51 protein-coding genes and 1 pseudogene (1 of these 52 only partly in view) are annotated in these 57,243 nt (G+C 68.4%); 29 read left to right on the plus strand and 23 right to left on the minus strand.

Translation table 11 applies throughout. The annotated features are described in order from the left end of the window. Positions 1–185 precede the first annotated feature (185 nt). A complete protein-coding gene (locus tag AB0H36_RS30645) occupies positions 186–2,729 on the minus strand; it encodes an FtsX-like permease family protein (protein WP_360531217.1) in 2,544 nt (847 codons plus the stop codon). A 3-nt stretch (positions 2,730–2,732) separates the two neighbouring features. Then, complete coding sequence (locus AB0H36_RS30650; protein ID WP_360531220.1) at positions 2,733–3,485, minus strand: ABC transporter ATP-binding protein; 753 nt, start codon at positions 3,483–3,485, stop codon at positions 2,733–2,735. A 207-nt stretch (positions 3,486–3,692) separates the two neighbouring features. On the opposite strand from AB0H36_RS30650, the gene AB0H36_RS30655 reads away from it, so the two are divergent. Together AB0H36_RS30655 and AB0H36_RS30660 are read left to right on the plus strand one after the other, a co-directional pair. Further along, positions 3,693–5,012, plus strand: a complete 1,320-nt coding sequence (locus AB0H36_RS30655) for an ATP-binding protein (protein ID WP_360531224.1) — start codon at positions 3,693–3,695, stop codon at positions 5,010–5,012. Between the two features lies 1 nt (position 5,013). After that, entirely contained in the window at positions 5,014–7,035 is a 2,022-nt protein-coding gene (locus AB0H36_RS30660) for a hypothetical protein (protein ID WP_360531227.1), read from the plus strand. Here the strand turns inward: AB0H36_RS30660 and AB0H36_RS30665 are convergent. The 4 genes from AB0H36_RS30665 to AB0H36_RS30680 all read right to left on the minus strand — a co-directional run bounded on the left by AB0H36_RS30665 (position 6,992) and on the right by AB0H36_RS30680 (position 9,952). Continuing rightward, a complete protein-coding gene (locus AB0H36_RS30665) occupies positions 6,992–7,390 on the minus strand; it encodes a response regulator transcription factor (protein ID WP_360531230.1) in 399 nt (132 codons plus the stop codon). The genes AB0H36_RS30660 and AB0H36_RS30665 overlap by 44 nt on opposite strands. A 103-nt stretch (positions 7,391–7,493) precedes the next feature. Continuing rightward, entirely contained in the window at positions 7,494–8,174 is a 681-nt protein-coding gene (locus AB0H36_RS30670; protein WP_360531234.1) for a response regulator transcription factor, read from the minus strand. Between the two features lie 159 nt (positions 8,175–8,333). Next, positions 8,334–8,519, minus strand: a complete 186-nt coding sequence (locus AB0H36_RS30675) for a hypothetical protein (RefSeq protein WP_360531237.1) — start codon at positions 8,517–8,519, stop codon at positions 8,334–8,336. Then, the gene (locus tag AB0H36_RS30680; protein ID WP_360531240.1) at positions 8,516–9,952 is read right to left on the minus strand and encodes an MFS transporter; all 1,437 of its coding nucleotides are present in this window, start codon (positions 9,950–9,952) and stop codon (positions 8,516–8,518) included. Before AB0H36_RS30680 ends, AB0H36_RS30675 begins: the two co-directional genes overlap by 4 nt. Positions 9,953–10,087: 135 nt before the next feature. Between AB0H36_RS30680 and AB0H36_RS30685 the strand changes: the two genes are divergently transcribed. After that, positions 10,088–11,086 carry a sigma-70 family RNA polymerase sigma factor gene (locus tag AB0H36_RS30685; protein ID WP_360531426.1) on the plus strand — a complete coding sequence of 333 codons (999 nt, stop codon included), beginning with the start codon at positions 10,088–10,090 and terminating at the stop codon, positions 11,084–11,086. 101 nt (positions 11,087–11,187) lie between these two features. On the opposite strand, the gene AB0H36_RS30690 is transcribed toward AB0H36_RS30685, so the two are convergent. After that, positions 11,188–12,423, minus strand: coding sequence for an MFS transporter (locus AB0H36_RS30690; RefSeq protein ID WP_360531243.1), 1,236 nt, complete (start codon positions 12,421–12,423; stop codon positions 11,188–11,190). 224 nt (positions 12,424–12,647) lie between these two features. Here AB0H36_RS30690 and AB0H36_RS30695 point away from each other — a divergent pair, with 224 nt between their 5' ends. Both AB0H36_RS30695 and AB0H36_RS30700 read left to right on the plus strand, forming a co-directional pair. Continuing rightward, on the plus strand, positions 12,648–13,802 hold the full coding sequence (locus AB0H36_RS30695; RefSeq protein ID WP_360531246.1) for a crosslink repair DNA glycosylase YcaQ family protein: 1,155 nt from the start codon (positions 12,648–12,650) through the stop codon (positions 13,800–13,802). Between the two features lie 10 nt (positions 13,803–13,812). Beyond that, positions 13,813–14,205 carry a hypothetical protein gene (locus AB0H36_RS30700; RefSeq protein ID WP_360531249.1) on the plus strand — a complete coding sequence of 131 codons (393 nt, stop codon included), beginning with the start codon at positions 13,813–13,815 and terminating at the stop codon, positions 14,203–14,205. Positions 14,206–14,358: 153 nt separating this feature from the next. Here AB0H36_RS30700 and AB0H36_RS30705 read toward each other — a convergent pair whose 3' ends face one another. Next, entirely contained in the window at positions 14,359–14,784 is a 426-nt protein-coding gene (locus AB0H36_RS30705) for a MerR family transcriptional regulator (RefSeq protein ID WP_360531252.1), read from the minus strand. 124 nt (positions 14,785–14,908) lie between these two features. Here AB0H36_RS30705 and AB0H36_RS30710 point away from each other — a divergent pair, with 124 nt between their 5' ends. The 5 genes from AB0H36_RS30710 (at position 14,909) to AB0H36_RS30730 (ending at position 19,903) form a co-directional block, all read left to right on the plus strand. Next, positions 14,909–16,345: an MFS transporter gene (locus AB0H36_RS30710; RefSeq protein ID WP_360531255.1), complete on the plus strand. Its 1,437-nt coding sequence runs from the start codon at positions 14,909–14,911 to the stop codon at positions 16,343–16,345. Between the two features lie 85 nt (positions 16,346–16,430). Further along, on the plus strand, positions 16,431–17,138 hold the full coding sequence (locus AB0H36_RS30715) for an ATP-binding cassette domain-containing protein (protein WP_360531258.1): 708 nt from the start codon (positions 16,431–16,433) through the stop codon (positions 17,136–17,138). Positions 17,139–17,148: 10 nt separating this feature from the next. Then, a complete protein-coding gene (locus tag AB0H36_RS30720) occupies positions 17,149–17,877 on the plus strand; it encodes an ABC transporter permease (RefSeq protein ID WP_360531261.1) in 729 nt (242 codons plus the stop codon). A gap of 168 nt (positions 17,878–18,045) precedes the next feature. After that, positions 18,046–18,447, plus strand: a complete 402-nt coding sequence (locus AB0H36_RS30725) for a hypothetical protein (protein WP_360531264.1) — start codon at positions 18,046–18,048, stop codon at positions 18,445–18,447. Between the two features lie 340 nt (positions 18,448–18,787). Beyond that, complete coding sequence (locus tag AB0H36_RS30730) at positions 18,788–19,903, plus strand: hypothetical protein (RefSeq protein ID WP_360531267.1); 1,116 nt, start codon at positions 18,788–18,790, stop codon at positions 19,901–19,903. A gap of 645 nt (positions 19,904–20,548) precedes the next feature. Here AB0H36_RS30730 and AB0H36_RS30735 read toward each other — a convergent pair. After that, on the minus strand, positions 20,549–22,096 hold the full coding sequence (locus AB0H36_RS30735) for an MMPL family transporter (RefSeq protein ID WP_360531270.1): 1,548 nt from the start codon (positions 22,094–22,096) through the stop codon (positions 20,549–20,551). Here AB0H36_RS30735 and AB0H36_RS30740 point away from each other — a divergent pair. Beyond that, a pseudogene (locus AB0H36_RS30740) lies at positions 22,032–22,178 on the plus strand (AraC family transcriptional regulator); the annotation flags it as partial. The gene AB0H36_RS30735 and the pseudogene AB0H36_RS30740 sit on opposite strands and share 65 nt — an antisense overlap. A 295-nt stretch (positions 22,179–22,473) precedes the next feature. Here the strand turns inward: AB0H36_RS30740 and AB0H36_RS30745 are convergent. Further along, positions 22,474–24,006, minus strand: a complete 1,533-nt coding sequence (locus tag AB0H36_RS30745; RefSeq protein ID WP_360531273.1) for a hypothetical protein — start codon at positions 24,004–24,006, stop codon at positions 22,474–22,476. Positions 24,007–24,295: 289 nt separating this feature from the next. On the opposite strand from AB0H36_RS30745, the gene AB0H36_RS30750 reads away from it, so the two are divergent. The 4 genes from AB0H36_RS30750 (at position 24,296) to AB0H36_RS30765 (ending at position 25,417) form a co-directional block, all read left to right on the plus strand. Continuing rightward, entirely contained in the window at positions 24,296–24,490 is a 195-nt protein-coding gene (locus tag AB0H36_RS30750) for a hypothetical protein (protein ID WP_360531276.1), read from the plus strand. Between the two features lie 108 nt (positions 24,491–24,598). Then, positions 24,599–24,745, plus strand: coding sequence for a hypothetical protein (locus AB0H36_RS30755; protein WP_360531279.1), 147 nt, complete (start codon positions 24,599–24,601; stop codon positions 24,743–24,745). Next, complete coding sequence (locus AB0H36_RS30760; protein WP_360531281.1) at positions 24,742–24,945, plus strand: hypothetical protein; 204 nt, start codon at positions 24,742–24,744, stop codon at positions 24,943–24,945. Before AB0H36_RS30755 ends, AB0H36_RS30760 begins: the two co-directional genes overlap by 4 nt. A 91-nt stretch (positions 24,946–25,036) precedes the next feature. Next, positions 25,037–25,417, plus strand: a complete 381-nt coding sequence (locus AB0H36_RS30765; protein ID WP_360531284.1) for a hypothetical protein — start codon at positions 25,037–25,039, stop codon at positions 25,415–25,417. A gap of 63 nt (positions 25,418–25,480) precedes the next feature. Here the strand turns inward: AB0H36_RS30765 and AB0H36_RS30770 are convergent, their stop codons facing one another. From AB0H36_RS30770 to AB0H36_RS30790, 5 genes are all read right to left on the minus strand, one after another. Further along, positions 25,481–27,667, minus strand: coding sequence for an MMPL family transporter (locus AB0H36_RS30770; protein WP_360531287.1), 2,187 nt, complete (start codon positions 27,665–27,667; stop codon positions 25,481–25,483). After that, entirely contained in the window at positions 27,664–28,581 is a 918-nt protein-coding gene (gene sigJ, locus AB0H36_RS30775; RefSeq protein ID WP_360531290.1) for an RNA polymerase sigma factor SigJ, read from the minus strand. Before sigJ ends, AB0H36_RS30770 begins: the two co-directional genes overlap by 4 nt. Before the next feature lie 184 nt (positions 28,582–28,765). Further along, positions 28,766–30,652: an FtsX-like permease family protein gene (locus AB0H36_RS30780; protein WP_360531293.1), complete on the minus strand. Its 1,887-nt coding sequence runs from the start codon at positions 30,650–30,652 to the stop codon at positions 28,766–28,768. 3 nt (positions 30,653–30,655) lie between these two features. Beyond that, a complete protein-coding gene (locus tag AB0H36_RS30785; protein WP_360531296.1) occupies positions 30,656–31,402 on the minus strand; it encodes an ABC transporter ATP-binding protein in 747 nt (248 codons plus the stop codon). Next, complete coding sequence (locus AB0H36_RS30790; RefSeq protein WP_360531299.1) at positions 31,399–31,926, minus strand: PadR family transcriptional regulator; 528 nt, start codon at positions 31,924–31,926, stop codon at positions 31,399–31,401. The genes AB0H36_RS30785 and AB0H36_RS30790 overlap by 4 nt, the downstream gene beginning before the upstream one ends. Positions 31,927–31,999: 73 nt before the next feature. Here AB0H36_RS30790 and AB0H36_RS30795 point away from each other — a divergent pair, with 73 nt between their 5' ends. Both AB0H36_RS30795 and AB0H36_RS30800 read left to right on the plus strand, forming a co-directional pair. Then, the gene (locus AB0H36_RS30795; RefSeq protein WP_360531302.1) at positions 32,000–32,539 is read left to right on the plus strand and encodes an alpha/beta hydrolase; all 540 of its coding nucleotides are present in this window, start codon (positions 32,000–32,002) and stop codon (positions 32,537–32,539) included. Then, on the plus strand, positions 32,539–33,141 hold the full coding sequence (locus tag AB0H36_RS30800) for a TetR/AcrR family transcriptional regulator (protein ID WP_360531305.1): 603 nt from the start codon (positions 32,539–32,541) through the stop codon (positions 33,139–33,141). The genes AB0H36_RS30795 and AB0H36_RS30800 overlap by 1 nt, the downstream gene beginning before the upstream one ends. Positions 33,142–34,021: 880 nt before the next feature. Here the strand turns inward: AB0H36_RS30800 and AB0H36_RS30805 are convergent. The 4 genes from AB0H36_RS30805 to AB0H36_RS30820 form a co-directional block, all read right to left on the minus strand. Beyond that, positions 34,022–34,711, minus strand: coding sequence for a hypothetical protein (locus AB0H36_RS30805; RefSeq protein ID WP_360531308.1), 690 nt, complete (start codon positions 34,709–34,711; stop codon positions 34,022–34,024). A 287-nt stretch (positions 34,712–34,998) separates the two neighbouring features. Then, positions 34,999–37,875, minus strand: a complete 2,877-nt coding sequence (locus AB0H36_RS30810; protein ID WP_360531311.1) for a S8 family serine peptidase — start codon at positions 37,873–37,875, stop codon at positions 34,999–35,001. Between the two features lie 134 nt (positions 37,876–38,009). Beyond that, entirely contained in the window at positions 38,010–38,777 is a 768-nt protein-coding gene (locus AB0H36_RS30815; protein WP_360531314.1) for a BTAD domain-containing putative transcriptional regulator, read from the minus strand. A 166-nt stretch (positions 38,778–38,943) separates the two neighbouring features. After that, positions 38,944–39,159, minus strand: a complete 216-nt coding sequence (locus AB0H36_RS30820) for a hypothetical protein (protein ID WP_360531317.1) — start codon at positions 39,157–39,159, stop codon at positions 38,944–38,946. Between the two features lie 221 nt (positions 39,160–39,380). On the opposite strand from AB0H36_RS30820, the gene AB0H36_RS30825 reads away from it, so the two are divergent. From AB0H36_RS30825 to AB0H36_RS30850, 6 genes are all read left to right on the plus strand, one after another. After that, positions 39,381–39,572: a hypothetical protein gene (locus AB0H36_RS30825; protein ID WP_360531320.1), complete on the plus strand. Its 192-nt coding sequence runs from the start codon at positions 39,381–39,383 to the stop codon at positions 39,570–39,572. A 70-nt stretch (positions 39,573–39,642) separates the two neighbouring features. After that, a complete protein-coding gene (locus AB0H36_RS30830; protein ID WP_360531323.1) occupies positions 39,643–39,840 on the plus strand; it encodes a hypothetical protein in 198 nt (65 codons plus the stop codon). A 55-nt stretch (positions 39,841–39,895) separates the two neighbouring features. Beyond that, complete coding sequence (locus tag AB0H36_RS30835) at positions 39,896–42,211, plus strand: MinD/ParA family protein (protein WP_360531326.1); 2,316 nt, start codon at positions 39,896–39,898, stop codon at positions 42,209–42,211. A gap of 28 nt (positions 42,212–42,239) precedes the next feature. Then, complete coding sequence (locus AB0H36_RS30840) at positions 42,240–42,935, plus strand: hypothetical protein (RefSeq protein WP_360531329.1); 696 nt, start codon at positions 42,240–42,242, stop codon at positions 42,933–42,935. A gap of 15 nt (positions 42,936–42,950) precedes the next feature. Then, entirely contained in the window at positions 42,951–43,358 is a 408-nt protein-coding gene (locus AB0H36_RS30845) for a hypothetical protein (protein ID WP_360531332.1), read from the plus strand. 512 nt (positions 43,359–43,870) lie between these two features. Then, on the plus strand, positions 43,871–44,113 hold the full coding sequence (locus AB0H36_RS30850; RefSeq protein ID WP_360531428.1) for an SUMF1/EgtB/PvdO family nonheme iron enzyme: 243 nt from the start codon (positions 43,871–43,873) through the stop codon (positions 44,111–44,113). 61 nt (positions 44,114–44,174) lie between these two features. On the opposite strand, the gene AB0H36_RS30855 is transcribed toward AB0H36_RS30850, so the two are convergent. Continuing rightward, positions 44,175–45,044, minus strand: a complete 870-nt coding sequence (locus tag AB0H36_RS30855; protein ID WP_360531335.1) for an alpha/beta hydrolase — start codon at positions 45,042–45,044, stop codon at positions 44,175–44,177. Between the two features lie 125 nt (positions 45,045–45,169). Here AB0H36_RS30855 and AB0H36_RS30860 point away from each other — a divergent pair, with 125 nt between their 5' ends. The 3 genes from AB0H36_RS30860 (at position 45,170) to AB0H36_RS30870 (ending at position 49,669) form a co-directional block, all read left to right on the plus strand. Next, complete coding sequence (locus AB0H36_RS30860) at positions 45,170–47,899, plus strand: AAA family ATPase (protein ID WP_360531338.1); 2,730 nt, start codon at positions 45,170–45,172, stop codon at positions 47,897–47,899. A gap of 94 nt (positions 47,900–47,993) precedes the next feature. Continuing rightward, positions 47,994–48,818 carry an alpha/beta hydrolase gene (locus AB0H36_RS30865; RefSeq protein WP_360531341.1) on the plus strand — a complete coding sequence of 275 codons (825 nt, stop codon included), beginning with the start codon at positions 47,994–47,996 and terminating at the stop codon, positions 48,816–48,818. A 14-nt stretch (positions 48,819–48,832) separates the two neighbouring features. Then, a complete protein-coding gene (locus tag AB0H36_RS30870; protein ID WP_360531344.1) occupies positions 48,833–49,669 on the plus strand; it encodes an alpha/beta hydrolase in 837 nt (278 codons plus the stop codon). Positions 49,670–49,968: 299 nt separating this feature from the next. Here AB0H36_RS30870 and AB0H36_RS30875 read toward each other — a convergent pair whose 3' ends face one another. Beyond that, complete coding sequence (locus tag AB0H36_RS30875; RefSeq protein WP_360531347.1) at positions 49,969–51,396, minus strand: HAMP domain-containing sensor histidine kinase; 1,428 nt, start codon at positions 51,394–51,396, stop codon at positions 49,969–49,971. 4 nt (positions 51,397–51,400) lie between these two features. Beyond that, the gene (locus AB0H36_RS30880; RefSeq protein WP_360531350.1) at positions 51,401–52,087 is read right to left on the minus strand and encodes a response regulator transcription factor; all 687 of its coding nucleotides are present in this window, start codon (positions 52,085–52,087) and stop codon (positions 51,401–51,403) included. Positions 52,088–52,192: 105 nt separating this feature from the next. Here AB0H36_RS30880 and AB0H36_RS30885 point away from each other — a divergent pair, with 105 nt between their 5' ends. Together AB0H36_RS30885 and AB0H36_RS30890 are read left to right on the plus strand one after the other, a co-directional pair. Further along, entirely contained in the window at positions 52,193–53,431 is a 1,239-nt protein-coding gene (locus AB0H36_RS30885) for an SMP-30/gluconolactonase/LRE family protein (RefSeq protein ID WP_360531353.1), read from the plus strand. 43 nt (positions 53,432–53,474) lie between these two features. Then, entirely contained in the window at positions 53,475–55,649 is a 2,175-nt protein-coding gene (locus AB0H36_RS30890; protein ID WP_360531356.1) for an MMPL family transporter, read from the plus strand. Between the two features lie 45 nt (positions 55,650–55,694). Here AB0H36_RS30890 and AB0H36_RS30895 read toward each other — a convergent pair whose 3' ends face one another. Then, the gene (locus tag AB0H36_RS30895) at positions 55,695–56,681 is read right to left on the minus strand and encodes a LysR family transcriptional regulator (RefSeq protein ID WP_360531359.1); all 987 of its coding nucleotides are present in this window, start codon (positions 56,679–56,681) and stop codon (positions 55,695–55,697) included. Positions 56,682–56,831: 150 nt separating this feature from the next. Here AB0H36_RS30895 and AB0H36_RS30900 point away from each other — a divergent pair, with 150 nt between their 5' ends. Then, positions 56,832–57,243, plus strand: partial view of a hypothetical protein gene (locus AB0H36_RS30900; protein WP_360531362.1) — the 5' portion only. Its footprint extends 335 nt past the window's final position; only the first 412 of its 747 coding nucleotides appear in the window; it begins with the start codon at positions 56,832–56,834; its stop codon lies off the right edge, out of view.

The raw sequence follows: 57,243 nt of genomic DNA on the forward strand, positions 1-57,243 counted from the left end.
GGTCCGATTACACCCCGTACCCACACCCCCACAAAAGCCCCCACCCCCCACCAGAGGCCCCCCCCCCCCCGCGCCCCCCCCCCCGAACGCACCCGCGTCCCCCCGGCCGAGCCCCCCCCCCCCCGGGGCCCGGGGGTTGGGGGGGCCCCCCCCCCCGGGCCGCGGTTGCGCCAGGCCGCAGGTGGTCAGTCGGCTACCACCGCCCGCAGCACGTCGACCTTGGCCGCGGACCGGGCCGGTCCGACGGCGGCCAGTACGCCGGCAACCGCCGCGAGCACCACATAGAGCATGACCTGCAGGCCAGGGATCGAGATCGCCTTGACGCCCTCGTCCGCGAGTACCTGCGAGAGTGCCAGCCCCAGGCCGATGCCGAGGCCGGCTCCGGCCAGTGCGCCGATCAGCGAGATCACCACCGACTCCCAGCGCACCATCGCCCGAACCTGACCGCGTGTCATGCCGACCGCCCTCAGCAGGCCCAGCTCGCGGGTCCGCTCGAACACCGACAGCACCAGGGTGTTGACGATGCCCAGCAGCGCGATCAGCACCGCCAGCGCCAGCATCACCGTGACGAAGGTGAGCAGGTCGTCGATGAAGCCGCTGGCCTCTTTCTCGAAGCCCTTCCGGTCGAGCACCTTGGCGTCGGGGTGGTCGGCCAGGGCCGCCGTGATCGCCTTCTGCACGGTCGCCGTGTCGGCGCCGGCTGCGATGGTGACCAGACCGGACGCCGTGAGCTGCCTTCCGGCGTACGCCGTCTGACCAGCAGTGCTGATCACGAAGTCGTCACCGATCCAACCCTTGGTGTCGTAGATACCGGCCACGCGCAGGTTGTGCTTGCCGGTTTCCGCGAACTCTGCCGGGATCGTGTCACCCACCTTCCACCCGTGTGCGGTGGCGGCCGCCTTCTGCACCACCACTCCGTCGGTGCCGAGATCGGACAGCGAGCCAGACGACAATCCGAGGTTCAGCACGTCCGCGGCTGTCGCCGGGTCGACTGCGGAGTATTTCGAGTCCGCGCCGTCGAACCGTGCCTGACCCCAGCCGCTCGCCGAAACCTTGTCGACGCCCGGGACGGCCTCGACCACCTTGATCACCTCGGGGCTGAAGCCCGGCGCCTGGGTGCTCGACGCAGTGACGAACAGGTCGGCGTTGGTCGACCCTCCGATGACATCGCCGAACGAGGCCTTCAGCGAGGACGCGAAGACACCCATGCTCACGACCAGCGTCAGGCCGACCATCAGTGCGGCCGCCGTCGACGACGTACGACGCGGGTTGCGCATCGCGTTCTGCCTGGCCAGTTCGCCGGGCAGCCCGCGCAGCCGCAGCGGCACTGCGATGAGCGATGCCAGCGGACGGGCGACGGCCGGCAGCAGCGTGATGACTCCGCCGACGATGCCCAGCAGACCCAGGCCGAACATCGCCATGCCGGCGTCGCCATACAGCGCCGAGAACATCCCGGTCAGGCCAGTGCCGGAGAGAACGACGCCGGTCGCGACGCGCTTCTTCGACGGGTTGCCGGCACCAGGCACGGCTTCGCGCAATGCCTCCACCGGCAGCACCTTCGTCGCCCGGAAGGCCGGGACGAGAGCCGCCACGACGGTCACGATCGTGCCCACCAGCAGCGAGACCCAGATCGTGCGCGGCTGCAGTTGCAGCGACGTGCTCGGCAGGCTGAAGCCGACGACGTCCATCAGCAGCTTCAGCCCTTTGGCGACGCCGACGCCGAGACCGATGCCGACGGCCGAGGCGGAGACACCGAGCAGCGACGCCTCGATGATCAGGCTCCTGCTGACCTGGCGCCGGGTGGCGCCGATCGCCCGCAGCAGCGCGATCTCGCGGGACCGCTGCGTCACGGTCATCGTGAACGTGTTCCAGATGATGAACGATCCGACGAACAACGCGATGCCGGCAAAGATCATGAACATGTACCTGACGAACTTGAGGTCCTCGTTGATCGCGTCCGAGGCCTCCTTCGCCACGGTGGCTCCGGTGACCGCCTCCGCGCCGTCGGGCAGGGCAGCATCGATCCGCCGCGCCAGCTCGGCCTGGCTCACGCCGGGCTCGGCGCTGACCTCGATGGCGTCGAAGACTCCCGGTGAGCCGAGTACCTTCTGCGCGGTCGCTGCGTCGAAGTACGCCGACGTCGTACCGCCGAGGTTCTTCTCACCGCCGAAGCCGACGGTACCGACCACGGTGAACTCCTGAGTCGGACCACGGAGCAGCACCTTGATCGTGGAGCCGAGCGCGATGTGGTGTTCTTCCGCGCTGGTGGCGTCGATCGCCACCTCATGCGGTCCCGACGGTGCACTCCCACTGCGCAACTTGACGTCGCCGCGCAGCTTGGGGTCCGCCGGCATGCTGTAGCCCATGGTGGGGGCGCCACCACTGGTGAGCACGGCCCTGCCGTCGTTGTCGGTCAGCAGCGCGTAGCCGCTGACCTCGCCCTCGGCGGTGCGGACGCCGTCGACGCCGCGCACCTTCTGAAGTACGGAGGACGGGATGGGACCCCGGCTGGTGCCGGTGCCTTCGGACTGGGTGTAGGCGGCCTCGGCTCGGACTACCGCGTCGGTGCCGGAGGAGACCTTGCCGAACAGCTGGTCGAACGCCAGCCGCATGGTGTCGGTCAGGACGAGCGTGCCGGCCAGGAACGCGACTCCGAGTGCGATCGAGGCGACGGTGAGGACAAGTCGCAGCTTGTGCGCGAGCATGCCTCGCAGGGTTGCGGTGAACATCTGTCATGCTCCTAGGTGCTTCATGAAGTCGAGTACGGCGTCGGCGGTCGGCTCGTCCATCTCGTCGACGACGTGGCCGTCGGCCAGGAAGAGGACTCGGTCGGCGTAGCCGGCTGCCGTCGGGTCGTGCGTGACCATGACGACGGTCTGGCCGAGCTCCCGGACCGCCGTGCGGAGGAAGCCGAGCAGCTCGGTGCCCGACGTCGAGTCGAGGGCACCGGTGGGTTCGTCGGCGAAGATGATCTGCGGTCGCGAGGCGAGGGCGCGAGCTGCGGCGACCCGTTGCTGCTGGCCGCCGGACAGCTCGGTGGGACGGTGGTCGAGCCGTTCGGCGAGGCCGAGCTTCTCGACGATCGACCGCACCCAGAAGTCGTCCGGCTTGCGGCCGGCGATGCGGATCGGGAGAACGATGTTCTCCGCGGCGCTCATCGTCGGCAACAGGTTGAACGACTGGAAGATGAAGCCGATCCGGTCCCGGCGCAGCAGCGTGAGTGCCTTGTCGTTGAGTGAGGTGATCCGGGTGCCCCCCACGTACACCTCACCCGAGGACGGCCGGTCGAGACCGGCGAGCATGTGCAGCAGGGTCGACTTTCCCGACCCTGACGGCCCCATGATGGCGGTGAATCTGCCTGCATCGAGGGCGACGTCGACGTCCTTCAGCGCGGCGACGACGGCGTCGCCGGTGCCGTAGAACTTGCTGACGCCCTCGGCCCGGGCGGCCGTGGTCCGGATGGTGGTGCTGGTGGTGACGGACATCTGATTTCTCCTGCGTCTGTTTCTGCCCCCCGGTCGAGCGGCGTGTAACAAGCAAAGGCGTTCCGGAAGTTCGCGCCCATCGGGCTAGGCGCACGACGTCCGGGAGCTGGCCGCGTGCCATCTGCGGGCGATCGTGCGGCCAACCCCACCCTTAGGGGTTCGGGCAGAGCCCTCCCGCCGCGCCGCAGATGGGCGCAGACTGCAGAGGTGAGGAGGCGGTGGGGAAGAGGGCGATCCCGGCGCGAACGACTCGCTGCTGTGCTCGTGCTGGGCGGACTGGCCGGGTTCGTGCTGCTGGTGTACGTCGCCGTGGTGCTGGGCGGCGGCGTGCTGATCGGCCACACGTCGTCGCCGCATGTGGGGCTCTCCGTGCTTGCCACGGCGGTGGTCGCGCTGGGCTTCGAGCCGGTGCAGTCGTGGCTCGAGGACGTCGCGTCCCAGCTGGTGCGGGCCGGCCGCTTGTCGCCGTACGACGTCCTGAGCCGGTTCTCGGCCGCGTTGACCAGCACCTACGCGAACGAGGAGCTGCCGGTGCGGATGGCCAAGGTGCTCGCGGACGGCACCGGTGCCGCTGGCGCGCAGGTGTGGCTCGTCGTGGACGACCGGTTGACCCTCGCCGCTTCCTGGCCCCCTGGTGCCGGCTCGGCGGTCGGAGCACCCGGAGCCGGCAGCGTGCCCGGCCGGCGCGAGCTCCCGGTACGCCAGGCCGGAGACCTGCTGGGCGTGCTCGCCATTCAGGAACGCGACGACGTACCGCTCTCACCGGTCGAGGAACGGCTGTTCGCAGGGCTCGCGGACCAGGCCGGGCTTGTACTGCGCGGGGCCCGGCTGCGAGCTGAGCTCGGGCGTCGGTTCCAGGAACTGTCCACCCGGGCGGAGGAGCTGAGGATATCCCGGCAGCGACTCGTCGACGCGCAGGACGCCGAGCGACGACGGCTCGAACGCGACATTCACGACGGCGCCCAGCAGCACCTCGTGGCCCTTGCCGTGAACCTGCGACTGGCCCACACGCTGGCGGGGCGGTCGCCGGAGCGGGCCGATCGGCTGATCGCGGCGCAGGGTCCGGCGGCAACGGCAACGATCGACACGCTCATCAGCCTCTCCCGAGGCATCTATCCGAGCCTGCTCGTCGACGAGGGACTGGTCGCAGCACTGCGGACGGCGATCTCCACGAGCCCGGTCCCGGTCGAGCTCCACGAGGTCGGCACCGGCCGGTACTCCGCCGAGATCGAGGCCGCAGCGTACTTCTGCGTGCTGGAGGCATTGCAGAACGCCGCGAAGCATTCGTCCGCGCGGTCGATCCGGGTTGAGCTGCGAGGCGATCCCGACCGGCTCACGGCAATCGTCGGGGACGACGGATCCGGCATCGACCCCAGGACGACGGCTTCCGGCGCGGGTCTGGCCAACATGCGCGACCGCGTCGAGGCGGTGGGCGGCACGCTGACGATCGAGACCGCACCCGGCCGCGGCACCATCGTCGAGGCGCGGTTGCCATGCCTTCACATTCCGGACCGACAGAAAGGCTGACATGTACGCCCGGGTGGCTTGGACGCTGACGGCAATCACCGTGCTGGTCGCGGTCGGAGACGTCTCGATCACCGCGAGGTACTGGCCGCTGCTGTCCGAGGACGCCGTCGCCGTCCACGGCTTCCCGTTCGTCCAAGCCGCGGCCGTGGGCTCGGCCGCGATGGGGGCGCTGATCGTGTCGCGGTATGCCCGGCATCCGATCGGCTGGCTGCTCTGCCTGACCGGTGTCAGCGGATCGATCTCGCTGCTGACCGAGGCCTACAGCTTCTGGGTGCTGAGGTATGACGGCCCCGGGCCGCGGAGCGTCGGGAGCGTCGCCGGATGGACCGCCGTACTGCTCGGCGGCCAACTCATCCTCGGCGCGCTGGCGATCATGTACCTGGTCGCGCCGGACGGGCACTTCCTGTCCCGCCGCTGGCGCATCGCGGGCATAGCGACGCTCGCAGGGCTCGGCTGCTGGACCGCTGGACAGCTCACCGTGTCGCCGACCGAGTTCGACATCGACATGCAGCAGGCCGGCCCTGTCGGCAGCGTGCTCTTCACCGCCGGCATCCTCCTCACCGTCGGTGGTCTCATCGCCGCCACCGTGTGCATGTTCCGGCGGCTGCGGCTCAGCCGAGGCGTGCAACGGCAGCAACTGCGGTTGATCGCCGTGTCTGTTCTGCTGGCGGTGGTGGGCCTGGTCTGGCTGCTCGTCGTCCAACTGTTCAACGGCGGACGGCAGACCTGGGCCGCGAGCCTCCCGCTGTTCGTCTCCTACTTCTGCCTGCCGATCCTGTTCGCCATCGCCGTACTGCGCTACCGGCTGTACGACATCGAGGTGATCATCAACCGCGCCGTCGTACTCGCTGTCGGCACCGCATTCGCGGCGATCGGGTACACAGGTCTGGTCGTGGCGGTCGCGGCAGTCGTCAACACCCAGACGAACGGGTTCTGGCTGTCGCTCCTCGCTACGTCGCTGGTCGCCCTCGCCTTCCAGCCGCTGCGACGGCGAGTCGTCCGGTTCGCGAACCGGCTCGCCTACGGCTCGCGGGCGCTTCCCTACGAGGCACTCGCGGACTTCAGCCGGCGCCTGACCGAGACACCGTCACCGCAGACACTGCTTCCGGCCGTCGCCGAAGCGGCCGGCCGTGCGGTGTCCGCGGCAAGCTCGACCGCGGTACTGCGCGTGCCCGGCGCGGGAGATATGCCGGAACACTGGCCGACCGGCACGCCGCACCGGCAGCCGGAGTACGAAGCGCCCGTACGACACGGTGGCGACACCCTCGGCAGCATAGGAGTCACCATGCCGAAGGGCCGTCGGCTCCGCGCGGTCGACGAACGACTGCTGCACGACCTGGCCGACCAGACCGCGCAGGCGTTCCGCAATGCCGCGATCGAGGCCGAGCTGGCTGAGCACGTGGCGGCCCTCGACCGGACCACACAAGCACTGACCGAGTCGCGGCGACGGATCATCGCGGCCGACGACGCGGCCCGCCGCCAACTGGAGTCGGCGATCTCGCGGGAGGTGCTGCCACACCTCGACACGATGCCCGCCCAGCTCGGCAGCCTGAGCGTCGCGGCATCGGGGTCCGCCACCCTGGACGAGCTCGAACGACTCGTGACCCGGACCAACACGGCGCTGGAGTCCTTGCGCGAACTGACCCGTGGCGTGTTCCCGACCCAGCTCGCCCGGTCGGGTCTGGTGCCGGCTTTGCGGTCACACCTGGCACGAAGCAGGCCGGAGGCCGCCCTGCACGTCGAGCCGTCGGCCGTCCGGCGGTTCCCTGCCAGGGTCGAGGCGGCGGTCTACTTCTGCTGCGTCGAGGCCCTGAGTGCCGGCTCCGGATCCGCCGAGGTCGGCCTGCTGACGATGGGACCGGACTTGGTACTGCGGATTCGGGGAGTCGCTCGCGCCGAGGTCGATGTACAGGCAATCGTCGACCGTGTCGAGGCGGTGGGCGGGTCGCCGTCCCTCGGTGACGGGGACGTGCTGTCGATCAGCATTCCGCTTGGCGAGGCTGGGTCGGCGGCCACGTCGTAGCCGCGGCCCACGTGGCTGCCAGCCGGTCCGGGCCGAACGCGGCCTTCGCGACGTACGACGCAGCACCGCAACCGGAGATGTCGATGTCGTCCTCGTCGTACGTCGAGAGCAGGACGACGACCGGCGCGTCAGGGTCGAGCGTCATACGCCGGGTGGCCTCGATACCGTCGATGCCGGGCAGGTTGACGTCCATGAGGACCAGATCGGGGCGCAGCCGGGCGACGGCAGCGAGCGACTCCTCGCCCGACCCGGCGGAGTCCACGACAACGAAGCCGTCCGTCTCGGAGACGACGGCGGCGATCGCCCGGCGGAACGTCTCCTGGTCGTCTACGACCAGGACGCGCACATCTGGCACCCGCACACCTCCTCGGCGCCATCATGGCGCGGCCGCCACCCCCGACGACATGGTGCTGGCCGCCGTAGACCGTGCGGCTGTCCCACCCTCATGCCCGGTCCGGTCAGCGTGCGGAGGGACCGCCGGTGGCTTCGAGGAAGGCGAGCACCGCCATCACCCGGCGATTGACATCGGCCTCATCGGTAAGACCCAGCTTCTGGAACACCGAGCCGACGTGCTTCTCGACGGCGCGCTCACTCATGAACAGGGCCTTTGCCGTCGCCGAGTTGCTGCGACCGGCCGCCATCGCCTCGAGCACTTCGCGCTCGCGGTCGGTCAGCCCGAGCAACGGTGACCGCGATTCCTGCGCCTTGCGCGCGAGCAGTCCCTCCACTACTCGCGGATCGAGGACCGAGCCGCCCCGCGCGACGTCGTGGAGCGCCCGGACCAGTTCGTCGCCCTGCGAGATGCGCTCCTTCAGCAGGTAGCCGAGCCCGGCGACGCCTTCGGACAGCAGGTCGAACGCATAATCCTCCTCGACGTACTGTGACAGCACCACGACCCCGGTGGACGGATGGCCGGCCCGGATCCGCTTGGCGGCGTCGATGCCTTCGGTCGTGAACGTCGGAGGCATCCGGATGTCGGTGAGTACAGCGTCCGGCCGGTACTCGGCAACGGCCTCGATCAGCGAGCCCGGATCGGTGACCGTCGCGACCAGCTCGATGTCGTCGGTCTCGGACAGCAGCGCGGCGACACCCTCGCGCACCAGAAGGTTGTCCTCGGCGAAGACGACGCGCAGCACCACGGCACCACTGTAGGCCCGACGTCCACCACCCACGTCGCGACGAACCCGTCGTCCTACGGTCGTGCCGCCCGGGAAGGCGGCGCAGAGGCGTCCTCAGACGTTGACGCTGACGCGTGTGGTCAAGGTGCGTTTTCCTCCCCGGACACGTCGGTGCAAGGGCTAGGGATGGAAGGAGCCGAGCTCGCTTGCCGCGGTGCGGTCGGGTGCGACGGCCAGCCGGTCGCGGATGGTGTGTTGGAACTCCTGGAACGCCGGCAGTGCGGCCAACACCTGCTCGATCAGCTCGCGGTTCCGGGCGGCGGTCTCGGGGGTGGTCTGGTAGCGGATCATTGTGGTCGTGCTCATCGGGCGCGTCCTTCCGTCGTAGCTGGAACCTGCTGTGGTGGCGTCGACCTATCGTTGGTGCGGCCGGGTAGCCACAGGCCGGCGGCCGCCCCGGCCAGCGAGATCGCGGCGGCCACCTTGATGGCCGGACCGAACCCGTCGGCGAAGGTCTGGGCCGATGCCGTGCCGCCGAATCCGGAGAACACCGCGACGCCGACCGCGATACCGAACACGCCGCCCAGCTCCCGCATCGTGCTGTTGACACCGGCGGCCTTGCCGATGTCGGCGTGGCCGACGGCGCTGACGACCGAGCTCTGTACCGCGGGCAGCGCCATCGACACACCGCAGCCGGCGACCACGAGCGGCGGCACCAGGGCGCCGTACGACATCCCGGGTTCGGCGATCGAGGCGACCCAGAACAGGCCGATCGCCTGCAGTGCCAGCCCACCCGCCATCAGCGGCCGCTCGCCGACCCTGTCGGTCAGCGCACCTGCCAGCGGCGCGCACAAGAACAGCGTCACGGTCCAGGGCAGCAGCCGTAGCCCGGCGTCGAACGGCCCGTAGCCGAAGGTGGTCTGGAGGAACTGGGCGAAGAAGAACACGGCCGTGAACAGGGCGCCGAACGTGCAGAAGATCGCCACATTGCCGGCCGCGAAGGCCCGGTGCCGGAACAACCTCAGCGGCACCATCGGGTACGGCGCCCGCGCCTGCCAGCCGATGAACATGGCCAGCAGGGCGACGCCGCCGAGCAGGGCGCCGAGGATCTCCGGGCTGGTCCAGCCGGCGGTGTTGCCGCGGACCAGGCCCCAGACCAGGCCGAGCGCGCCGGCGGTGACCAGTGCCAGCCCGCGCAGGTCGAACGACGTGTCCGGGCCATGGCTTTCCGGCAGTTTGCGCAGCGCGAGCGGTACGGCGACCAGGCCGATCGGCACGTTCAGCCAGAAGATCGCCTCCCACGCCAGCCCGTCCGCCACGGCGCCGCCGACCAGTGGTCCGCAGGCGACGGCCAGGCCGGTGACACCTTCCAGGACGCCGATCGCCAGCCCGCGCCGGTCAGCCGGAAAGGTGGCACTGACGATCGCCAGCGCCAGGGTCATGACCAGCGCCGCGCCGGCCCCCTGCACCACCCGGGCGGCGATCAGCGCACCGACGCCGCCGGACACCGCGCACGCCGCGGACCCCGCAGTGAACAAGGCCAGCCCGCCGGCGAACATCCGGCGCCGTCCAAGCCGGTCCCCGGCCACCGCGGCCGGCATGAGCAGGACCGCGAAGGTCAGGTTGTAGGCGTTGACAGTCCATTCCAAGTCCTCGAGCGAGGCACCCAGATCGCGCTGGATGGTACTCAGAGCAGTGGACACGACCAGCGTGTCCAAGGCGGCCATCAGCGAGGCCAGCGATCCCAGCACAAGGGCCCAACGGCGGGCCGACAGGCCCATCGCAGAAGTCGTGTTCACTCGTTCTCCATCCGGCGTCGGCACACTGTCAGGGATGGATACCGGCGCGCAGATCGGAATTCGTCGGGTTCGGGCCGACGAGTTCGACCGGCGCAGCCGGTAGGTACAGGTGCCGGCAGGCCTTCGCCGGCCACCCTGACCAATCGGAGGGCGGACCTGGTGGACACCATGACCGAAGCGGACTTCGTCCGGCGCGCGGAGGACTTCCGCCGCGAACTGCTGGTGCACTGTTACCGGATGCTCGGCTCGATCCACGACGCCGAGGACCTGGTACAGGAGACCTACCTGCGGGCGTGGCGGGCCTTCGACGTCTACGACCCGGACCGGTCGTCGCTACGGACCTGGCTGTACCGGATCGCGACCAACGCCTGCCTGACCGCGCTCGAGCAGCGATCCCGCCGGGCGCTGCCCTCGGACCTGCGCGGGGCCACCACCGACCCCCGGGTCGACCCCGGCCCGGACGCCACGGAGATTCCCTGGCTGGAGCCGGTGCCGGATTCCTGGGTGTTCAACTCGCAGGCCGACCCGGTGGCCGTCGCGGAATCCCGTGAGCAGGTCCGGCTAGCACTGATCGCGGCCCTGCAACACCTGCCACCGCGCCAGCGCGCGGTGCTGATCCTGCGCGACGTACTCGGGATGAGATCCGCCGAGACGGCCGACCTGGTCGGGATATCCGTGACTGCCGCGGACAGCGCCCTGCGTCGGGCTCGGAGCCGGATCGAGCGGCTGGCGCCCACGGCCGAGCAGGTCGCGCCACTCGACGACGCCGAGACCCGCGACCTGCTCCGCCGCTACGTCGACGCCTTCGAACAGGCCGACATTGCGGCCCTCACCAGCCTGCTCGCCGAAGACGCGGTCTGGGAGATGCCGCCTGTCCCGACCTGGTACGCCGGACGCGCCGCCGTGGCCGGACTGGTAGCGAGCAAGTGGCCGCCCACCGGTGCGCGAATGCTCCCCACGGCAGCCAACGGCCAGCCGGCCTTCGGCTACTACGCCCCGGACGGCGCCGACAAGTACCGCGCGCACTCCCTCCAGGTGCTCACCCTCGCCAACCGGCACGTCACCCACGTGGTCTCGTTCCATTCCCCCGAACTCTTCGAGCCGTTCGGACTCCCAGCCGTCGTGACGGCCTAGCCACCGAAACCATCGCCGTGCGGGCGGTCCGATGACGACCCGCACGACGACTCAGCTCAGGACACATTGGTACGGAACCTGGCCGACATGGTCGGCCGCGATCATGACGCCGACTTCCAGCCTCGATGGAACTCCTCGGCCCGATCAACTGGTGGATTCCCCGTTGGCTCGACCGAGTCCTCCCACCGGTCGAGACACCTGTCCGGTCGCCGCTCCACGTCCGATGACCAGGACGAAACGGACCAGACACACAGGGACAGGGCCTCCAGGACGATGGCCGGAGCCCAGAACGGGACGTGCAGTGCTTCGCTGGCCGCGTAGACCATTCCGGATATTGGGATCGCGCCCGCGATGAACATCCGGATGACGCTGTTGACGCGGCCGGCCACGCCCGACGGGATGACGTCCTGGCGGAAGGTGATCGAGGCGACGTTGCTCAGGCCGGCCGCGAACTCGACTACACCGAAGCACAACGCCTGGAGCCAGACCGACGGTGCGCCGGTCAGCACGAAGAACGCGGCCCCGAGGAGCAGTTGACAGACGAGGATCCGGATCGGTGCCGACCAACGCCGCGGCAGGCGGGATCCGAGCCGCGACCCGAGGGCACCCACCAGCAGGCTGCCGGCGAGGACGACAGAGATCACCGTCGGATCGACATCGCGATCGCCGAAGAGCGTAACGAGCACCGAGGCCAAGGATCCGATCGCCAGGTTCGACAGCGCCATCGTTCCCACCAGGAACGCGAGGTCTCGCTGCTTCAGCCAGGAGAAGCCGACGAGCAGGTCGGCGATCAGAGTCTGCGGCTCGGCCTCGACCGGCAGGCGAGGGAGCAGGTACCCGACCGCGGCGGCGAGCAGATAGCAGGCAGCAACCACTCCGAGCGCGAACTTCTGCCCCGCACCGCCGAGGCTCACACCGCCGAGGAGAAAGCCGGCCAGCTTGGCCAGGTCGACAGCGAACGCGAGTTTCGAAACCGCCTCGGGCCGGTTTTCTTTGACGACCAGTGCCGGGACCAGGACGAACTGTCCGGAAATCGAGCTGGCCACACCACCCAATCCGGAGAGGAAAACAGCCAGCGAAAGGACGGCAGTGTTGTTCGTCCAGAGCGCGACGACGGCAGCGCACCCGAACTGCAGGATCATCGCCGCGACATACAGGGTGCGCCGGTCATAACGGTCGATCAGCGCACCGATCAGTGGAGAAACCGCGTAGGCGACACCGCGGAGCGAAATCGCGACGATCGACCAGGCGACCGAATCGGTGTTTTGCAGAACCGCCAGCGGGACGACCAGCAGCAGACCGTAGTCCGCGAATTTCGCGAGCACCGATGAACTCACCAGCAGTCGAAAGTTCCGACGTTCGTCGGTTTGATCGGCGGGTCTCACGATCCCCGGACTCCTCGGGCTTCGGCAGCGGGCGGACCGCCAGCCTTAAACGCTTCAGCCCGGAACGTCACGACATGAACTGGACAAGGAAAGCGACACGCTCACATCCCGACGGTATCGCTAATCATGCGCTATCGTCCGCTCGTTCACGCCAATTCCCGGCAGATCGGTGAGGTATGCCTTCATCCCGCCATCTCCAACTGACGGCCGGCCAGGAACGCCAGTGGACGCTGTCGCGACATGGGTTCGGCGGACAAGTCGCGACCGATCTCGAACAGGCGGCCGCGCAGCACATGGGGCTCCACGCCGCCCGCCTGCTGACGCCGTTCGTGACCCTGTACGCGCGGAACGAGTCGTTCGTTCCCGAGCATCTGCAGCAGGCGCTGGCAACCCAGGGGCACCTCATCAAGCTCCGGTGCATGCGGCGCACGCTGCACATCCTGACGCCGGAGGACGCGGTCGTCGCCCACGTCGCGACGCTTCCTCAACGGCAGGGCGCGTACCTGGCCGAGCTCCGGCGGCGTGGCCTGTCCGCGGGTGCCTGGAAGCGCCACCGGGCCACGGTGCTCGAGGTATTGACAGTCGGCCCGGCGGAATACCGCGCGCTCGTCGCGACCGTGTCCAAGGCGTACCGCGTCCGCGGTGGCAGCAAGGTGGCGAAGGAGCTGGCGGTCCTGGCCGTCAAATCGTTGTGGGAGGACGGCGCGCTCTCCGCGGTCAACGAATCGACCTCCATGCACCACGAGGTGAAGGTTTTCCTGCGCGCTGAGCATCATCGTCCCGATACCGAACTGGTCAATCCACCACTTTCGTACCAGGACGCGATTCGGCGCTTGATCCTTCGATACTTCGAGTGTTACGGTCCCGCAACCTTTCGTGATTTCGTCTGGTGGAGTGGGGTGAGAATGTCGGACGCCCGGGCAGCACTGGATACATGTTTGCCACTATTGACATCCGTAAGGCTTGAGTCACACGACTCCACCATGTATTTGCGCGCAGGCGACGAGGATTCGCTGCGCCGAACGCCCGAAATCTCCCCGACGCACACTGCTTTGACGGCTTACGAAGATCCGAGTCTCAAGGGGTACCACGAGTCACGCCGGCGTTATGTCGCGGACGATGCGTACGATTCGCTTTTCAACTCCATCGGCGAAGCCCGCGGCTCAGTGCTGGTCGGCGGCTCGGTCGCAGCGATCTGGACGTGGGACCGCCGGCACGGCCGCGTCGATGTCGACGTCGTCAGGCAACTGTCCGAGCGCTCGCGCAACGACATCGCCGACGTGACCGCCGGCGCCGCGCAATTCCTCCGACTGCACGCCGTGGAAGGGTGACCACTTCTTCATGACCGCGACGACGTCTGGCTTCACGATCCTGAGTGCGGCGGCTGGTTCCGGCAAGTCCGGCCTTTCAGTCGGCTTCGCGCGGATCCTGCGCTCCCGCGGGTTGGAGGTGCAGGCGTTCAAACCGGTCAGCGTGGTCAACCTCGCCGACACGACTTGCCCCGAGCCGGACCTCTGGCGGCGCGGCGCGTTCTACAACTGCAACGCGGCCGACCAGCCGGTCTCCTGGTGGAACGCACCGGTCGTGGTGGTGCCCGCCGCAGACGGGCAGGCTGGTGAGATCTTCGTCGGCGGGCCGACAAACCGTGCGCCCCGGGCAATGGTTGCCGCATCTGGAGCTGCTGTCGCATCGGAAACGGCGCGGCCGTCAAGACGCTGTCGAGCGTCCTTTTGAGCAACGTCGTGTTGCCGAACTACGCGCGGCTGCTGATGGCAACTGACGTCCCGCCGAGCTCAGTGGTCAATCGATGGACGCGGCGCGAGCATGCACGCTCGATCCAGGGCAGGTCTGGCACCCGGCCTCCCGCGTACGTCACAGCCGCCGCTCTCAGTGGGGATGGGCCTCCCAGAGAGGCACTCCGGCGAGGCGGGCGGTGGTGACCTCGGCGAAGTTGGGACAATGCAGAATGTTCTCGTGGGGACAGCGCAGGGCGTGTTCGAGGGCCTCGCGGGCAGCCTCGGCTTTGGCGATGTGCGCGTCGAGCTCGGCCAGTTTGCGGTGGGCGAGCTGACGCCAGTCGTCTGCCAGCCGACGAGAGGCGATCAGCGTTTTCAACTCGCGCAGTGAGAATCCGACATCTTGCAGCAGCAGGATGATCCCAACGTCCTGTGCCGCTGACAGCGGGTAGCGGCGCTCGCCCGAGACGCGGGCCGGGGGCGGCATCACGCCGAGCTCTTCCCAGTAGCGCAGCGCTGAGGTGGCGACGCCCGTGCGACGCGCCAACTCGCCGATGGTCAAAGTCTGATCCGTCATCTTGCCTTCAAGGCTACTTGAAGCCATATGACTGGCGTTGTGGAACCACGTCGCGCACCACGCGCTCAACGCCCAGCACTCACACAACTGTGTCCGCGCAGCGATGGACGAGTTAGGAGTCCTGATGCGCAACCCCCACCATCCGGCTCGTGACACCGACGAGCCGCAGGAGTCCGCGGACCCGCGCCGCTGGAAGGCGCTCGCGGCGATCTGCACAGCGCAGTTCATGCTGATCCTGGATCTGACTGTCGTCAACGTCGCCCTGCCCGACCTCGGCGCCGACCTGGACCTGAGCCGTACGGCGTCCACCTGGGCGGTCAGCGCCTACGTACTGTTCTTCGGCGGGCTGATCCTGCTCGGCGGCCGGCTCGCCGACCGGTTCGGCTCCCGGACCATGATGCTGATCGGCCTGGTCATCTTCACCCTCGCCTCGCTCGCCTGCGGCCTGGCGCAGAACGAGATCCTCCTGATCGGCGGTCGCATCGGCCAGGGCGTCGGGGCCGCGCTGCTGTCCCCCGCGGCGTTGCGGGCCATCACCGGCATCTTCCACGGCGAGGAACGCAACCGAGCCCTGAGCGTATGGGCCTCTCTCGGCGGCATCGGCTTCGCCGCCGGGGTGCTCATCGGCGGACTCCTCACCAGCGGCCCCGGCTGGCGCTGGGTCTTCTTCATCAACGTTCCGATCGGCGTCATCCTGCTGGCCGGCATCCGCGCCATGGTGCCGCCGTCGCACCCGGACCGCGCCGCCCGACGCCTCGACATACTGGGCGCGGTGACCGTCACCGCCGCCACCGGCTTGCTCATCTACGGCATGGTCAACGCCGGCGACACAGGCTGGACGGATCTCCGTACGATCGTGACCATCGCGGCCGCCATCGTCCTGTACGGCGTGTTCGCCGTCGTCGAGCGCAGCACACAGACTCCCCTCATGCACCCGAGCCTGCTGTCGCGCCGTCCGATCGCGACCGGCGCGTTCCTGATGTTCATCGCGGCAGGAGTGACCATCGCGGACCTCTTTCTCGGTTCGCAGTACCTGCAGCACCTTCGCGGCCTCAGCGCTCTGGAGACCGGCCTGTTCTTCCTGCCCCCAGCCTTGGCCCTCATGATCGGAGCCATCGCTGCCGGCCGCTTGGTCGGCATCATCGGCGCGCGCCCGGTCGCCGTGGTCGGGCTGGCTCTGGTTGCTCTCGGCAACGGTCTTCTCATCGGCTTGTCGGCAGGCGGCAACGTCTATGTCGAGGCCCTTCCCGGCATTGTGGTGTTCGCACTGGGCGGAGGTCCGCTGTTCGTCGCCGCGACCACCTCGGCCCTGGGCCGCGCTGCGCAGCACGAGGCCGGCCTGATATCCGGCGTCATCTACACCTTCAACCAACTCGGTGCCGCGATCTGTGTCGCGGTGGCCTCCACAGTCGCCGCCGCGGGTCTCGCCGACGCACCCTCGATCGAGGGGTTCAGTGACGCCTTCACAGTGTTCACTGTCGTCGCCGCCGTGGCCGCGGTCCTCGCACTCGGCCTCGTGCCGCGCCGCAACCCCGATGACCGCTACCCACCCGCCCGATGACTCGGCCTGGGTCTCGCGCCGCACGGCTTCGACCCGAAGAAAATGGTGCCGAGAGCAACAGCCGTACCGGAGACACACAATGACGATGCAGACGACACCGATAACGGTTGACGGTCTGACCAAGCAGTTCGGCCGGATACGAGCGGTCGAGGACCTGACCTTCGACGTCGCGCCGGGAAAGATCACCGGGTTCCTCGGCCCCAACGGTGCGGGCAAAACCACCACCCTGCGCATGCTGCTCGGGCTGGTACGCCCCACCGCCGGCGCCGCTCTGATCGGCGGGCAGCCGTACCTGTCGCTGCCGCACCCGCGCCGCACGGTGGGCGCGGTGCTGGAGGCGACCGGAGCCCATCCCGGTCGTCGCGCCCGGGACCATCTGCGGATCCTCGCCCAGGTGACCGGTGTGCCGGACGGGCGGGTGACGGACGTCCTCGACCAGCTGGGCCTGACCGAGGCCGCGGGTCAGCGGGTGGGCGGCTACTCGCACGGCATGCGCCAGCGCCTCGGTCTGGCCGGAGCGCTGCTCGGCGACCCACCGGTGCTGCTACTCGACGAACCGGCGAACGGCCTCGACCCGGCCGGTATGGCGTGGCTCCGCGGTCTGTTGCGCGACCTGGCCGACGAGGGCCGCACCATCCTGGTCTCGAGCCACATGCTCAGCGAGGTCGCGCAGACCGTCGACCAGGTGGTGATCATCAACGAAGGCCGGCTGCGCTTCGCCGGCCCGCTGGAAGGCCTCGGCGACCTGGAAGCCTCCTTCCTGCGCCTCACCGACGCCGCCGACCATCGCTGAAGGACCTACCATGACGACCCTCATCGCCAACGAAATCCGCAAACTACGAACGGTCCGTGGCCCGTGGCTGCTGCTCGCCGCCGGTCCGGTACTGGTAATCGTCGGCGTCGCCGGAGTGGTCGTGGACGGAGCAGACGTGCGACAGCCGCAGACGGCCATCGACGCGGTCGCACACGCCGGTTTCATGTCCCTGCTCACGCTCGTCTTCGGAATCACAGCGGTGGCCGGCGAATACCGGCACCGGACCATCACCGACACGTACCTGGCCACACCGCGGCGCGGCCGTGTGATCGCCGCCAAGTTCGCCGTCTACACCTCCGCCGGCGCCATCGTCGGCCTCGTGCTCGCCATCACGGCGGTAGTCGCAACTGCCGTGGGAGTCAGCGCGAACGGCGGCTCGCTCGACCTGTCCAACAGCGACCTGTGGCGCACGCTCGCCGGCGGTGTCGCCTTCAACACCGCTTTCGCCGCGATCGGCGTCTCCCTCGGCGCCCTGATCACCAACCTGGCCGCCGCAATCGCCGCCGCCCTCGCCTGGATCGCGCTCGTCGAAGGTCTGGTCGCAGAACTCATCGACGCCCTCGAGCCGTGGCTGCCGGCCGCCGGCGGCCAAGCCCTCGCGCGCTTGCCCGGCGCACCCGACATCTCCCAATGGGCCGGTGGACTCCTACTCGCCGGCTACGCACTCGTTTTCGCCGCGATAGCCCTAACCACCACCGTGCAGCGGGACGTCACCTAACTCGACAATGGATGGACCGAGGTGCCGGCAGACAGTCGTGCGCAGTGCGACGCTGCGCGGGTAGATCTGGTACGCCACCGCAGACAGACTCCTCTGAGTTGCGACAGATCTCGGGAGTGCCGCACTGAGTTGACAATCGGACCACCGATCGCGCTGGGAGGACGAACGATGAAGCACCGCCTCGTCACCGGAGCCGTCATCCTGGGTGTCCTGATCTTCGCGGTGCCTGGCGTCTGGGCGTTTGGCTGGCCGAGGTCGTTCTACGACAACGTCGCGACCTACCCGCCATACAACCTGCATTTCGTCCACAACATAGGCGCGTTCCAGCTCGGCATCGCGGCGGCACTGGCCGGCGCCTTGGTCTGGGGGGACGCTCTCACCGTCGCGTTGCTCGGCGGAGCCGTGGGCTGCGGCTTCCACGCCATCTCGGACTTCCTCGACGACGACCTCGGCGGCTCGGCCGGCGCTCCCTGGGTCCTGGCCGTCTTCACCACGCTCCTCGCCGCTGCCTTCGCCGCTCGGGTCTCCGTGCTGGGCCGGCATGCCGGCGAAGGCGGACGGCCGCAGTAGGTCTGTCCAGCGGCGGCTGTCCTGCTGCCTCCGCCGGTCCAGGTGGGTCAAGGCAGTCCGCCTGGTGCTGGACCACCGCGACCCGCACCCGAGTGAGTTGTGCCCGAGATCCACCAGGTCCGGTCGGATTGTTGCGGAGGGCCTCAAGTACGACGGGATGTCGCCACGGGGCCGCAGAGAGTCCCACTGATTGACGAGACCACCGTGCGCGGCGCCGTACCGCGTTCGCCCAGTTGCTCGAGGTGCCTGTGACGTCGTCACGTGGAACGCTGAGTGCATGGGTAGCGACGTCATTCCGCGTGACGATCGCGCGTGGCCGCGAAGTTCGGTGCCTGTGTCGGTGGTGCTGATCCTTATCGCGTTCGGTGCTGGTGCAGGCCTGATGTTCGTGGCCGGCGACGGTGGCGCTATGGCGATGGCGCTGGTTGGCGCCGGGTTCGTCGCCGCGTTCACCTTCGGGGTGATCGTGGCGGTGCGCGGGATGCGGCGGTGGATTGCCGGTCATTCGGTTCCCGCGGGCATCCAGTTGCTCGAGTGGGGCGCCGTGGTGATCGGATTCCTGATCACCGGTCTGGTCGACGCCGGGCTGGGCTGGGCGGTCATCGCCGGCCTGATGGGCGGCCTGCTGTCGGCGAACGTGTGGGGTATCCGCAGCGCCCGCGCCAATCGTGGCCTCGTCGACCGAGCCTTGGCCACCCGGGCAGCGTCGGCATCCACGACCCCGGCGACAACGACGGTCAGCGCAACCATGACCGAGCCGTTGACGCCGATCCTCCGCGACAACGTGCTCCTCGAACGACGCCGCGCAATCGCCTGGCTGATCGCGGGACTGATCGCCCTGGTCGGCGGTGCCGTCCTCGACCTGCCTCCAGTGGTCACGATCACGGCGGTCGTGGTCGGCCTCAGCGCCTCGCTCTGGGTGCTGCGCAGGCTCACGGCAAGCTGGTTGGCGCTCCGATCGTTCACCAAGGCCAAATCCGCACCGCGCCGGGCGTTCGTCATCCTGCTGAACGATCCCGCACCGAAGATGCTCCGGCCCCTGCTGGCAGTCTGGTCGGTGCCGCCAGCGCTGCGGGACGGTCGCATGCCGAAACCCGAGCAGGTGTACCGCTGCGACGAGGAACGAGACGCACTGCTGTCCTTCCCCGGCGACGCGGTCGTGCATGAGGCCTGGATCAGCACCGGCCGACGCCGGCGGTCCAAGCCGCGCTGGGTTGCCGCCGACGCAGGCGTCGCCTTGCCACATCGACGCGCCTTGTTTGGCCGCTGGTACGTGGGCAATCTGCTCCCCGGCGAGCGTCCAGACGAACCACGCCCGCTGACCCTGCCACCACCGCACCAAACCCACGAGCTCATCGCTCGTCACGACGGGCCGCCGGGAAACCTTCTAACCGCCTCACTCACCCGCCTCATCGGCCTCGTCGCACTCGGATTCGTCATGCACTGGCTAACCTGACCTGGCATCACCCGGGCGGCGGCGCCTATGTGGTTGTCAAGCGGATGAGGTCGAAGCGACGAACCTAACCCGGTACGACGCCTGCACAGGCGAGCGCGGTCATCTGGCGGTCACCACCTGGTCGACGTGCTCGAGCAGTTCGTCGTGCACGGATCCATGGGGTCTCGTAGATCCCGCGCCAGACGCTGCCGTGCCGTACGACGTACACCACCTACAGTTAGCTGGCGGTCGAGCCCCTCAGGCTGCAGCCAACTGGTTCGCGGGCCACTGTCGGCGTCGGTGGGTTGCTCCGGTGAGGTGAAGGTCAGGACGGCCCCGGTGTAGTAGCGGATGCGTTCTGACTCCTGTACGACCATGACGCTCGGGCAGCGGCGCATATGCTCCGGCTCCCGGACCCGGGAGCGATGGTCACCTCGAGCACGCGCGTGTGCTCAACCTCGAACAGCACGCGATGAGACTCGGGTGCGGCGACGACCGCATCGAGCGATCAGACCACGGCCATTCAGTTGCCGGCCATGTAGTGCTCGCCAATCCGGGTCCGCTCCTTCCACCGCGGCCGACAGTCTGCGATGTGCAGATTGTGGCGGCTGCGGTGTGCGCGCGGGCTGCTCCGCTGTGGCGGGTGAGAGCAGCACGCGGCTCGCACTACTTACCGGGCGTGGTGCCGGCTGGTGCCGGCGCACGGGTGTGGGGGTTCGGCGCCTCGGATCGTGGGCTTGGGAGGAAGGCGCCGGGCCGCCCTTCGATGTGCAGCTGGGGAAGTCGCCGGTCAAGCGATCGGGGCAGCCACCAGTTCGCTCGGCCGAGCAGGTGCATGATGGCCGGAACGAGCACCATCCGTACGACGGTCGCGTCGATCGCGATCGCCGCCGCCATGCCGACGCCGATGACCTTGATGGTTACCTCGGGGCTTGGTACGAACGCGGCGAACACGGCAACCATGATCGCGGCAGCGGCCGTGATGACGCGACCGGTCCCGGCCAGGCCGTCGACGACCGCCGTGGTGCCGTCTCCGTTGGTGCGCAGCCACGACTCGCGCATCCGGCTGACGAGGATGACCTCGTAGTCCATCGAGAGCCCGAACTGTACGGCGAACATCAGCACCGGGATGAACGCGGGCATCGGCGTGTAGGTGTCGATGCCGATCAGCTCGCCGACCGGCCCGCCCTGGAGCACGAGCGCAACGACGCCGTACGCCGCACCCACTGACAGCAGGTTCATGACCGCGGCGGTCAGCGGGATCGCGATGCTGCGGAAAGCCAGCAGCAGCAGGAGAACGGACAGCGCGACCACGCCGGTGATCAACAGCGGGATGCGCTTGGCGATGTTCGTGGTGCCGTCGATCGCGATTGCGGTGGCACCGCCGACATGCACTTCGTGCGCCGCGCCGCCGGTGGCGGCCGGGATCACGTGCTTACGTAGCGTGCGGACGAGGTTTTCGGTGGCGGTGTCCTGCGGCCCGGTTGCCGGGATCACCGTGAGCAGGGCGGTGTCACCGGCAGGGTCCAGCTGTGGCGGTAGCACCGTGGCCACACCCGGCGTGCCTCGCACCTGGTCGGCGAGCTGGTTCACCAGGTCTTTGTCGGCGCCGTTGGCGAGGTTCGCGACGACGGCGAGCGGGCCATTCGCGCCGGGACCGAAACCGTCGGCGAGCATGTCGTACGCCTGCCGGGTGGACCTGCCCGCCGGATCGTTACCGGCGTCGGGGAATCCGAACCGTACGCCGAGGAACGGTGCGGCGAGCACGAGGAGCACACCGACTCCGACCAGCGACGCGATCACGCTGTGGCGGTCGATGAGCCTGCTCCAGCCGGTCCAGCCGCGGGACGGCAGGACGTGGCCGCCTGCGGTGGTCTGCGTCTGAGGGTGCCTTACCAGTGGGACGCGTAGCCGGTCGACCCACCGGCCGAAGTAGCCGAGCAGCGCCGGGAAGAGCGTCACCGCGGCCGCCATCACGACGAGTACCGCCATGATCGTGACGAGCGCGGCGCCGCGCATGAACGACAGACCCATCGCGAACAGGCCGAGCATGCTCACCACGACGGTGCTACCGGCGACCAGCACCCAGCGGCCGGCGGTGTCAAGCGTCGCGACGGTGGCGGTCTCCGGATCCAGGCCCGGGGGTCGAATGGAGACCAGCCAGGGACGGGTTCGGATCGAGCAGGTGGCTGCCGAGACCGGATGGAGCCGCAACCGGCTGTGGTCCCGGTTCCGATCCCAGATCGGCCTCACCCCCAAACGCGCCGCGCAGCTGATCCGCTTCGACCACGCTGCCCACCGCCTCGCCGCAGGTCACAGCGCCGCCCACGTGGCGGCAGAAAGCGGCTACGCCCGACCAGTCCCACCTCCACCGCGACGTCATGACCTTCACCGGCGCAACGCCCAGGGCCGTTGCGGTCGCGCCCTGGCTCGCGGTCGACGACCTCGCCTGGGCCGCCCCGAAGTACCCACTCCGAATCTGACTCCGGCCGGGCAACGCGGTTGCGCGCGACGCCGCGCGATCTCCTGGCCGCCCAGGACTGCCGCCGAGTCCCCCGCAGGTCCGCCGGCCAGAGCGACGTGTGGGTCGCTCAGTTTGTGCCCGGCGCCGTGGACGTCCACGAGAAGAGGGTCGACACGACGAACGTACCTTCGCTCACGTGGTGGGAAACCTGGAATTCAAGATGGACGAAGCCGACGTTGTCCGGTGTGAACACGTGGGTGCTGTAGTTGCGGTCGCTCCCGATGCGGCGCTCTACGCCGGTCCGCCAGCCCGTGGCAGCGTCGGCCGGGAAGCCCCATTCGGCGGCGTACTGCGCGATGAGGCGCTGAGTGGCGTCAGCATCCAGATCGGCAGCCGGAGGTTGAACCATGAGCCGGTCGGGTTCGTGGGTGGCAGTCGAACTCAGCATCACCGCCTCCGCGGCGGAGGTGCGGTAGACGCGCCCACCTGGCAGCAGCACGCGAACGTCGAACGGCCTGCGGTTCGGGTTCATCCAGACCCGGCTGTCGGCGCCTTCATCGAACCCCGCCGAGGCGCGCGTGGGTGGGCTGGTCAAATCGATCGACAGATCGTCGGTCATGGCCGCCAGCAGTGGCTTCCTGGGTGGCGACTCGAGCGGCACAGCGCCTGCTGCTGCAACACTGACGTCCCATCGCGTGAGGGCCGTAACGACGAGATAGCCCGCACGCCTGTGTAGCTGGTAGCGCTCTGCGCGCTCCGAGACCGGCGTTCCCACCAATGTGCGTGCCTCGTCGGCGTGGCCGGCGACATACCCGAGGAACTGCGGCAGCGTGTCGTCCTCAATCAGCCGCCAGCGGTTGGCGAACACAGCGATGTTGCCATTCGCCAGCGGAGTCCGCACGCTGATGGTTGCTTGGGGCAAGCGTGCGACCACGGCGAGCGGGAACCGTTCTGGGAAAGAATGAGTGCCGGGTATCGACGGTGCTCCGGCGAGCGTCAGCAGATACGTAAATGCCAGGCCCTCCGGCCGATCATGCCGCAGCATTTGGAGGTAGAACCGGTCGATGATGTCGAGCTGCTCGCGGAACAGCAGTGCGCGGTTGCCGCGATCGATCAGCGCAGTGTCATTCACCTTCTGGCCGCGATCGATGTCCCGCCAGGCCTCGAGCGTAGCGAGGTCGATTATTCTTGAATGATAGAGCTCCTCGATCTTGGCGACGCCGTGCGTGATGTATGCCTCGTGCATCGGCGCTTGGTCCTCGAAGATCTTCTTCTGCATCCTGAGAAATGTCGTCTCGTAGAAGCCGAGGTCGGCAACAGTGCGCTTGACGAAGCGTCGCAAGGAACGTTCGTACACTGCCACGGCCGCCTTGCGTGCGACATCTGGGACGAATCCGAGGTCCTGGAAGCCGGCGTAGAAGGACGGGCCGATCAGGCTGGCCATGCCGGCCCACTTGAGGTGCGGATAGGCAAGGAAGAGTTGTCCGTAGTAATTGTAGACAGCCTCGACCGCGCGCTTGTTGGCAGCGAACCCGAGGTGCGGGCGCCAAGTATGCCGATCGATCCCAGCGCGGATCAGCGCGTCATTGAGTAGGGCTTCCTTGATCGCATGAGCTTCCAGAGACATTCGCCACCGCCGAAAACAACGCTCGACCGCCATGCCCAGCACGCTACGAGGGAAGCCTACCGGCTGAGTCCGATAGCGCTGTCCGTGGCCCAGCGAGGACCTGCGAGTAAAGGCCGGCTGGCGGGAAACTGTCGTGCGGGCGGCGTGGTGTCCAGGCACCGTGGCCGGTAGAACGGCACACGGACGCCCATAGTGAGGAGGATCGCCGTGCAGCAGAAGGCCGCGGTTGCTCGCGTCCGGCGCTTGAGGGTACGGCGCGCGCTCACCCAGGAGCAGGTTGCGGCCAGGATCTTGGTGCTCAGCAGTCAGCCGGCTGTCCCCGGTGGTGTTGCGGCCGCTCATCGAGCCGGTCGCGGCGTACCCGTGGAGCATGGTCTGGCGCCGCGACCTGAGCCACCCCGGCCTCCGAGCACTGCACAGCGCGATCGACGACCTCGCCGCCGCGGAGCACTGGTTGGACGTTCCGCCCGGCACGTGGCTGCCCGAGCCTGAGGCGACCCGGATCGGCGCTCGCTGACTCACACGCCGCACGAGTGAATCGCCGCGATTCAGGTGTTGGACCGGCGTGGGTAGGCGGGCGCATCGTGGCCGAAACAAGTCCACGACATCTCGGAACGGAGCAGACATGTCGTCCTGGATCGCGTTCTTTCCTGCCGTCGAGGGCACCCGCAACCTGATGCCCGCGAACAGGGTCACCGCGACCACCGGCCCGGAACTGGTCGGACGAATTCAACTCACCGACCAAGACCACATCAAGGACCAAACACCATGAACAAGCAGCCATTCCGTTTCCGCAGCGAGAACGTCACGGTCGTGGCAGACCTCTACCTCCCGGCTGACCCGGCCCGAGGCATCGCCGTCGTCACCGGGCCACTCACCCCGGTCAAAGCGCAGGCGGCCGGCACCTACGCGGCAGCGATGGCCGAACGGGGGGTACGCCGAGCTCGCCTTCGACTACCGCCACTTCGGTGAGAGCGGCGGCGAGCCACGGCAGCTCGAGGACCCCGAGGAGAACATCATCGACATCTGCAACGCTGTCACCGCGCTGACCAACGTGCCCGCGATGGCCGACCTACCGGCCTACGGCGTCGGTGTCTGCTTCGGCGCCGGGCCGATGGCGGTCGCGGTCTCGCGAGATGCCCGGTTCCACGGCTTCGCAGGCGTGGCCGGCGTCTACACCAACGGATTCGCCGTCGCCTCCTACGCCCATCTACTAGCGTTCGACGCCCAGGGCGCGGCCGACAACCTCACCAAGCCGGTCGCGATCGTGCACTCCGAAACCGCTCTGGCCCCAGACCTCGCCCACCGGTTCTTCGCACGCCTACGAGGCCCCAAGGACCAGCTGTGGCTGACCTCACAAGGCCAGATCGACTTCTACGACGACCCAGCACTGGTCCCAGCCGCGGCCGACCGCGTCGTCGCCACCTTCGCCCACGCAGGCTAGCGCTCGTCCGCACGGGCAGCGCCGGCGATGGGAACCTCCACCTCGCCACTCCAAGCGCCCTGGTCAGTCCAGCGCCGGTTGGTGCGTCTCCTCGACCTCCTCCTCAACGCGTCCGGCGGCCGGCTCCCGTCGGCCGGGCGGCGCGACGACCCCCTTGGTCGCGAGCGGCGACGGCTCGACCCGCAGCAGTCGCGCCGGCCACTCGGGCAGCCACCAGTTCCATCGTCCGAGAACGCTCACCAGCGCGGGAACGAGCAGAGCGCGCACGATCGTCGCGTCGATGAGGATGCCCACGCCGAGAGCGGTCGCGAACACCTTGATGTCCGTGCCCGGCGCGGATGCCAGAGCCGCGAACGCGCAGAACAGGATGAGCGCCGCCGACGTCACCAGCCGACCAGTGCGGCCCAGCCCGACGGTCACAGCCTGACGGGTCGACCCCGTGGCGTCGTACTCCTCCCGCATTCGGCTCAGGATGAACACCTCGTAGTCCATGGACAGTCCGAACAGGAATCCGAAGATCAGCGGCGGCAGCCAGAACGTGACCGCGCCGGTGCCGCTGACGTCGAAGACCGCGTCCGAGCCGTGCCCCTGCTGCCAGAAGTAGACGACCGCGCCGAACACGGCGGCAACCGAGATCAAGTTGAGGATCACGGCCTTGAGCGGAAGCAACAGCGACCGGAACGTCCGCACCAGGAGGATGTACGTGATCAGCGCGATCAGCCCGAGCACGTAGGGAAAGTTCTCGTACACGGCGTGGAAGTAGTCTTCAACGGTAGCGCCTGAACCGGTGACTCCCACCGGCCCGTCGACGGCGTCCTCGACAGCATCACGGACCCGGTCCACGACCGCGGTACCGGTGCTGTCCACTGTCTCGTTGCGGGGCAGTACCTCGACCACCGCCCGGCCGTCCGAGGTCCCGCCCACCACTGCGGCATGGACCCCGTCCACCGCCGAGGCAGCCCTGGCGGCTGCGTCCGCCTGGTCGGCGGGCACCAGCACCTCGATCGGGGTGAGCACACCGGTGCCCACCCCACCGTCCCGGAGCACCTGCAGGGTCTCGAACGACGACCCGGAACGCGCCAGCGAGTCGGCGCGGGCCTGACCGATCGCGATCCCGAAGACAGGCGCAACGAGCACGCCGAGCACCGCAAGGCTCGTCGCGGTCGCGAGCCACCGGTGTCGAACGATCAGCCGCGCCCAGGCCGTCCAGCCGCGTGAGGCCACCGCCTCCTTGCGAATGCGCGGCCTGTCCACCCGTGGCCCGATGCCTGCGAGCAGGGCCGGGAGCAGCGTGAAGCAGACCAGCACGCTGACCAGTGGGATCAGCAGACCGCCTATACCCATACTGCGCAGCAGCGGGACGGGTACGACGATGAGCGCGACGAGGCTGATCGCCACCGTGATACCGGATGCGATGACGGCGTGGCCGGCCGTGCGCATGGCGGTGACGACCGCGGTCGAGTTCTCCTGGCCGTGGGCACGCTCCTCCCGCCAGCGGGAGACGATGAGCAGCGAGTAGTCGATCGCGACACCGAGGCCAACCAGGGCGATGAGGAACTCCACGACGAAGCTCACATCGGTGAACGTCGTCAGACCGAGCACGACAAGGAACGTGCTGAGGATCGACACCGTGGCGATGATCAACGGCACCAGCGCGAGGAACGACGCGAACACGAAGATCAGCACAGCCAGCGCGCCCAGCCCTCCGAGAAGGGTCTCGACCAGCACGCTCGGCCTGTCGCTGTCACCACCTCCGGCCAGCATCTCGTACGACGTGAGGCCCGCCTCGAGCCCGGTGCGTTCCGCCGCAGCGTCGGCCGCCGTCCTGATCTCTGCTTCCAGGCTTGACCCGAACCCCGACGGCAGCGGCATGAACACGAGACCGAACGTCGACCGCCCGTCGTTGGTGAGGAAGCGAGGGTCGTTCGTACTGGCGAAGTCGACCACGCGGACGCCCGGAACCTCCTGCCTGATCGCCTCGTAGACATCGCCCACCCGAGCCTTCTCCCCCTCGACGGTGCTGCCCTCAGGGACGGTCACGACCGAGATGAACGGAGACGACGAGTTCGTCCCGTACGTCTGCACCAGCTGCTGCTCGGCCTCGTAGCCGGGCTGCCCTGGCAGGGAGTAGTCGATGCTCAGCCGCTGGTTCAGCTGTCCGGCCGTTGCTCCGCCCACCAGGAGCACGACAAGCCAGGCGAGTGCGACGAGCCGCCCGTGACGCAGGACGAACCTCACGAAGGAGTTCATCTCGCCCACCCCCAAGGCGATGTGACGTCGGCGAGCGGCCCGAGGTGCTTCAGTTTGTCGGGGTTGACGATCGAGTTGATGCTGGTGATCTGACCGTCGGCGATCTCGAGCGCCACCACGCCGATCAGCCGCTGCTGTGCATCGACCCAGAGTGCTCCCGGCCCGCCGTTGACCTCGACCGGGCGGAACGACACACCCGGAAGCCGGGCGAGCAGGTGGGCCCAGTCGGTCAGCGTACGCGCAACACGGTTGCGCCCGCGCAGCGTGCGCGCCAGGGTGGGCACCTTGCCGCCGCCGTCACCGGTCAGCTCCACGTCGTGGGCGAGCAGCGCTTCGAGCCCAGCGAGATCGCCTTGCTCGGCGGCCGCAAAGAACCGTCGCGCCAGCTCGTCGCGCTGCTCGCGCGTGGTCTGGAAGCGGGGCCGGCGCTGCTGGACGTGGCGTCTGGCGCGGGTGGCGAGCTGACGCACGCTGTCCTGGCTCTTGCCTATGATCTCCGCGATCTGCACGTAGTCGTAGCCGAACACGTCGTGCAGCAGCAGAACCGCGCGCTGCTCAGGCGTGAGGCTTTCCAGCAGAACCAGCATCGCCAACGACAGCGAATCGGTCAGCTCCGCCTGCCGAGCCGGATCATCGCGACCGTCGGTGACGATCGGCTCCGGCAGCCACTCGCCCACATATTCCTCGCGACGGACGCGCGCGGAACGCAGCTCGTCGATCGCCAGCCGAGTGCTCACCGTGGCAACGAAGCCACGCGGCGATGCGATCAGCTCGCCGGCATCCAGCGTCCGGTGCACGCGCAGCAGCGCTTCCTGCACCACGTCCTCGGCCTCGGAGACGCTGCCGAGCATCTGGTATGCGATCGCGAACGCGACCGGCCGCAACTCCTCGAGCAACTCGTCCCGCGGACTCACGTCGGGTACCCCCGCCGCCACCCCGAATGCCTCGGCTGCCACCCCAGATCGCGCTTTGTCCATCTCATCATCAACGCCTCGAGCGCAGGATCATCTACACCACTTAAGACGAGACGGCTACCCCCGCTGTGACACCCGCGAGCGCCACCATTTTGTGGTCGTTCGCGGGTGTCATCCCTGAGCATCAGGGGACTTCGGCTTGCAGGATCTCCGCTGTCGGACGGCGAGCGCCGATGTGGGCCGGGATGGTCGTGAGCGCCGCTACCGCGAGTACGGTTCCCGCTACGACGGTGAGCAGTTGCCAGTACGTCGGGTTCGCCTCGTCGTTGCTCACCGCGGCCCAGAGTGCGAGCCCTCCCGCGATGCCCAGGACAGCGCCGACGAGAGCAGGAAGCACCTGCGCCGCCGAGAGTCCCGCGCTGACCTGCCCGGGGGTCGCGCCGAGGGCGCGGGCCAGTGCCGAGGCGTGCTTGGCGTCGAGCGCGGCTGCCCACGTGATGACGATGGCGTTGACGGCCGCCATGCCGACCAGCACGACCGTGAGTACCAACAGCACCTGGTTCGCCCGGCCGGCTTCGGGGTCCAGACTGGAGGGCCCTTCCCAGTCGGAAGCCATCGCGGCCCGGCCCGCCAGCACGACGACGATCCCGCTGACCGTGACGGCGATACTGGCAACGCCCAGCAGGACGCGGCGCGGCCGTCGCGCGATCACCCGCACGCCGAGGAGCAGCGGGGCGGGCAGCCGCGTCGAGAGCGCGATCAGCCAGCGCGTTCGCCGGGGTCGACGGGCGGAGTCGGTCAAGGCTTGGACGGTGCTGCTGCGAGCGGCGCGGACTGCAGAAACGAAGCTCGCGGCCATCGCCACTCCGAGGGCCACACCCGTGACCACGCCGACCGTCGACAGGGTCAGCGACGGCGCACCGGCGCTGCCGAGGAGGCCTGCCCCGGGGTCGCTGAGCAACGGAGCGGCCAGCCATCCGACGGTGAGCCCTGCGGCCGCGGCGAGCACAGCCAGCGCAACGTACTCGGCGAGCAGCACGACGGCAACGAGGCCGGGGGTTCCGCCTACCGCCTTGAGCAGCCCGACACGTCGGGTCTGGTCGGCCATCCGGCCACCGACGAGGACCGCGACGCTGGCCATGGCGAGCAGGGTGAGCAGTGAGCTGAACGTCACCAGGGCCTGCTGCGCTCCCCGCACGAATTCGCCGTACGTGTCGCGGATGTCCTGCCATGACGCCAGGAAGAGCGCGTCCCAGCTCGTTGGGGAGTGCTCGGCGACGAAGCCCGGAGCATCGGCCGGGTCGGCAAGCCTCAAGTTCATGACGTAGGACAGGGCCGCTGCAGGGGCGAGTCCGCTCGCGTCGGTTCGGGTCAGCCAAACCAGGCCCGCGTCGTCCGGCGGCGGCGCGTAATCGGCGGTCATGGTTCGGCCGTCCGGCCGCTCCGCCGGCGGGCCTTGACGCACCCAATCCGGTGGCGAGCCGTAGAAGAACGAGCACACCGGATGGCCGAAGCACAGGTGGGTGTACGGCGCCACCGCGGTGACCGCCACGCCGACGACCTTGAACGAGCGGCCGTTCAAGGTGACCTCGTCCCCGACGCCGACGTCGAGCGCGTCAGCGAAGGCGGCCTCGATCACCACCCCGCCGTCTCGCACCCAGCTGCCCTCGGTCAGCTTGGGCTGGTCGACCGAGACCTCCACGGTGTCGCGCCCCACTGCCCACACCGCACTGCGGACGCCGTTGGCCTCGAGCTTGGTCGTGGTCGCCGGGTACGGCCCGCTGTGGTCGACAACGCCTGGCACATTGGTCAGCGCGTCCAGTTCGGCCCGATCGACCGGCAGTGCACGGCCCGGCGCGACCTCGAGTGGGCCGACGCTCGCGACGACGTCGGCACCGGCCGTCGCCTCGCGGGTGCGCTGGTACGGGTTTTCGGTCACGCCGTGCAGGACCAGTCCCAGCGTCAGCACGGCCGTGGCCGCCATGATCGCCAGCACCAGCAGCGCTGCTTCGGCTGGACGCCGCCGCACGTTGCGGACGGCGAGGCGACCGACGAGCAGGAGCCGGCCCACGGCTCAGCCCTCCAGCCCGACCAGGGCGCCGAGCTGGCCTGTACTGCCGCCGGTCAGCCGTGTCTCGTCGACGAACGCGCCGTCGCGCATGGAGATCAGCCGATCGGCGGTCGCCGCGATCCGCGCGTCGTGGGTGACCATGACCAGCGTCTGTCCAACCTCGCGCAGGCTGTCGAACAGCCGCAGCACGTCCACGGTGGCGGCACTGTCGAGGTTGCCGGTGGGCTCGTCGGCGAACACGATCAGCGGCTCGTTGCTCAATGCCCGGGCGATCGCGACCCGCTGACGCTGGCCACCGGAGAGCGCCGAGGGCAGGAAACCTGACCGGTCGGCGAGCCCGACCCGGTCCAGCAGGCTCGCCGCCTGACGTCGCGCCGTCGACGGGGAGCGTCCGGCCAGCAGCGCCGGCAGCTCGACGTTCTCCACCGCGGTCAGCTCGTCCATCAGGTGGAAGGCCTGGAACACGATCCCGACGTCGGTGCGCCGTACCCGGGCCAGCGCCCGCTCCCCGATTTTGTCGATGCGCCGGTCGCCCAGCCACAACTCCCCGCTCGACGGCCGGTCCAGGCCGCCCAGCAGATGCAACAGCGTGGACTTGCCGCAGCCGCTCGGCCCCATCACCGCCACCGTCTCGCCGGCGACGACCTCGAGGTCGACCCCGTCTACGGCGCGGACCAGCCCCTCTCCCGTGCCGTACTCCTTGCGCAGCCCGCGGGCCCGCAGCACGGCAGTCACGGCAGTGTCGCTCATGATCTGCTCCCTCGGCCGGTCCAGCTTTGTTCGCATGCCTCCAGCCAGCGCAGGTCCGCCTGCAGCCGGAGAACGATGCCCTCCAACAGGAGTGCGGCATCCGAGCCGTCGGGCTCGGCCATCGCGGCGCGCTGGGCGTCGCGCAATCGGCGCAGCAACTCGCGGCGCTGCGTGTCCACGATCGTGAGCGGATCCGCCAACCCGGCCGCGGCTGCCGCGATCAGCTTGAGATGGAACTCGGCCAGGTCGGGCTTGGGCCAGCTGACCTCCGCCAGCCACTCGGCGACCCGCTCCTGACCGGCCGGGGTCAGCCCGTAGGTCTTGCGATCCGATCGGTCCCTCGCGGTCGTCGGTGGATCGCCCGCCACCAGTCCCGCCTTCTCCAGCCGGGTCAGCGTGACGTAGATGTGGCCGGCGTTCATCGCGTCCCCGAGCGGGCCGAGCGCCTCGCGGAGCCGCGCCCGCAGCTGATAGCCGTGCGAAGGCTCCTTCGCCAGCATCGCCAGCACCACTTCCTGCTGCATGAGCACCCCCTCTAACCGTTATCTATATCTAACGGTTAGCCCCCACCCCCGTCAAGCCCAGCGAGGCGCCTTGGTGCAGATCCTGATGGCGCGGCGGCCGGAGCGGGTCACGCGGGTCGTGCTGACGTCATGCGACAGCTTCGAGCGTTTCTTCCCGCCCCTGTTCCGACCGCTGACGGCGTTGGCGCGCGTACCGGGCTCGATGTGGCCGCTGGCTCAGGCTCTGCGCCTGCGGGCGCTGCACCGACTGCCGATGACCCTCGGTTGGGTCGCCAAGCGACCGATTCCCCAGGAGATCACCGACTCCTATCTCGGGCCCGCGCGGACAGACCGCGGTGTGCGACGCGATCTGCGCCGATTCCTGCGTGGCGTACATCGCCGGCACACCTTCGCCGCCGCCAAGGCGTTTCCGACGTTCCGGCGTCCGGTCTTGCTGGTGTGGGCGCAGGAGGATCGGCTGTTCCCCGTCTCGCTCGCGCGCCGTCTCGAGAGGCTGCTGCCCGACGCCGAACTGCGACTGGTGCCGGACAGCTACACGTTCATCCCCGAAGACCAACCCACGGTGCTCGCCGACCTCGTCATCGACTTCACTCGATCCGGCAGGGTGACTTGATGGTCGAGCGCCGCCGTCAGGAGGACCGTTCGCGAGCCACCCGTACCGCCCTGATCTCGGCAGCACGGCCGCTGTTCGTCGAGCGCGGCTACGGGGACGTCTCGGCCGAGGAGATCGTCGGCGCCGCCGGGCTGACGCGCGGCGCGCTCCGTCACCATTTCGGCGGCAAGCCGGAGCTCTTCCGGGCGGTGCTCGAGCAGCTCGAGGGCGAGCTCACCGCTCGCATCCTCGCCGAGATCACCGATCCGCAGGACGCCTGGAGCGCACTGACCGACGGCATGAGAGCCTTCCTCGACGCCTGCGAAGACCCCGAGCTGATTCAGATCGCGCTGACCGACGCGCCCGCCGTCCTGGGTTGGACCGCCTGGCGGGAGATCGAGGCGGATCACGGCCTCGGTCTCATCATCGCCGGCCTCGAACGTGCCCGGCTCGACGGCGTCATCTCTCAGCAACCGGTGGACGTCGCGGCTCGACTGTTGCTGAGCGCCACGATCGAGGCGGCTCTGCTGATCGCGGCGGGTGACGATCGTGCAGCTGCGCGATCCACTGCTGAAGACGCCCTACTCAGCCTGCTTTCCGGACTTCGCAAGGAGCGCCAATGACCGGCCCGTCGTACGACGTCATCGTGGTCGGTTCCAGTGTCGCCGGTGCGGCCACGGCGATGCTGCTTGTGCAGCGCGCGCCATCGAACTCCGCTACCAATCAGGGGCCCGCGCAGATTCGTCGCCGTAACCAGGGCACGCTCGACGATCGAACGTCCCTGCATCGACGTTGCATAGTCGATCAGCGACAGTTTGGCCGGTGGTGGTCACAGACGTCTGAGTACTGCGCGCGAGAGGGCGTCGCGGTCGTCACCGACTTATCAGTTCGGGTCGTTCCGGTTTGCATGTGCGGGTGGCCGACTCGGATACTCCTCGAGCCTCACCGCCGACTTCCTGCGGCGACTCCGACTGCCACCGCAACGACATCTTCGGCGGCCCTCCGGTCAGGTGTCACGCCGCAACTCCACCGCATCGACGTCGACCGCGAGTTTCATCCGAGGGAAGCGCTCGACCAGCTGGGCGACACCGCCCGCAGCTCACGCGGGTGAGCCGCTCACAACTCGCAGGTAAGAAGGCCAAGAAACTCGTCGCGAAGTAGGGGATCCCGGAGGTGCAGAGCAGTAGCGTTCAGTTCTCGTCCTTTCCATCCAGTGTTCGACTCCGAGCGCGCAACCAATCTCTGATTCCCACAACAAGCATTCAAGCCACCGTCGCCGCTACGATCGCGATCCGCGGCCAGCTCGGACCGCTGTCGGGAAACGTGGCCTGAGCGACGCAGATCAAGCCAAGAACCAGAACAAGAATGATGCCGACACGCATCAACGGTCCGCTGTTCTTCCAGATCCTCACCCATGTCGTTGTCTCGCCCAAGGGCCGCCGCCGGTTAAGCCTGGTGTGCACACCGGCCGCACGTCGCGAGTCCAGCCCGTTCGCGACGGGTCTAGTCTGCGGTGAGGGCTTGGACCATGAGTTCGTTGCGGGCGTCTTGGCCGTAGGGGACGGTGGTGTGGACGCCTTCGCGGAGGCATTGGGTGAGAAGGGACGGCTTCGCGGCGAGGAACTCGGCCCAGCGGACGATGCGCAGGTTCGGGTACTTCTTGTCGGCGTCGTGGATCTGGGAGTTGATCCAGGCGCTGTTGCGCTGGTCGGCGACCTGGATCGCCGCGCTCTTCGCGGTCCGGGAGATCTGGGTGTTGACCCAGACCACGGTGCGGTTGGGGCCGGCGATCTTCATGGCGCGATCCACCTGCGCGGCGAAGACCGGCGGGTTGAAGATGTCGTTGGTGCCGGTGGCCATCAGGATCCGCCGCGGCAGGCCGTACTTGACCGCCCAGTTCTCGAGGGCGTCGACGGCAGGCGCTGTCGGCCGGCCCGACCAGTTGTGCACCGCGAGACTGCTTCCGGTCCGGCTCATCAGCTTGGTCGCCAACGCCTTGCCGTCCTGGACCGCGATGCTGTCACCGAACATGTACACACCATCGTGATCACGGACGTAGGCGATCGTGGCCGTGCTCGAGATCGCCCGGCTGAGGATGGTCCAGTCGCCGAGCATGCCGGACCCGTAGAGGTCGGCGGCGGATGAGTTTTCGGCGGCGGCGACGGTCGCGACAGCAGCAGCCGCCCCAGCCATCAAGACTTGCCGTCGGTTTGGTTTCAGTCTCTTCAAGGTTGCCCCCACAGGGAGGAACTTTGAGGCATGGAGACCACTTTGCGCAAGTTCGCTTAGAACGTTCCATCGCCTGTCCTGGTTGACGATCCGCCGATCACGCAGCGGGCGCGCACCCTACAGATGTGCCAGCTGGTAAGGCAAGCCTTTGCGGCCCGGATTGCAGTTTGTTGCAGTCCCGGCGGCACAGCACGGCACGCGCCCCGGTCACTCCGGGGCGCGTGCCGGCTCTGTCGATCAGCGGCTGTGAATCAGCTGACGGTCAGGATCTTGTTCACGGTGAAGGCTTGCGCGTGGTCGCCGTCGGCCGGGAACCACACGCGGTAGGCGATCTGGCCGCGGATGGCCGGCTTGATGCCGAACGCGTAGGCGCCCGAGCTGCTCAGCTTCACCGACGCGATCGACTTCCAGACCTTGTTCGAGTACTGCTGCAGATACACCGGCTTGCCGTAGTGCGCCGGCGCGACATAGCCGCTGAACTTCGCCACCTGCCCCAACCGGATCGTTGCCGGTGACAGGGCCGCCGAGATCGTCGGCGCGACCTGCACCGTCAGGTCCGGGCTGCGGGTCCCCATCAGGTCACCATTGCCGGGGAAGGTCATCATGAACACCGACGACACCAGCGGCTTGTAGGCGTACGCGACCGCGCCGGTCGAGCTGGTCTTCAATGCCGCCAGCAGCTTGAACGTCGACGAGTTCGCAGGCCGCACGTACAGGTTGACCGGCAGTCCGGTGTACGCCTTGTTGTCGACCCGCAACGTGCTCCCGCGCACGGTGATCGTGCCGCCGTAGTTCACGAGCGCCGCGGTCGTGCTGATCGTCGTCCTCATCCCGAGCAGTTGCGTGACGGCGACCGGGCTGACCTTCCCGCCCCGGTCCTTGATCCAGGCGGCATAGGTGTACGTCACGCCTTGCGCGAGCCCGGTGTTCTTCACCGAGGACGCCGTACCCGAGTAGACCAGCGTGCCGGTCGTCAGCGTCGGCACCTGGCTGCCGGAGTTCCGCCGGACGATCACCTGGTCGAAGTCGGGCAGGGCCGGGATCTTCCAGGTCAGATTCGCGGCCAGGTAGGCACCGGTGGCGTCGAACTCCGGCTTCGCTGGTGCCATGTCCACGGTCGAGAACACGCTGCTGAACGGCGCCAGCGCCGTACCGCCCGCCTCCTGGACACCACTCACGACGATCCGGTACGGCGTGTTGTCGAGCAGCGGCGTGGTCGGCGTGATGACGGCCTGCTTGGTCGCCGCGTCGTACGCGACCGCGCCGCCCACCGTCGTACCGGTCCGGCCGTGCACCAACCGGACGCTGCCGGCGGTCACGCTGTCCGCGACGACCTCCCGCGCGAACGTCACCGCCGGGCGAGTGTCCAGCGCCTGGCCGCTCGCCAGATCGGGCGGCATCACGTCCCGGACGGGATAGTCCGCGCCGGAGCCGGAACCACCCGCGCTGCCCTCCTCGATGGTCAGCGTGTACGGGCGAGTGTCGCGCGAGCCATTGGAGTTGCGGACCGCGATGTAGGTGCTGCCCGCGGCCACGTTGACATTGGTGGCGGCCGTCAACGGCCCCCACAGGGGGCCGCCCGTGTCCGGGTCCAGCTCCGTCGGGAACGGCGCCGCGGCGTAGGTCAGCGACTTCAGGTCGGCGCCGTGGATGTCGATCCGCGGGCCGAAGTTCACCGCGTACTTGTCGCCGTTGAACTCGGGACCGGTCAGCGATACCCGGATGGTGCGGGCGGCCGTGGACGTCACCTCGTACCAGTCGATTTCGCCTTCGGTGCTGATCGTCGTAGTGATCTCGCTCGACAGCGGGATGGCTCGCTCCGGCTGGTCGTTGAGGTCGATCGGGTTGGTCGGGAAGTCCGGGGCCCAGCGCCCGCCGAGGGCGGCGTAGGCGTCCAGGATGCCGGCGCCGTAGTACGGGTCGGTGCCCCGTGGGCCCGCGTCCCGGGCAAGAGTCTTGAGCCTGCTCTCGATCTGCGCCGGCGTGTACGTCGGCCACTTGTTCTTCACCAGCGCCGCCACGCCGGCGACGATCGGCGCCGAGCACGACGTGCCGCTGCAGAACCAGTACGGCACCGCCTGGCTCATGCTGCGAACGCCCGTGCTCAGGACATCCCACCCCGGGGCGGCGAGGTCGACCCAGTCGCCGTAGGAGCTGAAGTCGGTCAGAACTCCGCCGGCGTTCGTCGCCGCGACCGCGATGACCTCCGGATACGCGGCGGGGTACTGCAGCACGGCACTGCCGTCGTTCCCCGCAGCCGCCACCACGACAACGCCCTTGGCGACCGCACGCTTGATCGCATCATGCAGCACCGGGTTGTCGCCCGGATTGCCGAACGACATGTTGAGGACCTTGGCGCCGTTCGCCACCGCCCAATCGATGCCCTCGACGATGTTGATGTCATCAGCCACACCGTCGGCGCCGGCAACCTTCACCGGCATCGCCTTCGCACTCCAGCCGACGCCGGCCACGCCGGTGGCGTTGTTCGCGCTGGCGGCGATGATGCCGAGCGTCATCGTGCCGTGGCCGTTGTCGTCGACCGGGTTCGGTCGCGTGCTAGAGACCGCGTTGTAGCCCGGGACCAGACGACCGACCAGGTCCGGATGCCCGGCATCCACACCGGTGTCCAGAACCGCGACGACCTGACTGCCGGTCGACTTGGACACGTCCCAGGCCTGCGGAACGCGAACGGTGTTCAGGTACGCCGCCTGACCCACACCGCTCACCACCGGGTAGAACGGGTCATTCGGCACCGCCGAGACCCGACGGCGGTAGCTCAGCGAAGCCAACTCGACCGCAGGGTCTGCCTTGGCCTTCTTGAGCAGTTCGGGTGCGGAGAGCTTGCCCTTGAGCTTGACGACCCTCGAGCCTGCTTGCTCCTCTTCCTTGGCACCGAGCTTGGACGCCGCAGCCCTGCGAGCCGACGCCGTGGCCTTGCTCTTGAACTTCACCATCACAGCGTTCGGCTCGAACTCCGGCTTCGCGGTGTTGTGCCGCGCCGTGAACGCCGGACGGTAAGGCCCAGGCTCAGCCGCCGAACCGGAAGAACCGGTCAGAGCGACCAGCGACCCGGCAACCAGCGCCGTCGGCAGGCCAAGGCGCAGCAGGTGAGCAGGACGAAAAGGCACAATGCCCCCCAGGGCTCAAAGTGACAGTCGCCCGGAGTATGCCAGACGTCCCCAGCAAACTCGCCCGGGCCGGCGTCACCGACATCGAATCTCGTACTGCGCGCCCTATCGCCAGTTTGGAGACGGACGAGCCCTCAGCGCGTTTTGGCGAGTTTGGGGGGTGCGACGACGGCGGCGAGGTAGGGGTGGAGCAGTTCGCGGAACAGGGCGCTGGGTGGGAGGCCGAGTTCGCGGTCGAGCATCGCGCGGAACTGCTCGTAGTGCCTCACGGCCTCGACGAGGTCACCGTTGTCGAGGTGGGTTCGAACGATGGCGCGGTGCGCGCTCTCGTGCAACGGCTCGATGCTGATCGCGGCTCGAGCGGCCTGGAGCGCCTCGTGACCGCGTCCTTGACGCCGTAGTCGCCGAGCAAGGGAGTCCAATGCACCGAGGCGCAGGTGCTGCATCCGTTCGCGAGCGGCGAGCACCCAATCGTCGTACCAGCCAGGCAGCAGTTCGGCGGAGTGCAGGATGACGGCTGCGGCCTCCTCGACGGCGTCGTCGCTGCGGTCGGGGTCTTGGATGAGCAGTTCGGCGCTGACCCGCAGGCGATCGGTGTCCACGCCAATCTCCTGCGCAAGTGCAAGGGAGGTCTCGCCGATCTCGAGCAATGGCGGTACGCCGGCATGGCGGTGACGCAATCTCCAAAGTACGGCGCGTAGACGCGCTGCAGCCACGTCATCCGTGCAATCCGGCCACAGTGTGGCGGCCGCTTGAGTCCTGGCACACCGGCCATGCAACGCCAGCAATGCAATCAGGTGTTGGGGGCCGGCAGGCAAGGTGATCGGCTTGGCCTGCCCGGTCGTCAGGAACCAGTCGCCGAGAAGTTGCAGCCGTACGTCGAAACCGGTGAATGCCCGCATGCCTGGACTCCCCCTCGGTCGAGAACACGTGCGCCAGAGCGAGCGATGCCCCACATCCGCTCTGCTCGCCAGTGCCCTCCGCTGTCTGTGACTGCCGAGACACATGATGCCACCACTGCTTTGCACCATTGGTCAGGAAATGCCGCTTTGTCAACATGTTCGGCCACTAACTATCGCGACTCGATTGCTCCAGAAAATGCTCGAGCCAAACGCGGACCTCGCGGTAGACCTCTTCCGGTGAGGCCACCACCATGGTCGTCTGTCGCTCATCGGCAAGGTCGGGCCGGCGTGTGATCCGAGCCCTGATACCGGAACGTTCCGCAGTCTCCCGCCACACCCGGATCACCAGGGCTGCGGCCTCGGAGCGCGCGTCATCAGTCATGATCCATCTCCCCCGCAAGCCGCCTGACCGCCGGCTCGCCCCGTAAGACACCGGCTGGAAGACCCACGATGAGGAAAACGATCCTCGAAGTTTGCGGTCACGTCGAGCGACGATTCCTGATGACGCTGTGACAACGCGTTGACAACGCTGTGACAACGCAGTGAGTACGTGCCGGGGTCTGCACTTGCTGTGAGTACCGATCTGGACGGAGGGGGTGACTCATGAACAAGTTGCTGACGCATGTCGAGCTCGACCTGGAAGAGGTCCAGGTTCTGCCGGAGCGAGAGGCGCTGGGTTCGTTCAACTGGGCGAACATCTACGCGTCGAACACGGCTGTCGCGCTGAACGCGGCATCGCACTACTCCGCGGCCAAGGCAGTGGCGCTGCAGTCGATCTACGTGAACCAGCACTAGCCGATCGACGGGGCCAGGTGTGTGGGCGGTCGTGAGGGCCGCCCACGCACTCGAGGAAAGGATGGGATCGATGACGGATCTCCGCACGATCTCCCCGACGGAGGTCGCCGGCCAGTCGGCCGATCTGCTGCCTGCGAGGGAGGCGCTGGCGCTGGTGAACATCACCAACATCACCGCCGTCAACATCGCGATCGCGGTGAACGCAGGCACGATCGGCTCGACGGCAGCCGCAGCCGCGCTGCAGAACATCGGCGCCTACCAGCACTAGCCACACCGGGGACGGGCGGGGGGCGTCTCGCCCCCCGCACTGGTCGAGGGGCACTGTGACGAACGAGTTGGTGGACAGTACGACGGTAGGACCCGTCAACGGCGGGCCCAGGCCAAGTCGTGCCGCCGGCCTGCGGATGCTCGGACTGTACGAGGGATCCGGGTTCCGCGACCAGCGCTATCTGGTCGAGCGTTCCGATCGTCAGATGGTGCTGCTCACGAAGCTGCTCTACCTCATCGTCCACTACGCCGATGGACACGCGTCCACCGATCTGCTAGCCGACCGGGTCAGCCGCGCGTACGGCCGGCGGCTCGATCCCGCGGACCTGGTCACCCTGATCCAGAGCAAGCTCGCGCCATCCGGCCTCGTCGCACTCTGGAACGGCGCACCCGTCGGACAACGGCGAGCAGATCCGTTGCTCGCCCTGAGCATCCGTGGCGTCCTGCTGCCGACTGCCGCGGTCCGCATCATCGGCCGGATCTTCGCGCCCCTCTTCCACCGGCCAGTCATCCTTGCCGTCCTCGCAGGCGTGACTGCCTTCGACGTGTGGCTGGTCGCCAACCGGGCGACGACTGACATCTTCGCCGCGCTCGTCGACCCGGCCGGGGTCCTCGCCGTACTGGTCCTTCTTCTCGCCGCGACCCTGTTCCACGAGTTCGGGCACGCGGCCGGGTGCACCTACGGCGGCGCGAAGCCCGGACCGATCGGCGTCGGCCTCTATCTCTGGATCCCGGCCTTCTACACGAATGTGACGAGTGCCTATCGACTGAACCGCGCCGGGCGACTGCGGACCGACCTTGGTGGCGTGTACTTCAACGCGGTCTTCATCGTCGCGGCCGCGGCGGCCTACCTGTGGACCGGATGGGCGCCGCTGCTCGCGGTCATCGCCCTCTCGCACCTCGAGATCTTCCAGCAACTGCTGCCGGTCGTACGTTTCGACGGCTACTACATCCTCGGGGACCTGGCCGGCGTACCGAACCTGTTCGGGCACGTCCGGCCGATCATGCGGAGTCTGCTCCCCGGCCGCCAGAAAGCCCGGAGCGCGTCGCAGCTCAAGCTTCGCACCCGTGTGGTCGTCACAGCCTGGGTGCTCGTGACCGTGCCAACTCTCATCATCGGCCTGGGAGCCATCGCCTGGAACGCTCCCGGCTACCTCGCCCACTTCTGGGATCGTGCGACCGAGCTGTGGACGGGCACGCGGGAACTCATCGCCGCGGGCCAACCCGGCGCCGCCACGCTGACTGCCCTGTCGCTGCTCGGGATAACTCTCCCCATCGTCGGCATCGGCCTCGTACTGGGAAGGTCACTGCTCCACCTCGCCAGCGCGCTGCGTGCCCGGCCTTCGGCCGGCGAATCGCCGCAGCCGACACCGCCTGCGGAGGACCCGATGATCGACCACCTGGCAGCCGAGTCCCAGGTCGCCGAGGCAGCGCCTCCCGGAGCCGCCGCCTTCACCGAAGAGCAGATGCTCCGACGCAGGACACCTCCGGCACGGCACGGCTGGCGCCACGGCATGTACGTCGCAACAAACGGCCGCGTCAACGTCGGTCCGAGTGCTGCGGAGCAGCGCGAGCAGGAGCGAATCTCGCGCGTCCGGACGCCGCTGCACGGCCCGCGCCGAGTGGTCACGCTGAGCCGCAAAGGCGGGGCCGGGAAGACCACGACGACCCTGATGCTCGGCCACACCCTCGCGGAGCACCGCGGCGATCGCGTCGTCGCACTGGACGCCAACCCGGATGCCGGCTCTCTCATCTACCGGGTACGGCGGGAGTCGCCGGCCACCGTGACCAGTCTGCTGGGCGAGCGCGAGCTCATCACCAAGTACGCCGATCTGCGGGCCTACACGTCGCAGGCGCCGACCCGGCTCGAGGTGATCGCATCCGACGACGATCCGACCATCAGCCAGGCATTGGGCGACCGCGACTACCGCGTCGTGATCGATCTCCTGACCCAGCACTACAACCTGATCCTCGTCGACACCGGAACCGGCATCCTGGACAGCGCGATCCAGGGCATCCTCCGCGAGGCCGACCAGATCGTCGTCGTGATGCCGCCGGCGCTCGACGGCGCCCGGGTCGCCGCCGGCACTCTGGACTGGCTCGACCAGCACGGACACGCGGATCTCGTCGAGTCCGCCGTCGCCGTCATCAACACGACGCGAGGCAGGCCGCGCTGGCTCCAACTCGACGAGATCGAGAAGCATTTCGAGGCCCGCTGCGCCGGAACGGTCCGCATCCCGTGGGATCCCGCGCTGGAATCCGGCGCTGCGATCGGCCTCGACGACCTGCGGCCTTCCACCCGCGACGCATATCTGGAACTGGCCGAGAAGGTCGCCAGTGGCTTCTCGATGGAGCGCTGGAGCAGTCGATGACCCCTGCTGGAGAAGGAGCCATGACCCAATGAGAGTCCGCCAAGGCATCGAAGCATCCGTGCTGGTCGTATCCCTCCTCCTCGGGGCGGCGGCCGGCGGTTCCAGCCTGCTCAACCACCGGAAGGGACAGGACTTCGATCTGGTCGCCTCCGCCAACCCGGTCGTGCCCGGCACATCCGACACCGACCGCACCGCCATGTTCGAACGGTCGCGCGGCAAGCGGGCGCAGGCCGACAACGTGGCGAGTGCCTCGGCAACCTGCAACTCGTGCACGGGTACGGCGACCGCCGTACAGGTCATCTACGTCGGCAAGGCACGCAAGGGCACGGCCGACAACCTGGCGACCTCCTGGTCGAGCTGCCGTGGTTGCAGTGCGATCAGCGTCTCCGTCCAGATCGTCGTGACGCGGCCGGGAACGAACCTGACCATCCGAAACCGCGCACTGGCGGTGAACGCCTCGTGTTCCGGCTGCACCTCAGCCGCTGTCGCTGTCCAACTCGTCGTCGTCACGAAGAAGCACCAGGCACTCTCACGCAAGGCCCGGGAACAGCTCGCCGCGCTCGCCGCCCAACTGGAGGCTGACCTGCGCTCCGCGTCCCGCTCAAAGGCCGCCCGCCTCTCCGCGGCCAAGGAAAAGCCCGGTCTCCCGGAGATCCAGGCACTCGTCAAGAACGAACTGAAGCCGACGTCCATCCGACCCAGCTTCACCGTCAAAACCGGATGACAGGAGGTCGAGCCGATGCCTCTCCGCCGGCTGATCACCATCGCGGTTGCGGCACTTGCCTCGCTCGCGTTGCTCGGCTGTGAACCCATCGAAACCACCCAACAAGGCAGCGCACCGAACAGCCGTCCCAGCAAGGGCAAAAGCACGGGCACGACCACCACATCGACATCCCGCGCAACCGTCAAGATCACCGCGGCCGACAGCGTCTGCTGGGCCGGCCAGATCGGCCGCGGCACCAAGAAGGGCTGCGGGAGCGCCACTCTCTCGGTCAAGGACTCAGGCGGCAACTACCGGATCCTGCTGCGAAAGACCAAAGGCAACGGCAACCTCACCGTCGTCTTCACCGTCAACGGCAAACGCGTCAACAGCGGAAGCATCACCTCCAGCTCAGGCATCGTCTCCATCAGCTACGCCACCGGGTAGTCGAGGCGGCAGGAGCGCCAGAAGTCGTGTTCGATCGGCAGCACGGTCATGGTCAACCCGTCGGCGTACGGGCGCACTTCACGGTGGTCAGGCGATTCCGGCTCCCCGCGAAGAGACTTTGAATGTATTCGACTGGTCTGACGTGACCGTGTCCTTCTTGAAGTACAGCGTCGAATTCAAGAAGCGTCGGTTCGGCGGGGTTCGCTGTGGAGGCCATAAGGGCATCCGCCCAGCCGACTCGTCGGTACCCCACGTCATCGATGATCGTCTCGGCCGACGCAATGATGGCGTGGGGACAGCAGGCGTTCTCGAGTACTGCGGGTTCGTCGCCTGCTGACCTGACAATCCGTCAGTGAACGATCGAAGTCCCTGCTGCAATCTCAAGCTGGTCGGCGACTTCGAGCGACGCTGGCTCAACCGCTGTCTCTGATCGGCTGGTCGTAGTCACGCCCACCAGGTGCAACGTCGCGCCCTCGACCGGCGCCGGTCGCGCCGTCATGCCCGCGACGCGGATGGTGCCGGTCAGCTGCACCGTGTGGTCCGGGTCGTCGAAACAGCTGTCCAGGATGGGATCGAGCCTTCGAGCCGTAGCGGCACTGGTCGGAAGCTCGCCGGCCGGGGTGAACGGACTCTATGACATGGGTGGGAATGTCTGGGAGTGGCTGGCCGACGCCCAGGGCGACAACCGGCTCGCCGCGGGCGGCTCCTGGTGGTACGGCCCGGAGCAGACGATGGCCGACGCAATCAGGTCATAGATGCCAGGCGGCCCCGCGCGAGCGGGGCCGCCTGTGGGCGTCGGCCGGCGGGGGTCGCTGGTCAGCCTCTGGCGGCGGCCCGGATGAGCTTCACCACGATGTCGGGGTGGCTCATCATCGCGACGTGTGAGCTGTTGATCTGTACGACGGTCGAGCCGGCCCGGGCGGCCATTGCCCGCTCGGCCTCGGGTGGGATGATGCGGTCCTGATTGGCGACGAGGTACCAGCTGGGGATGGTCTTCCAGGCCGGTGCTCCGGAGGGCGTCACAAGCGCGGCCAGTGCGCCGGGCCGCTGAGTGGCGGCCATGAATCGGGTAGTTGCCTGTGGCAGGTCCTGGGCGAAGAGCCGGTGGAAGTGGGCCGGGTCGATGTAGGCGTCGGCGTCTCCTTCGGCGGCTCCGGGGAACGGTCGGAGTACGAGGTGGTCGGTAACCTCGGTGTGCCCGCCGCCCAACGTGTTGGCGGCGGCGACGCTCTCTCCCTCGTCTGGGGCGTAGGCGGCGACGTACACGAGGGATTTGACGTTGGGGTTGCCGGTGGCGGCGTTCGTGATGACGGCGCCTCCGTAGGAGTGGCCGACCAGCACGACCGGGCCCTCGATGGTGGCCAGGAAGTCGCGTAGATACGCCCCGTCGGCGCGAGGTCCGCGCAGTGGGTTCGAGAACGCGAGGACGGGGTAACCGGCCTCGAGCAGGCGGCCGGCAACTGCGTTCCAGCCGCTGGAGTCGGCGAACGCGCCGTGCACGAAGACGATGGTGGGCTTCGCCGCGGAGTGTAGGGCTGTGGTGCGCGCCTGCTGGGAGTTGGTCTGCTGGGCGCTAGGGGATGCGGTGGCGTTCAGAAGGGATCCGGTCAGCAGAAGGATCCCGACGAGACCTGCGGCCAGCGCTGTCGCCAGCACGTGCAGACGGCGTGGTGCTCGGAGCTTCATGATGCTCTCCTTGGGTCGGTACCGGTGAACGCATCCTGGATCGACCTCCGGGTGACGCGGACCACGTGAGGTGCGTAGTAGTTATCGCTGGCGGGGCCTCACACGGCCGTTTAGGGTCAGCAGCCATGGGAGTAGAGGGGGGTCTGCTCGGGCGGGATGCGGAACAGCGACAGGTCCGCAGCCTGCTTGGGCACGCGCGAAATGGACGCGGTGGTGCGTTGCTTGTGTCCGGCGAGCCAGGGATAGGAAAGACCTCGCTGCTCGAAGCCGCTCTGGCGGGTGCGACCGGTATGCGGCAACTGCGCGTTGATGGCTACGAGGCGGAGTCCACGATCCCGTTCGCCGCCTTGCAGCGCCTGATGATCCCGCTGCGTGCGTACGCGCCGTCGCTTCCGGAACGCCACCAGCACGCGCTTCGGGTGGCTGCCGGGGTGGCCGACGGCCCGCCACCGGATCGGTTCCTGGTCGGGTTGGGTGTGCTCGGGATGCTGGCCGCCGCGGGAGAGGTAGAACCGGTCGCGTGCGCGGTTGACGACGCACACCTGCTGGACTCCGAGTCGCTGGACGTACTGGCGTTCGTTGCCAGACGACTGGAAGCGGAGTCGGCTGCGATTATTTTCGCCGGCCGCCACGATGCCGGTCTCGCGGACCAGATGGCGGGCGTACCTGAACTCGGTCTCACCGGTCTCGCTCCCGAATCGGCGATCAGGTTGCTGAGGTCGTCCCTGCCCGAAGTCCTCGATCCGGCGGCGGCAGCGCAGATCGTCGTGGCGACGGGTGGCAACCCGCTCGCGCTGATCGACCTGGCCAGTGAGCTCAGCATCAAGCAGTTGACCGAGTCCACCTTCGCCGCCGAACCGTTCCCCGTCGGGCACCGCCTCGAGGCGTTCTACCTGCGCCGGATCCGCCACCTTGCGCCTGACCTGCAGCAGTGGCTGCTGATCGCAGCGGCAGACTCCACAGGGAATGTGGACCTGATCCGCGCGGCCGGACAGTCCCTCAGCCTGCCTGACGGCGCGGGTGACGCGGCGGAGGCCGCCGACCTGGTGGAACTTTCGCCGTCAGTCAGGTTCCGGCACCCGCTCGTGCGGTCGGCGGCGTACAACGCCGCCCAGGGAGGGCAGCGGCGGCGAATCCACGGCGCGCTGTCGGCGGCTGCCGGCCGGCTGGGCCTGATCGAGTTGGAAGCCTGGCACGCCGCCAAGGCGACCCTGGGCACGGACCCTGCGGTGGCGGATCGGCTGGAACGCGTTGCCGACCTGGCAGGCCGGCGCGGTGGGTTCGCGTCTCGCGCCAGAGTGCTGGCGCAGGCCTCCGCGCTGACGCCGCAGGGAGGTCGCAAGTACGCCCGGCTGGTGGCAGCGGCCGAAGCGGCATTGGCCGCCGGCGCCGCACAGTTGGCCAAGAGCCTGCTCGACGATGTGGCCGAGGACGCCTTGGACGCAGTCTCGCAGGGTCGACTGATCTCGACCCGTGCCAGCATCGCGATCTTCACCGCGGACCCGGCGCTGATGAACGGCGGGGCGAACATGCTGGCCGCTGCCGAGTTGTTCCACGGCCACGATGCCACGCTGGAGCAAAACGCGCTGATCAAGGCATTCGAGTACACGATGCCGGCCGAACGCCTCGCTCAAGGTGCGACACTGTCCGAGCTCGGCCGGCGCATGCGGAAGGGGGCCGAGCTCCACGATGGCATCGCCGCGACGATCCTCCGTGCCTTGAGTGCCCATATCCTGCTGCCCTATGACGAGGCGGTCCCGATCATGCGGACCGCTGTGGACGCGATCGCCGCGTTGGACCCGGAAAGCCTCTTGCACTACGGAACGATCAGCGTCGCACTGACCACGGCTCTGTGGGACGCCGACGCGCGCCGAGAATGCCTGGAGCGCACAGCAGAAGCCGCCCGCGAGGCAGGCTCGCTGCAGCTGCTCGAAACCGCGCTCTGGATCTTGTCCTTGGCCGAACTGAAGGGCGGAAGTCCGCAACGCGCAGCCCACTACGTCGAACAAGTGCGAGAGTTGCGCCGCGCCATCGGCTACGACGCCGAGAACGTAGTCAACGTGGCCCTCCTCGCCTGGTTCGGCGCACCTCGATCGCAGGTCGAGCAGATCGCCGAAGGCGCACGGTCGATGGGTTTCGGCGGCGTGCACGCCTCCGGGGTAGCGGCCCTCGCCATCCGCGATCTGTGTGAAGGCCTCTACAACGAGGCGTATGCCAGTTTGAAGTCACTCGTGGACGATCCGTACCTCCAGGTCACGCCGCTGGAGTACCCGGACTTCGTCGAAGCGGCGGTCCGCAGTGATCACCTCGATGAGGCACTCGGCTTCGTGGAGTACCTGGAGAAGCTGGCACGGGCCAACGGGTCGCCATGGACAGCCGGTGTCGCCCAACGGTCGCGAGCGCTTGTCGACGACGCCAGGGCCGAACCTTATTACCAGGCGGCCGTCGCGACGTTCGCCCCGACCGGCATCGAGATCGAGCTGGCCCGGACTCACCTCCTGTACGGCGAATGGCTGCGCCGTACACGGCGTCGCCGTGACGCGCGAGAGCAGCTGCGTCAGGCTGTGGAGATCTTCGAGCGGATCGAGGCATCCGGTTTCGCCCAGCGTGCTCGCAACGAACTGGAGGCCATCGGGGACCACGCGCCCGCGGCGGGACAACGCAGCCCGCTCGACCTCACAGCCCAACAGTTGACCGTCGCGCGGCTCGCCGCGGCCGGCAACACCAACGCCGAGATCGGCGCCACCATGTTCCTCAGCGTCAACACCGTCGACTACCACCTGCGCAAGGTCTTCCAAAAGCTGGGAGTCACCTCTCGTCGGCAGCTCGCCGACCGGATCCACCCGCCCTCCTGACGGCCCGCACATCGTCACGACTACGTGCTTCACGTGGTCCGCGCCTGCCCGTACCGGTACAGGCTCGGGGAAACCTCAGCCAAGGAGGACCCCCATGCCTTACATCACCGCCGATGACGGCGCCGAGATCTTCTACAGGGACTGGGGCGCCGGTGGTTCGCCGGTGATCCTCAGCCACGGCTGGCCGTTGAACTCCGACGCCTGGGAATCCGGAGCCCGCTTCCTCGCCGAACACGGGCACCGCGCCATCGCCCACGACCGGCGCGGCCACGGGCGCTCGAGCCAGACCTGGAACGGCAACGAGATGGACACCTACGCCGACGACCTGGCCTGTCTCATCGACACCCTGGATCTGCAAGACCTCACCCTTGTCGGCCACTCCACCGGCGGCGGCGAGATCGTCCACTACCTCGGCCGCCACGGCAGCAGCCGCGTCTCCCGGCTCGTCCTGGTGTCCGCCGTGCCGCCACTCATGCTGCGCACCGACGACAACCCCGAAGGACTACCTATCGAGGTGTTCGACGAGATCCGGGCCGGCGAGGCCGCCGACCGATCACAGCTGTACCGGAATCTCGCCGACGGCCCGTTCTTCGGGCACAACCGCAAGCAGGACGTCGACCAAGGCTTCCGGGACGCGTTCTGGCTGCAGAGCATGGCCTGTGGCCACCGCGGCGCCTACGAGTGCATCGCCGCGTTCTCGGCCACCGACTTCCGCCCCGACCTGGAAAAAGTCGACGTACCGACTCTGGTCATCCACGGCGACGACGACCAGATCGTGCCGTTCGAAGTGGGCGGCAAGCGATCCGCCGCGCTGATCGACGGCGCCGTACTCAAGGTCTACGAAGGCAGCGGCCACGCACTCCCCGACACCGACCGAGACCGGCTGCACGCCGATCTGCTCGAGTTCATCGACGCCTGACCGGAAGGAACATCATGAACGACACCCGCCGTCCCGACACCGTCGTCCTCGTGCACGGCCTGTGGATGACGCCCCGAAGCTGGGAAAACTGGGTCCAGCACTACCAGGCCAAGGGCTTCACCGTCCTGACACCCGGATACCCCGGCTTCGACATCGAGGTCGAGTCCCTGCGCGAGAACCCCGAAGTCATCGCAAACCTGACCGTGCCCGAAACCCTCGACCACCTCGCCACCGTGATCGAGAAGGTCGAGACTCCGCCGATCATCATGGGCCACTCCTTCGGCGGGACCCTCACCCAGCTGCTGCTGGCCCGCGGCCTCGGCTCAGCAGGGGTCGTCGTCGATTCCGCCCCCACCGAGGGCGTACGCGTGAACCCGCTGTCCCAGGCCAAGTCACTGTTCCCCGCGCTGAAGAACCCGGCCAACCGGCACAAGGCCGTGGGATTCACCCCCGAGGAGTTCCACTACGCCTTCACCAACACCCTCACCGAGGAGGAATCCAAGGCAGTCTGGGACCGCTACCACATCCCCGCCCCGGGCAACTGGGTCTGGGAGTTCGGCCTGTTCGCCAACTTCAAACCCGGCCACCAAGACACCTGGCTCGACTACGCCGCCGACCGCGCTCCGCTGCTGTTCATCGCCGGCGAAAAGGACCACATCATGCCGCCGGCTGTGAACAAGTCGAACGCCAACCACTACAAGAAGTCTCCTGCCCTCACCGAATACCACGAGTTCGAGGGACGCGACCACTGGACCTGCGCGGCCCCAGGCTGGGAGGCCGTGGCCGACTACGCGCTCAACTGGGCACTCCAGCACGCGCAAGTCGTGCCCGGCCGCACCGCCGACTCCTGACCGGCAACCAATAACAGAACGGTCGCCCCGTCCATGGCTCAGATGACGCACCTGGGCGGGCCCACCGTCCCCTCGAGATCGGCGGGTGGCGGATACTCACCCACCAGGACGCACGTACCAATTCGGCTGGGCACCTCCTCCATCAAAACCGCAGGCCCCGCACTCCAGCCAGCCGAGATCGGCTCCCGTGACGTCGTGCTACTGAGTGACGACAACGGTCGGCGGCGACGGGGCCTCGGTCGGCCGGTCCACCGCAGTCCTGTACCACCTCGCAGCCAGAGTGACCCACGTCGGCCCCCTCACTGTCGGTTGACCACCTTCGTCGTCCACGGTGGTGCGCCGTTCGGGGATGGAAGAGTGATCCGGACTGCGAGTCCGCCGCCTGGGGAGCGGGTGGCGTGGACGGCGCCGCGGTGGGTGGCCACGATCGCGGCCACGATCGAGAGCCCCAGCCCACTGCCGCCAGACCCGCGAGAGCGGGAGACGTCGTGGCGCCAGAAGCGGTCGAAGACGCGATGCAGCTCGTCGTCGGGGACACCCGGGCCGTCGTCCGCGACCTCGATCACGACGCCGCCGCCCTGGCGGCCCGCCGACACGACGGTCGCGGTTCCGGGCGGAGTGTGCACGCGGACGTTGTCCAGGAGGTTGGCGATCACCTGACGTAGCTGATCAGCGTTGACGCGAACGATCAGCGGAGCGTCGCCGACGTCCAGCGTTCGGGTGCGCGTCGGGTCGACCGCGTTCGCGTCGGCGATCGCTTCGTGCAGGACCTCGACGAGGTCGACGTCGGCCGTCGCCGGCGTCAGGTCCTCGTCCAGCTCGGTGAGGAGCTGGAGGTCGGCGACGATGCGGCGCATCCGCGAGGCCTCGGCGAGGGCGCGGCCCATCGAGCGGCGGTGCTGCTCGTGGCCGGCGAGGGCACCGTCGAGATCGAGTTGCAGGTAGCCACTGATGCTGGTGAGCGGCGTCCGCAGCTCGTGTGATGCGTTCGCGACGAATTCCCGCAGGCGTGCCTCGGACTGTGTCCGGATCGCGAGCGACGCGTCGACGCTCGCCACCATCGCGTCGAGCGCCCGCGTCAGCCGGCGGAGCTCGGCGATCCCGGCCGGCACGGAGAGGGTCCGATCGGCGTCGCCACCGGCGATGGCCTCGGCGCGCTCGGTCAGGCGCTCGATCGGACGGGTGCTGCGCCGAATCCACCACCACGACATCAGCGCGAGTACGCCGGCGCCGCCGGTCGCCAGCAGCGTGAAGGTGCGGGTGAGATCGTCGACCAGCTCCCCGAGGTCATCGACCGGCGCGGCCACCACGAGCGACCGGTCGCCGCCGATGTCGACCGTTGTGTAGCGGTACTGCGAGCCGTCGGCCGCCTCGGCGTACTCGACCCCGCCCAGGGCCGCCAGGTCGCCGACCGCGAGCTCGGGCGGAGGATCGGGTGCGCCAGGTGGACCGGAGGTGGCGAGCACCTTCACTCCCGAGCGGCCGACGAGCACCAGAGCGTACGCACGGTCACCGAGCGCGCCGACGGACTCCAGTGCGCCCGGGATCAGCTCACCGCGGGGAGTGACAACGGAGGCGCGGATCGCCGGCAGATCCGCGCGGAGCCTGGCGTCGATCCGGTCCCGCAACGCGATCTTGGCCGCCGGGATCGCCACGAACCCCACCGCGACGAACGTCGCGAGCGTGGCCAGCAGGATCCCGAGTGTCAGCTTGGTGCGCAGGTGCATCGGATCAGTCCTCGGGAGCACGCAGCGTGTAGCCGACGCCGCGGATGGTGTGGATCAGCGGAGGGCTGCCGCCGACGTCGATCCGGCGACGAAGCGCGCTGATGTAGGTCTCGACGACATGCCCGTCGCCGTCGAAGTCGTACCGCCAGACGCGCTCGAGGATCTGCTGCTTCGACAGCACGAGCCCGGCGTTGGCCAGCAGGTAGCGGAGCAGATTGAACTCCGTTCGCGAGAGGTCCACCCGTCGGCCGGCCCGGCGGACCTCGTGCCGGTCCTCGTGAAGTTCCAGGTCCGCGCAGCGCAGTCGGCCATCGCGGCGCAGGCGTCCGGCTCGGTGCAGCACGGCGCGGATGCGAGCGACAAGTTCCTCGAGCACGAACGGCTTGGTGATGTAGTCGTCGCCACCGCGCCCGAAGCCTTCCAGCACGTCGCGGCTGGCCGCACGCGCGGTCACGAAGATGATCGGGACACCCGCGCCGTCCGCGCGCAGTCGCCGGCAGACCTCGAAGCCGTCAAGGCCGGGCATGAGCACGTCGAGCACGACGACATCAGGCGAGCCGGCGCCGATCTTCGCCAGGGCCTCGGAACCGTCACTCGCGACGCTCGTCTCGAAGCCCGCGTACCGCAGCGCCGTACCGACCATGTCGCGGATGGCGTCGTCGTCGTCCACGACGAGCACGTGTGCAGTCATGAACGAACACTAGAGCGCGTCCACCTCAGTGCCACCTCAGAGTCCGGAGGATCCTCTGAGGTATCCAGGAGACGCGGCTGAGGAGCGTGCGATCTTCTGTCGTGCATGACAAACACCACCACCATCACCACCCCGTCACGGCGGGCCGTCCGGCGCGCTCTTCGGCGTGGCGCGCCTGCCATCGCCGCCCTGCTGACGATGGCGTATCTCGGCATCGACGACTCGGTCGCGACGCAAGCACGCCCGGCCGACCGGCCTCCGCTGCCGCGCACCGAGCCCTCGGGACCGGCGGTCGACCATCAGCGCTCGGAGTTGCCCGCCGACTGGGAGCCCCAGCTCTGGACCGATCTCCCGCCGCGGCCGGCGTTGCTGGGGCCGCTCGCCGTCAACGATCACATCACCAACGCCACGATCATCGGGGAGGACGAGCTCCAAGGCGCCGAGGACATCGCCCCGGGGCTGGACGGCCACCTCTACACGGGCACCGCCGACGGCGGCATCTGGCGGATCAGCATGAACAGCAAGGGAGAGGCCCGGCGGGTCAAGCGCGTGGCCACCGTGGCCGGCCGCCCACTCGGACTCGACGCCTACTCCCGACACATCCTCATCGCCGCGGTCGCCCGGCAGGGTGTGATGGCCATCGACACGCGCACCGGGGAGACATGGGTCCTGACCGACCGTCTCGACGGCAGACTCATCTTCTTCCCCGACGCCGTCTCGGTCGCCACCGACGGCACGATCTACTTCACGGAGGCGAGCACGGTCTACCTTCCCGGGTTCCCCAACGACCTGCTCGACGGCCGCCCGAACGGCCGGCTACTGCGCTACGAGCCGACCACCGGTGTGACCGACGTTGTTGCCGACGGCCTGTACTTCGCCAATGGCGTCCAGGTCGACCCGGATGAGCACTACGTGCTGGTGGCGGAATCCTTCCGCACCCGATTGACCCGTGTCTGGCTCCGAGGCAGCCGGGAAGGGACGACCGAGCAGTTCGGCCCGTGGCTGGTCAACGGGCCGGACAACATCCGGCTGGACGACCGGGGCCGCGTCTGGATCGGGGGAAGCGACCTGCGCAGCGACGAGGTCGACGCCGTCTTCAGCAGCGAGGCTGCCCGGCGCGCCCTCGCTGCCATCCCGCCGGACCAACTTGGCTCCGTCCGCCGTCCGTACGGGTTCGCGATGGTACTCGACCGTCACGGCAGCCCGATCTTCAGCTTCCACGACACAACCGGCCGGTTCCACTCCGTCAGCTCGGTCCTGCCCCACGGCCGGACGATCACCTTCGGATCGTTGACGGATCGCGGCGTGGCCCAGGTCCCGATGCCGGCCGAGCTCACCCGTTGATCCTCCGGCCCACGTTCCCCTGCCCTTTCTTGGAGCTCCGCAAATGCTGCATCGCCTCGGTACGTTCATCACCTTCCACGCCCGAGCCGTCCTGCTGGTCACCATGCTGTTGTCGACCGGAGCCGCCGTCCTCGGGGTCGGTGCCTTCGGCAAACTCGCCGGCGGCGGCTTCGACGATCCCGGCTCCGAGTCCAGCCGGGCCATGACCCAACTCGCCGCCAGCTTCGAGGGCCGGGCCGACCTCGTCTTCGTGGTCGACGCCCGCCGGGCCGTCGACGATCCCGGTGTCACCGCCGCTGGTACCGACCTGACCCGCCGGATCGCAGCCGAACCGGAACTCACCGGCGTCGCGTCGTACTGGACCACCAGAGCGCCGGCGATGAAGTCGGCCGATGGGACCAAGGCACTGGTGGTCGTCTCGACCGGCGGCGACCTCGACTCCCGCGACGAGCTCACCGCTCGCTTGATCAGCGACTACGGCGGTGAGCGGGCCGGGCTCAAAGTCGACGTCGGCGGCGAGGCCGGGGTGAACCACGACGTCAGCGGCCAGGTCGGCCGCGACCTCGCGACGGCCGAGGCCATCGCCGTGCCGATCATCCTGGCGCTGCTCGTGCTCGCGTTCGGCAGCCTGGTCGCTGCCCTGCTGCCGCTCGCAGTCGGGGTGGTCGCAATCTTCGGTACCTTCGCGGAGCTCTCCCTGCTCGGCTCGGTCACCGACGTCTCGATCTACGCGATCAACCTGACCACCGCCCTCGGGCTCGGGCTGGCGATCGACTACGCACTGCTGATGGTCAGCCGCTATCGCGAAGAACTGGCCAGGATCCCGGATTCCGCAACCGACCCGCGCGCCGCCTCGCACGCCGCGGTCGTCCGGACGGTCGAAACAGCTGGGCGCACGATCGTCTTCAGCGCCATGACAGTCGCCGTCGCACTGGCCGCGCTGCTCATGTTCCCGTTGTTCTTCCTGCGGTCCTTCGCGTACGCCGGGATCGGCGTGATCGTGATCGCGATGGTCACCGCCCTCGTAGTCCTGCCGGCCCTGCTGACCGTGCTCGGTCCGCGAGTCAACGCGGGCAGGCTGCCATGGCTCAAGGGTGCCCCGACGACTGTCGCGCCGTTCTGGGGGCGGCTTGCCGGATTGGCAATGCGCCGACCGACGCTGGTCGCGTTGCCGGTGGTCGCCGGATTGCTGCTGCTGGCAACTCCGCTACTGCATGTCGAGTTCGGTACGCCGGACGATCGCGTGCTGCCGACCACGGCGACCAGTCGCGTCGTCGGTGACGCACTGCGCGATGATTTCGGCACCGACGACACGAACGCGGTCGAGCTGGTCAGTTCCGAAGCGGTGGGGACGAGCGCCGTCCGGACCTATGCGGAGGACCTCTCGCGGCTGCCACACGTCGTACGGGTCGAGTCCGCGGCAGGAGCGTTCGCTTCAGGTAGGCAAGCAGGGCCGGCCGATCCACGGCTGACGGCCGACGGCATCCAGAGGCTGTCCGTGATCACAGACGCGGATACGCGGTCGGGCGAGGCGCGGGCGCTGGTCGACGCGGCGCGCGCGTTGCCGGGGCCGGGCGAATTCCTGGTCGGAGGGACGACGGCGCGGTTCATGGACAGCCAGGAAGCCATCGGATCGCGACTGCCGCTGGCGGCCGGGCTGATCGCGCTGACCACATTCGTGTTGCTGTTCCTGTTCACCGGGAGTCTGCTGCAGCCGTTGCGTGCGTTGGTGCTGAACGTGGTTGCGTTGTCGGCGACGCTCGGGGCGATGGTGCTGGTGTTCCAGGACGGATGGTTGTCCGGCTGGCTGGGGTTCACGCCGTTACCGTTGGACACGAGCATGCTGGTCCTGCTGTTCTGCATCACCTTCGGGCTGTCGATGGACTACGAGATCTTCGTGCTGAGCCGGATCAAGGAGCAGCATGACGAGGGAGTCGCACTGCGCGAGTCGGTGACCACAGGGCTGGCCCGGAGCGGGCGGATCGTGTCGATGGCGGCGATCATCCTGTCGGTCAGCTTCTTCGCCTTCGGCACCAGTTCGGTCAGCTTCATCCAGCTCTTCGGAATCGGGTCTGGGCTCGCCGTCCTGGTCGACGCGACCCTGATCCGCGGCGTCCTCGTCCCGACCGCGCTTCGCCTCCTCGGGAGCCGGGCCTGGTGGTCACCTCCGCAACTCCGCGCTCTGCACACCCGAATCGGCCTCACCGAGTCGACCTGACCCCCGCTGTGCGTCCAGCTCAGCCCTAACAACATCAGTCCCGCATCACCCCCTGGCCCAGGAGGGTTCTGCTTCAGCAGGCCTGTCCTGGCCAGGGGGTGATGGCGCCTTCCTTGCCCCATTTGCGCCTCCACAGACCTCGGCGACGAGTGAGCGGAACCACTGGTGAGCGGGATGGGCCTGCAGCCGTTCGTGCCAGACCAGCTTGTAGATCAGCTTCTCGGTCTCGAACGGCAACGGGCGGACCACCAGGTCGTGTTGCTCGAGGATGGTGCGGCCCGGGCCATCGATGAAGCCGCTCGGCACGCAGGTGAGCAGATCGCTCTCAGCGACGATCCGCAGTGCGTCGGCGAAATGGTTGACGACTGCGACGATCGCTCGCGTGCGGTCCTGCAAGCTGAGCCAGCCGTCCACCGCGCCGAGGTCGGTCCCGGATGGCGTCACCAGCACGTGCGAGGCGGCGGCGAAGTCGTCCAGGCTCATGCTGCTCGTCAACGGATGGACGCTCTTCATCACACACATGTATTGGTCTGTCCGTAGGCCGCGCGCGTGCATGCCGCGGGGAATCGCCGGGAACATGCCCACGGCACAGTCCAGCGTGCCGCGCTCGATCCCGTCCAGGGAGCCGGCGTTCGTGTGCAACGAGAAGGCGATGCGGGCGTACGGCGCCGTGGACCTGAGCTTCAGGGTGATTCCGCGGACTCCCTCTGCGGCGAGGGGATCGGTGACAGCGAGCCGGAAGGTCGTCGGGTCGGCCCGGGGATCGAAGTTCTCGGGTGCGATCGAGGCCCGGATCACGGCGAGGGATCGATGCAGCTCCGGCCACATCGCCAGCATCCGTGCCGTCGGCTGGACACCGTTGGCGACCTTGAGGAACAACTGGTCGTTGGTGAGCTTCCGCGCCCTGCGGAGGGCATTGCTGACCGCCGGCTGGCTCATCGACAGGTTCGCCGCGGCACGGGTCACGTTCCGCTCCAGCATGATCGCCTCGAGAACCACGAGCAGGTTCAGATCGATGCGGGCGTTATTCATGTGGTTGATGATGAACCCCCTCGACTCTCTATTGGACGGTCGGGGTGACTGGGCTCACGCTATCAGCACGAACTCGCATGAAACCGGCTCACTCGAGACCGGCTCGACAGCGGGCCGACCGGTTTCCACGACGCCCTAAGGATTCTTCACATGAATGATGTTCCTGCTGGAGACGTGCTCCCGAAGCTGACCGGAAAGATCAGCCACGAGCGCATCCGTCTTCTCCGGACGCCTCGGCCGCCGCTAGGCGTCATCGAGGGCTTCCAGCGCCTCGCGGACGCGACCAGCGTGGTCTCGGACATCATGGACGAGCTCGGGATCACCGGCGTGGTGGGCGCCTCGGTCCTCAAGCCGACCCTGCCGACCGCCAAGATGGTCGGACCTGCGCTGACGGTGCGAAACATCCTCCAGGCCGAGCACGTGTACGAGACCGCCCGCGGTCACGTCAACCGGATGGCGGAGTTCGAGGCACACAACCTGGCGCTGCCCGGTGATGTCGTCGTCATCGATGGCGTGGCCGGCATCTCCAACATGGGTGGGATCTCGGCACAGACCGGAAAGC

The sequence above is a fragment of the Kribbella sp. NPDC050820 genome (assembly GCF_040653975.1).
Classification (GTDB): Bacteria; Actinomycetota; Actinomycetes; order Propionibacteriales; family Kribbellaceae; genus Kribbella.

Excerpts from the sequence above, each read along its gene's own strand:
- AB0H36_RS30645 (WP_360531217.1), bottom strand. The coding sequence starts at position 2,729 with ATGTTCACCGCAACCCTGCGAGGCATGCTCGCGCACAAGCTGCGACTT.
- AB0H36_RS30650 (WP_360531220.1), bottom strand. The coding sequence starts at position 3,485 with ATGTCCGTCACCACCAGCACCACCATCCGGACCACGGCCGCCCGGGCC.
- AB0H36_RS30660 (WP_360531227.1), top strand. The coding sequence starts at position 5,014 with ATGTACGCCCGGGTGGCTTGGACGCTGACGGCAATCACCGTGCTGGTC.
- AB0H36_RS30675 (WP_360531237.1), bottom strand. The coding sequence starts at position 8,519 with ATGAGCACGACCACAATGATCCGCTACCAGACCACCCCCGAGACCGCC.
- AB0H36_RS30695 (WP_360531246.1), top strand. The coding sequence starts at position 12,648 with ATGCCTTCATCCCGCCATCTCCAACTGACGGCCGGCCAGGAACGCCAG.
- AB0H36_RS30700 (WP_360531249.1), top strand. The coding sequence starts at position 13,813 with ATGACCGCGACGACGTCTGGCTTCACGATCCTGAGTGCGGCGGCTGGT.
- AB0H36_RS30705 (WP_360531252.1), bottom strand. The coding sequence starts at position 14,784 with ATGACGGATCAGACTTTGACCATCGGCGAGTTGGCGCGTCGCACGGGC.
- AB0H36_RS30710 (WP_360531255.1), top strand. The coding sequence starts at position 14,909 with ATGCGCAACCCCCACCATCCGGCTCGTGACACCGACGAGCCGCAGGAG.
- AB0H36_RS30715 (WP_360531258.1), top strand. The coding sequence starts at position 16,431 with ATGCAGACGACACCGATAACGGTTGACGGTCTGACCAAGCAGTTCGGC.
- AB0H36_RS30720 (WP_360531261.1), top strand. The coding sequence starts at position 17,149 with ATGACGACCCTCATCGCCAACGAAATCCGCAAACTACGAACGGTCCGT.
- AB0H36_RS30725 (WP_360531264.1), top strand. The coding sequence starts at position 18,046 with ATGAAGCACCGCCTCGTCACCGGAGCCGTCATCCTGGGTGTCCTGATC.
- AB0H36_RS30745 (WP_360531273.1), bottom strand. The coding sequence starts at position 24,006 with ATGGCGGTCGAGCGTTGTTTTCGGCGGTGGCGAATGTCTCTGGAAGCT.
- AB0H36_RS30755 (WP_360531279.1), top strand. The coding sequence starts at position 24,599 with ATGTCGTCCTGGATCGCGTTCTTTCCTGCCGTCGAGGGCACCCGCAAC.
- AB0H36_RS30760 (WP_360531281.1), top strand. The coding sequence starts at position 24,742 with ATGAACAAGCAGCCATTCCGTTTCCGCAGCGAGAACGTCACGGTCGTG.
- AB0H36_RS30765 (WP_360531284.1), top strand. The coding sequence starts at position 25,037 with ATGGCCGACCTACCGGCCTACGGCGTCGGTGTCTGCTTCGGCGCCGGG.
- AB0H36_RS30770 (WP_360531287.1), bottom strand. The coding sequence starts at position 27,667 with ATGAACTCCTTCGTGAGGTTCGTCCTGCGTCACGGGCGGCTCGTCGCA.
- AB0H36_RS30785 (WP_360531296.1), bottom strand. The coding sequence starts at position 31,402 with ATGAGCGACACTGCCGTGACTGCCGTGCTGCGGGCCCGCGGGCTGCGC.
- AB0H36_RS30790 (WP_360531299.1), bottom strand. The coding sequence starts at position 31,926 with ATGCAGCAGGAAGTGGTGCTGGCGATGCTGGCGAAGGAGCCTTCGCAC.
- AB0H36_RS30800 (WP_360531305.1), top strand. The coding sequence starts at position 32,539 with ATGGTCGAGCGCCGCCGTCAGGAGGACCGTTCGCGAGCCACCCGTACC.
- AB0H36_RS30805 (WP_360531308.1), bottom strand. The coding sequence starts at position 34,711 with ATGGCTGGGGCGGCTGCTGCTGTCGCGACCGTCGCCGCCGCCGAAAAC.
- AB0H36_RS30815 (WP_360531314.1), bottom strand. The coding sequence starts at position 38,777 with ATGCGGGCATTCACCGGTTTCGACGTACGGCTGCAACTTCTCGGCGAC.
- AB0H36_RS30820 (WP_360531317.1), bottom strand. The coding sequence starts at position 39,159 with ATGACTGATGACGCGCGCTCCGAGGCCGCAGCCCTGGTGATCCGGGTG.
- AB0H36_RS30825 (WP_360531320.1), top strand. The coding sequence starts at position 39,381 with ATGAACAAGTTGCTGACGCATGTCGAGCTCGACCTGGAAGAGGTCCAG.
- AB0H36_RS30830 (WP_360531323.1), top strand. The coding sequence starts at position 39,643 with ATGACGGATCTCCGCACGATCTCCCCGACGGAGGTCGCCGGCCAGTCG.
- AB0H36_RS30840 (WP_360531329.1), top strand. The coding sequence starts at position 42,240 with ATGAGAGTCCGCCAAGGCATCGAAGCATCCGTGCTGGTCGTATCCCTC.
- AB0H36_RS30845 (WP_360531332.1), top strand. The coding sequence starts at position 42,951 with ATGCCTCTCCGCCGGCTGATCACCATCGCGGTTGCGGCACTTGCCTCG.
- AB0H36_RS30850 (WP_360531428.1), top strand. The coding sequence starts at position 43,871 with ATGGTGCCGGTCAGCTGCACCGTGTGGTCCGGGTCGTCGAAACAGCTG.
- AB0H36_RS30855 (WP_360531335.1), bottom strand. The coding sequence starts at position 45,044 with ATGAAGCTCCGAGCACCACGCCGTCTGCACGTGCTGGCGACAGCGCTG.
- AB0H36_RS30860 (WP_360531338.1), top strand. The coding sequence starts at position 45,170 with ATGGGAGTAGAGGGGGGTCTGCTCGGGCGGGATGCGGAACAGCGACAG.
- AB0H36_RS30865 (WP_360531341.1), top strand. The coding sequence starts at position 47,994 with ATGCCTTACATCACCGCCGATGACGGCGCCGAGATCTTCTACAGGGAC.
- AB0H36_RS30870 (WP_360531344.1), top strand. The coding sequence starts at position 48,833 with ATGAACGACACCCGCCGTCCCGACACCGTCGTCCTCGTGCACGGCCTG.
- AB0H36_RS30875 (WP_360531347.1), bottom strand. The coding sequence starts at position 51,396 with ATGCACCTGCGCACCAAGCTGACACTCGGGATCCTGCTGGCCACGCTC.
- AB0H36_RS30880 (WP_360531350.1), bottom strand. The coding sequence starts at position 52,087 with ATGACTGCACACGTGCTCGTCGTGGACGACGACGACGCCATCCGCGAC.
- AB0H36_RS30885 (WP_360531353.1), top strand. The coding sequence starts at position 52,193 with ATGACAAACACCACCACCATCACCACCCCGTCACGGCGGGCCGTCCGG.
- AB0H36_RS30890 (WP_360531356.1), top strand. The coding sequence starts at position 53,475 with ATGCTGCATCGCCTCGGTACGTTCATCACCTTCCACGCCCGAGCCGTC.
- AB0H36_RS30895 (WP_360531359.1), bottom strand. The coding sequence starts at position 56,681 with ATGAATAACGCCCGCATCGATCTGAACCTGCTCGTGGTTCTCGAGGCG.